The sequence below is a fragment of the Escherichia sp. WS568 genome, from assembly GCF_046486085.1.
In the GTDB taxonomy this organism is placed as follows: domain Bacteria; phylum Pseudomonadota; class Gammaproteobacteria; order Enterobacterales; family Enterobacteriaceae; genus Escherichia; species Escherichia coli.
The window spans coordinates 1-57,671 of sequence record NZ_JBJQMC010000027.1 but is presented as its reverse complement, the minus strand read 5'-3'; the positions used below and the strand labels follow the sequence as shown (position 1 = coordinate 57,671).

The 57,671-nt window shown below is 50.6% G+C and carries 54 protein-coding genes and 1 pseudogene (1 of these 55 running past the window's edge); 28 read left to right on the top strand and 27 right to left on the bottom strand.

The annotated features are described in order from the left end of the window. From hcp to ACJHWR_RS22140, 6 genes are all read left to right on the top strand, one after another. Positions 1-1,302 carry the 3' portion of a hydroxylamine reductase gene (gene hcp, locus ACJHWR_RS22165; RefSeq protein WP_000458835.1) on the top strand. 351 nt of this gene lie to the left of the window's left edge, so 1,302 of the gene's 1,653 nt are visible here — the last part of the coding sequence; its start codon lies off the left edge, out of view; its stop codon occupies positions 1,300-1,302. A gap of 11 nt (positions 1,303-1,313) precedes the next feature. Next, the gene (gene hcr / locus ACJHWR_RS22160; RefSeq protein WP_000178691.1) at positions 1,314-2,282 is read left to right on the top strand and encodes an NADH oxidoreductase; all 969 of its coding nucleotides are present in this window, start codon (positions 1,314-1,316) and stop codon (positions 2,280-2,282) included. Between the two features lie 132 nt (positions 2,283-2,414). Next, on the top strand, positions 2,415-4,133 hold the full coding sequence (poxB, locus tag ACJHWR_RS22155) for a ubiquinone-dependent pyruvate dehydrogenase (RefSeq protein ID WP_000815366.1): 1,719 nt from the start codon (positions 2,415-2,417) through the stop codon (positions 4,131-4,133). A gap of 36 nt (positions 4,134-4,169) precedes the next feature. Continuing rightward, positions 4,170-5,171 carry a low-specificity L-threonine aldolase gene (gene ltaE, locus ACJHWR_RS22150; RefSeq protein ID WP_000566375.1) on the top strand — a complete coding sequence of 334 codons (1,002 nt, stop codon included), beginning with the start codon at positions 4,170-4,172 and terminating at the stop codon, positions 5,169-5,171. Positions 5,172-5,181: 10 nt separating this feature from the next. Continuing rightward, on the top strand, positions 5,182-6,612 hold the full coding sequence (locus tag ACJHWR_RS22145; protein ID WP_001136540.1) for an SDR family oxidoreductase: 1,431 nt from the start codon (positions 5,182-5,184) through the stop codon (positions 6,610-6,612). A 98-nt stretch (positions 6,613-6,710) separates the two neighbouring features. Then, positions 6,711-7,724 carry an NAD-dependent epimerase/dehydratase family protein gene (locus ACJHWR_RS22140; RefSeq protein ID WP_001305933.1) on the top strand — a complete coding sequence of 338 codons (1,014 nt, stop codon included), beginning with the start codon at positions 6,711-6,713 and terminating at the stop codon, positions 7,722-7,724. On the opposite strand, the gene amiD is transcribed toward ACJHWR_RS22140, so the two are convergent. From amiD to ACJHWR_RS22125, 3 genes and pseudogenes are all read right to left on the bottom strand, one after another. Next, entirely contained in the window at positions 7,721-8,551 is an 831-nt protein-coding gene (amiD, locus tag ACJHWR_RS22135; RefSeq protein WP_001255181.1) for an N-acetylmuramoyl-L-alanine amidase AmiD, read from the bottom strand. The genes ACJHWR_RS22140 and amiD overlap by 4 nt on opposite strands. Then, positions 8,548-8,871 carry a heavy metal-binding domain-containing protein gene (locus ACJHWR_RS22130; protein WP_001160731.1) on the bottom strand — a complete coding sequence of 108 codons (324 nt, stop codon included), beginning with the start codon at positions 8,869-8,871 and terminating at the stop codon, positions 8,548-8,550. Before ACJHWR_RS22130 ends, amiD begins: the two co-directional genes overlap by 4 nt. 774 nt (positions 8,872-9,645) lie before the next feature. Further along, a pseudogene (locus ACJHWR_RS22125) lies at positions 9,646-10,884 on the bottom strand (pentapeptide repeat-containing protein); the annotation flags it as partial. Positions 10,885-11,498: 614 nt separating this feature from the next. Here ACJHWR_RS22125 and ACJHWR_RS22120 point away from each other — a divergent pair. The 6 genes from ACJHWR_RS22120 (at position 11,499) to artJ (ending at position 16,057) form a co-directional block, all read left to right on the top strand. Beyond that, entirely contained in the window at positions 11,499-12,014 is a 516-nt protein-coding gene (locus ACJHWR_RS22120; RefSeq protein ID WP_001270651.1) for a lipoprotein, read from the top strand. Positions 12,015-12,231: 217 nt separating this feature from the next. Continuing rightward, positions 12,232-12,960 carry an arginine ABC transporter ATP-binding protein ArtP gene (gene artP, locus ACJHWR_RS22115; RefSeq protein WP_000027205.1) on the top strand — a complete coding sequence of 243 codons (729 nt, stop codon included), beginning with the start codon at positions 12,232-12,234 and terminating at the stop codon, positions 12,958-12,960. A 17-nt stretch (positions 12,961-12,977) separates the two neighbouring features. Beyond that, a complete protein-coding gene (gene artI, locus ACJHWR_RS22110; RefSeq protein ID WP_000756575.1) occupies positions 12,978-13,709 on the top strand; it encodes an arginine ABC transporter substrate-binding protein ArtI in 732 nt (243 codons plus the stop codon). A gap of 6 nt (positions 13,710-13,715) precedes the next feature. Next, positions 13,716-14,432, top strand: a complete 717-nt coding sequence (gene artQ, locus ACJHWR_RS22105) for an arginine ABC transporter permease ArtQ (protein WP_001001691.1) — start codon at positions 13,716-13,718, stop codon at positions 14,430-14,432. Beyond that, a complete protein-coding gene (gene artM, locus ACJHWR_RS22100; RefSeq protein WP_135405729.1) occupies positions 14,432-15,100 on the top strand; it encodes an arginine ABC transporter permease ArtM in 669 nt (222 codons plus the stop codon). The genes artQ and artM overlap by 1 nt, the downstream gene beginning before the upstream one ends. Positions 15,101-15,325: 225 nt before the next feature. Continuing rightward, positions 15,326-16,057, top strand: coding sequence for an arginine ABC transporter substrate-binding protein ArtJ (gene artJ, locus ACJHWR_RS22095; RefSeq protein WP_012311741.1), 732 nt, complete (start codon positions 15,326-15,328; stop codon positions 16,055-16,057). 28 nt (positions 16,058-16,085) lie between these two features. Here artJ and rlmC read toward each other — a convergent pair whose 3' ends face one another. The 10 genes from rlmC to ACJHWR_RS22045 all read right to left on the bottom strand — a co-directional run bounded on the left by rlmC (position 16,086) and on the right by ACJHWR_RS22045 (position 24,818). After that, positions 16,086-17,213, bottom strand: coding sequence for a 23S rRNA (uracil(747)-C(5))-methyltransferase RlmC (rlmC, locus tag ACJHWR_RS22090; RefSeq protein ID WP_001149716.1), 1,128 nt, complete (start codon positions 17,211-17,213; stop codon positions 16,086-16,088). 40 nt (positions 17,214-17,253) lie between these two features. Beyond that, the gene (locus ACJHWR_RS22085) at positions 17,254-17,742 is read right to left on the bottom strand and encodes a YbjO family protein (RefSeq protein ID WP_000389257.1); all 489 of its coding nucleotides are present in this window, start codon (positions 17,740-17,742) and stop codon (positions 17,254-17,256) included. Between the two features lie 59 nt (positions 17,743-17,801). Beyond that, positions 17,802-18,647, bottom strand: coding sequence for a putrescine ABC transporter permease PotI (gene potI, locus ACJHWR_RS22080; RefSeq protein ID WP_001061665.1), 846 nt, complete (start codon positions 18,645-18,647; stop codon positions 17,802-17,804). Next, positions 18,644-19,597 (bottom strand): putrescine ABC transporter permease PotH, encoded by a 954-nt coding sequence (potH, locus tag ACJHWR_RS22075; protein WP_000105436.1) that lies wholly within the window; start codon positions 19,595-19,597, stop codon positions 18,644-18,646. The genes potI and potH overlap by 4 nt, the downstream gene beginning before the upstream one ends. A 9-nt stretch (positions 19,598-19,606) precedes the next feature. Further along, entirely contained in the window at positions 19,607-20,740 is a 1,134-nt protein-coding gene (gene potG, locus ACJHWR_RS22070) for a putrescine ABC transporter ATP-binding subunit PotG (protein ID WP_000996007.1), read from the bottom strand. A gap of 94 nt (positions 20,741-20,834) precedes the next feature. Beyond that, positions 20,835-21,947 carry a spermidine/putrescine ABC transporter substrate-binding protein PotF gene (potF, locus tag ACJHWR_RS22065; RefSeq protein WP_000126098.1) on the bottom strand — a complete coding sequence of 371 codons (1,113 nt, stop codon included), beginning with the start codon at positions 21,945-21,947 and terminating at the stop codon, positions 20,835-20,837. A gap of 350 nt (positions 21,948-22,297) precedes the next feature. Continuing rightward, on the bottom strand, positions 22,298-22,774 hold the full coding sequence (locus tag ACJHWR_RS22060; protein ID WP_000203025.1) for a YbjN domain-containing protein: 477 nt from the start codon (positions 22,772-22,774) through the stop codon (positions 22,298-22,300). Positions 22,775-22,861: 87 nt separating this feature from the next. Next, a complete protein-coding gene (gene rimK, locus ACJHWR_RS22055; RefSeq protein ID WP_000684328.1) occupies positions 22,862-23,764 on the bottom strand; it encodes a 30S ribosomal protein S6--L-glutamate ligase in 903 nt (300 codons plus the stop codon). 60 nt (positions 23,765-23,824) lie between these two features. Then, entirely contained in the window at positions 23,825-24,547 is a 723-nt protein-coding gene (gene nfsA / locus ACJHWR_RS22050) for a nitroreductase NfsA (RefSeq protein ID WP_000189141.1), read from the bottom strand. Continuing rightward, positions 24,531-24,818, bottom strand: a complete 288-nt coding sequence (locus ACJHWR_RS22045) for a YbjC family protein (RefSeq protein WP_001201583.1) — start codon at positions 24,816-24,818, stop codon at positions 24,531-24,533. Before ACJHWR_RS22045 ends, nfsA begins: the two co-directional genes overlap by 17 nt. 159 nt (positions 24,819-24,977) lie before the next feature. Between ACJHWR_RS22045 and grxA the strand changes: the two genes are divergently transcribed. Beyond that, positions 24,978-25,235, top strand: a complete 258-nt coding sequence (grxA, locus tag ACJHWR_RS22040; RefSeq protein WP_001195231.1) for a glutaredoxin 1 — start codon at positions 24,978-24,980, stop codon at positions 25,233-25,235. Between the two features lie 29 nt (positions 25,236-25,264). Here grxA and ACJHWR_RS22035 read toward each other — a convergent pair whose 3' ends face one another. Further along, on the bottom strand, positions 25,265-25,642 hold the full coding sequence (locus tag ACJHWR_RS22035; protein WP_000681108.1) for an inner membrane protein YbjM: 378 nt from the start codon (positions 25,640-25,642) through the stop codon (positions 25,265-25,267). Between the two features lie 269 nt (positions 25,643-25,911). Here ACJHWR_RS22035 and ACJHWR_RS22030 point away from each other — a divergent pair, with 269 nt between their 5' ends. After that, positions 25,912-27,597 (top strand): aspartate:alanine antiporter, encoded by a 1,686-nt coding sequence (locus ACJHWR_RS22030; protein ID WP_001024876.1) that lies wholly within the window; start codon positions 25,912-25,914, stop codon positions 27,595-27,597. A gap of 174 nt (positions 27,598-27,771) precedes the next feature. On the opposite strand, the gene rcdA is transcribed toward ACJHWR_RS22030, so the two are convergent. After that, positions 27,772-28,308 (bottom strand): DNA-binding transcriptional regulator RcdA, encoded by a 537-nt coding sequence (rcdA, locus tag ACJHWR_RS22025; RefSeq protein WP_001361715.1) that lies wholly within the window; start codon positions 28,306-28,308, stop codon positions 27,772-27,774. 83 nt (positions 28,309-28,391) lie between these two features. Here rcdA and ACJHWR_RS22020 point away from each other — a divergent pair, with 83 nt between their 5' ends. From ACJHWR_RS22020 to ybjH, 3 genes are all read left to right on the top strand, one after another. Continuing rightward, complete coding sequence (locus ACJHWR_RS22020; protein ID WP_000217865.1) at positions 28,392-29,600, top strand: MFS transporter; 1,209 nt, start codon at positions 28,392-28,394, stop codon at positions 29,598-29,600. Further along, positions 29,600-30,415 (top strand): 5-amino-6-(5-phospho-D-ribitylamino)uracil phosphatase, encoded by an 816-nt coding sequence (ybjI, locus tag ACJHWR_RS22015; RefSeq protein ID WP_001305939.1) that lies wholly within the window; start codon positions 29,600-29,602, stop codon positions 30,413-30,415. The genes ACJHWR_RS22020 and ybjI overlap by 1 nt, the downstream gene beginning before the upstream one ends. Positions 30,416-30,500: 85 nt before the next feature. Continuing rightward, entirely contained in the window at positions 30,501-30,785 is a 285-nt protein-coding gene (gene ybjH, locus ACJHWR_RS22010) for a protein YbjH (protein ID WP_000605480.1), read from the top strand. Between the two features lie 40 nt (positions 30,786-30,825). On the opposite strand, the gene mdfA is transcribed toward ybjH, so the two are convergent. Beyond that, positions 30,826-32,058, bottom strand: coding sequence for a multidrug efflux MFS transporter MdfA (gene mdfA / locus ACJHWR_RS22005; protein WP_001330495.1), 1,233 nt, complete (start codon positions 32,056-32,058; stop codon positions 30,826-30,828). Between the two features lie 284 nt (positions 32,059-32,342). On the opposite strand from mdfA, the gene ybjG reads away from it, so the two are divergent. Both ybjG and deoR read left to right on the top strand, forming a co-directional pair. Continuing rightward, positions 32,343-32,939 carry an undecaprenyl-diphosphate phosphatase gene (ybjG, locus tag ACJHWR_RS22000; protein ID WP_012311803.1) on the top strand — a complete coding sequence of 199 codons (597 nt, stop codon included), beginning with the start codon at positions 32,343-32,345 and terminating at the stop codon, positions 32,937-32,939. Between the two features lie 57 nt (positions 32,940-32,996). Then, the gene (deoR, locus tag ACJHWR_RS21995; protein WP_000450131.1) at positions 32,997-33,755 is read left to right on the top strand and encodes a DNA-binding transcriptional repressor DeoR; all 759 of its coding nucleotides are present in this window, start codon (positions 32,997-32,999) and stop codon (positions 33,753-33,755) included. Between the two features lie 46 nt (positions 33,756-33,801). Here deoR and dacC read toward each other — a convergent pair whose 3' ends face one another. Beyond that, complete coding sequence (gene dacC / locus ACJHWR_RS21990; protein WP_000195961.1) at positions 33,802-35,004, bottom strand: serine-type D-Ala-D-Ala carboxypeptidase; 1,203 nt, start codon at positions 35,002-35,004, stop codon at positions 33,802-33,804. A gap of 246 nt (positions 35,005-35,250) precedes the next feature. Here dacC and gstB point away from each other — a divergent pair, with 246 nt between their 5' ends. Then, positions 35,251-35,877, top strand: coding sequence for a glutathione S-transferase GstB (gene gstB, locus ACJHWR_RS21985; protein ID WP_001295292.1), 627 nt, complete (start codon positions 35,251-35,253; stop codon positions 35,875-35,877). Here gstB and yliI read toward each other — a convergent pair. Then, on the bottom strand, positions 35,874-36,989 hold the full coding sequence (gene yliI / locus ACJHWR_RS21980) for an aldose sugar dehydrogenase YliI (protein WP_000555050.1): 1,116 nt from the start codon (positions 36,987-36,989) through the stop codon (positions 35,874-35,876). The genes gstB and yliI overlap by 4 nt on opposite strands. A gap of 110 nt (positions 36,990-37,099) precedes the next feature. Then, entirely contained in the window at positions 37,100-37,483 is a 384-nt protein-coding gene (gene bssR / locus ACJHWR_RS21975; RefSeq protein WP_000497137.1) for a biofilm formation regulator BssR, read from the bottom strand. A gap of 212 nt (positions 37,484-37,695) precedes the next feature. Here bssR and rimO point away from each other — a divergent pair, with 212 nt between their 5' ends. The 3 genes from rimO (at position 37,696) to ACJHWR_RS21960 (ending at position 39,952) form a co-directional block, all read left to right on the top strand. Continuing rightward, complete coding sequence (gene rimO, locus ACJHWR_RS21970) at positions 37,696-39,021, top strand: 30S ribosomal protein S12 methylthiotransferase RimO (RefSeq protein ID WP_000049367.1); 1,326 nt, start codon at positions 37,696-37,698, stop codon at positions 39,019-39,021. A 225-nt stretch (positions 39,022-39,246) separates the two neighbouring features. Next, the gene (locus ACJHWR_RS21965; RefSeq protein WP_000539521.1) at positions 39,247-39,633 is read left to right on the top strand and encodes a type II toxin-antitoxin system RelE/ParE family toxin; all 387 of its coding nucleotides are present in this window, start codon (positions 39,247-39,249) and stop codon (positions 39,631-39,633) included. Then, positions 39,623-39,952, top strand: coding sequence for a helix-turn-helix domain-containing protein (locus ACJHWR_RS21960; RefSeq protein ID WP_410226717.1), 330 nt, complete (start codon positions 39,623-39,625; stop codon positions 39,950-39,952). The genes ACJHWR_RS21965 and ACJHWR_RS21960 overlap by 11 nt, the downstream gene beginning before the upstream one ends. A 69-nt stretch (positions 39,953-40,021) precedes the next feature. On the opposite strand, the gene ACJHWR_RS21955 is transcribed toward ACJHWR_RS21960, so the two are convergent. From ACJHWR_RS21955 to iaaA, 7 genes are all read right to left on the bottom strand, one after another. Continuing rightward, positions 40,022-41,350, bottom strand: coding sequence for a GGDEF domain-containing protein (locus ACJHWR_RS21955; RefSeq protein WP_000086869.1), 1,329 nt, complete (start codon positions 41,348-41,350; stop codon positions 40,022-40,024). 7 nt (positions 41,351-41,357) lie between these two features. After that, positions 41,358-43,706 (bottom strand): EAL domain-containing protein, encoded by a 2,349-nt coding sequence (locus tag ACJHWR_RS21950; protein ID WP_000950337.1) that lies wholly within the window; start codon positions 43,704-43,706, stop codon positions 41,358-41,360. A 176-nt stretch (positions 43,707-43,882) separates the two neighbouring features. Then, positions 43,883-44,794, bottom strand: a complete 912-nt coding sequence (gene gsiD, locus ACJHWR_RS21945; RefSeq protein WP_001236058.1) for a glutathione ABC transporter permease GsiD — start codon at positions 44,792-44,794, stop codon at positions 43,883-43,885. Between the two features lie 2 nt (positions 44,795-44,796). Beyond that, on the bottom strand, positions 44,797-45,717 hold the full coding sequence (gene gsiC / locus ACJHWR_RS21940; RefSeq protein ID WP_000936043.1) for a glutathione ABC transporter permease GsiC: 921 nt from the start codon (positions 45,715-45,717) through the stop codon (positions 44,797-44,799). Positions 45,718-45,734: 17 nt separating this feature from the next. Continuing rightward, positions 45,735-47,273, bottom strand: coding sequence for a glutathione ABC transporter substrate-binding protein GsiB (gene gsiB / locus ACJHWR_RS21935; RefSeq protein WP_000090150.1), 1,539 nt, complete (start codon positions 47,271-47,273; stop codon positions 45,735-45,737). Positions 47,274-47,292: 19 nt separating this feature from the next. After that, entirely contained in the window at positions 47,293-49,164 is a 1,872-nt protein-coding gene (gene gsiA, locus ACJHWR_RS21930; protein ID WP_012311654.1) for a glutathione ABC transporter ATP-binding protein GsiA, read from the bottom strand. Next, positions 49,151-50,116 (bottom strand): beta-aspartyl-peptidase, encoded by a 966-nt coding sequence (iaaA, locus tag ACJHWR_RS21925; protein ID WP_000513761.1) that lies wholly within the window; start codon positions 50,114-50,116, stop codon positions 49,151-49,153. The genes gsiA and iaaA overlap by 14 nt, the downstream gene beginning before the upstream one ends. Before the next feature lie 203 nt (positions 50,117-50,319). Between iaaA and moeA the strand changes: the two genes are divergently transcribed. Together moeA and moeB are read left to right on the top strand one after the other, a co-directional pair. Next, positions 50,320-51,555 carry a molybdopterin molybdotransferase MoeA gene (gene moeA / locus ACJHWR_RS21920; protein WP_000397370.1) on the top strand — a complete coding sequence of 412 codons (1,236 nt, stop codon included), beginning with the start codon at positions 50,320-50,322 and terminating at the stop codon, positions 51,553-51,555. Then, positions 51,555-52,304: a molybdopterin-synthase adenylyltransferase MoeB gene (gene moeB, locus ACJHWR_RS21915; RefSeq protein WP_000829257.1), complete on the top strand. Its 750-nt coding sequence runs from the start codon at positions 51,555-51,557 to the stop codon at positions 52,302-52,304. Before moeA ends, moeB begins: the two co-directional genes overlap by 1 nt. 75 nt (positions 52,305-52,379) lie before the next feature. Here moeB and fsa read toward each other — a convergent pair whose 3' ends face one another. Beyond that, the gene (gene fsa / locus ACJHWR_RS21910; protein ID WP_024175769.1) at positions 52,380-53,042 is read right to left on the bottom strand and encodes a fructose-6-phosphate aldolase; all 663 of its coding nucleotides are present in this window, start codon (positions 53,040-53,042) and stop codon (positions 52,380-52,382) included. Between the two features lie 130 nt (positions 53,043-53,172). On the opposite strand from fsa, the gene ACJHWR_RS21905 reads away from it, so the two are divergent. The 3 genes from ACJHWR_RS21905 to ybiV all read left to right on the top strand — a co-directional run bounded on the left by ACJHWR_RS21905 (position 53,173) and on the right by ybiV (position 57,471). After that, positions 53,173-54,072 (top strand): glycyl-radical enzyme activating protein, encoded by a 900-nt coding sequence (locus ACJHWR_RS21905; RefSeq protein ID WP_012311969.1) that lies wholly within the window; start codon positions 53,173-53,175, stop codon positions 54,070-54,072. 5 nt (positions 54,073-54,077) lie between these two features. Then, entirely contained in the window at positions 54,078-56,510 is a 2,433-nt protein-coding gene (locus tag ACJHWR_RS21900; protein ID WP_000209356.1) for a glycyl radical protein, read from the top strand. A gap of 145 nt (positions 56,511-56,655) precedes the next feature. After that, the gene (gene ybiV, locus ACJHWR_RS21895; RefSeq protein WP_000114248.1) at positions 56,656-57,471 is read left to right on the top strand and encodes a sugar-phosphatase YbiV; all 816 of its coding nucleotides are present in this window, start codon (positions 56,656-56,658) and stop codon (positions 57,469-57,471) included. Positions 57,472-57,671 lie beyond the last annotated feature (200 nt).

The window sequence follows — 57,671 nt, the reverse complement described above, 5'->3', positions numbered from 1 at the left end:
CTGCAACTGGTGAGCGACGATCTCGGCGAGCTGCAACGTCAGGCAGCAGAATTTACCCCTAACAAAGATAAAGCGGCGATTGGCGAAAACATTCTCGGCCTGCGTCTGCTGTGCCTGTATGGCCTGAAAGGTGCGGCGGCCTATATGGAACACGCGCATGTTCTCGGTCAATACGACAACGATATTTATGCCCAGTACCATAAAATCATGGCGTGGCTGGGGACCTGGCCTGCCGATATGAACGCGCTTCTTGAGTGTTCAATGGAAATCGGCCAGATGAACTTCAAAGTGATGAGCATTCTGGATGCAGGCGAAACCAGTAAATACGGTCACCCGACGCCAACCCAGGTCAACGTCAAAGCGACGGCAGGTAAATGCATTCTGATTTCCGGTCACGATCTCAAAGATCTCTACAACCTGCTGGAACAGACCGAAGGCACGGGCGTTAATGTCTACACCCACGGTGAAATGCTGCCTGCGCATGGCTACCCGGAGCTGCGTAAATTCAAGCATCTGGTCGGTAACTACGGCAGCGGCTGGCAGAATCAGCAAGTGGAGTTCGCTCGTTTCCCTGGCCCCATCGTGATGACCTCGAACTGCATCATCGACCCAACCGTAGGCGCTTATGACGATCGTATCTGGACCCGCAGCATCGTTGGCTGGCCGGGTGTGCGTCATCTGGATGGCGAAGATTTCTCTGCGGTCATTGCCCAGGCGCAACAAATGGCAGGCTTCCCGTACAGCGAAATTCCGCACCTGATCACCGTGGGCTTTGGCCGCCAGACGCTGCTTGGCGCAGCGGATACGCTGATTGATCTGGTGAGCCGTGAAAAACTGCGTCATATCTTCCTGCTTGGTGGCTGTGACGGCGCACGCGGCGAACGTCACTACTTCACCGATTTCGCCACCAGCGTGCCGGATGACTGCCTGATCCTGACCCTCGCCTGTGGTAAATATCGCTTTAATAAACTTGAGTTTGGCGATATCGAAGGTCTGCCGCGTCTGGTAGATGCAGGTCAATGTAACGATGCTTACTCAGCGATTATTCTGGCTGTCACTCTGGCAGAGAAACTGGGCTGCGGAGTCAACGATCTGCCGCTGTCGCTGGTGCTATCCTGGTTTGAACAGAAAGCGATTGTCATTCTGCTGACGCTGCTTTCTCTGGGTGTGAAAAATATCGTCACCGGCCCGACTGCACCTGGTTTCCTGACACCAGACCTGCTGGCAGTGCTGAACGAGAAATTCGGCCTGCGTTCTATCACCACTGTTGAAGAAGACATGAAGCAACTGTTGAGCGCGTAAGGAGTTTGTCGATGACGATGCCAACGAATCAATGCCCGTGGCGGATGCAGGTTCATCACATTACGCAAGAAACGCCGGATGTGTGGACGATTTCCCTGATTTGCCACGATTACTACCCATATCGCGCCGGGCAATATGCACTGGTCAGCGTGCGTAACTCAGCGGAAACGCTGCGTGCTTACACCATTTCCTCCACGCCAGGCGTGAGTGAATACATCACCCTGACTGTGCGGCGGATTGATGACGGTGTCGGCTCCCGGTGGCTGACGCGCGATGTAAAACGCGGTGATTATCTCTGGCTTTCGGACGCGATGGGGGAATTTACCTGCGACGATAAAGCAGAAGATAAATTCCTGTTGCTGGCGGCAGGCTGCGGCGTTACGCCGATTATGTCGATGCGTCGCTGGCTGGCGAAGAACCGTCCACAGGCCGATGTGCAGGTGATCTACAACGTGCGTACGCCGCAGGATGTGATTTTCGCCGATGAGTGGCGTAACTATCCGGTAACGCTGGTGGCGGAAAATAACGTTACCGAAGGCTTTATCGCTGGTCGTCTCACTCGCGAACTGCTGGCAGGTGTCCCTGATTTAGCCTCACGTACCGTGATGACCTGTGGCCCTGCTCCATATATGGATTGGGTAGAGCAGGAAGTGAAAGCGCTCGGCGTGACGCGTTTCTTTAAAGAGAAATTCTTCACCCCAGTAGCGGAAGCGGCGACCAGCGGTCTGAAATTCACCAAACTGCAACCGGCACGAGAATTTTACGCCCCGGTTGGCACCACGCTACTGGAGGCGCTGGAAAGCAATAACGTTCCGGTTGTCGCCGCCTGCCGCGCAGGTGTTTGCGGCTGCTGTAAGACGAAAGTGGTTTCCGGTGAATATACGGTGAGCAGCACAATGACGCTGACCGACGCCGAAATCGCTGAAGGTTACGTACTGGCCTGCTCCTGCCATCCGCAGGGGGATTTGGTTCTCGCATAATCGCCTGATGCCCGATGATATTCCTTTCATCGGGCTATTTAACCGTAAGTGCCTCCTTTTTCTCCCATCCCTTCCCCCTCCGTCAGATGAACTAAACTTGTTACCGTTATCACATTCAGGAGATGGAGAACCATGAAACAAACGGTTGCAGCATATATCGCCAAAACACTCGAATCGGCAGGCGTGAAACGCATCTGGGGAGTCACGGGCGACTCTCTGAACGGTCTTAGCGACAGTCTTAATCGCATGGGCACCATCGAGTGGATGTCCACCCGGCATGAAGAAGTGGCGGCGTTTGCCGCTGGCGCTGAAGCACAACTTAGCGGAGAACTGGCGGTCTGTGCCGGATCGTGCGGTCCCGGTAACCTGCACTTAATCAACGGCCTGTTCGATTGCCACCGCAATCACGTTCCGGTACTGGCGATTGCCGCTCATATTCCCTCCAGCGAAATTGGCAGCGGCTATTTCCAGGAAACCCACCCACAAGAGTTATTCCGCGAATGTAGTCACTATTGCGAGCTGGTTTCCAGCCCGGAGCAGATCCCACAAGTGCTGGCAATTGCTATGCGCAAAGCAGTGCTAAACCGTGGCGTTTCCGTTGTCGTGTTACCGGGCGACGTGGCGTTAAAACCTGCACCAGAAGGGGCAACTACCCACTGGTATCATGCGCCACAGCCAGTCGTGACGCCGGAAGAAGAAGAGTTACGCAAACTGGCGCAACTGCTGCGTTACTCCAGCAATATCGCCCTGATGTGCGGCAGTGGCTGCGCGGGGGCGCATAAAGAGTTAGTTGAGTTTGCCGGGAAAATTAAAGCGCCTATTGTTCATGCCCTGCGCGGTAAAGAGCATGTCGAATACGATAATCCGTATGATGTCGGAATGACGGGATTAATCGGCTTCTCGTCAGGTTTCCATACCATGATGAATGCCGATACGTTAGTGCTGCTCGGCACGCAATTTCCCTACCGCGCGTTCTACCCGACCGATGCCAAAATTATTCAGATTGATATCAACCCAGCCAGCATCGGCGCGCATAGCAAGGTAGATATGGCGCTGGTCGGCGATATCAAATCAACCCTGCGGGCATTGCTGCCACTGGTGGAAGAAAAAACCGATCGCAAGTTTCTGGATAAAGCGCTGGAAGATTACCGCGACGCCCGCAAAGGGCTGGATGATTTAGCTAAACCGAGCGAGAAAGCCATTCACCCGCAATATCTGGCGCAGCAAATTAGTCATTTTGCCGCCGATGACGCCATCTTTACCTGTGACGTTGGTACGCCAACGGTGTGGGCGGCACGTTATCTGAAAATGAACGGCAAGCGTCGTCTGTTAGGTTCGTTTAACCACGGTTCGATGGCTAACGCCATGCCGCAGGCGCTGGGTGCGCAGGCAACCGAGCCGGAACGTCAGGTGGTCGCCATGTGCGGCGATGGCGGTTTCAGTATGTTGATGGGCGATTTCCTCTCAGTAATGCAGATGAAATTGCCAGTGAAAATTATCGTCTTTAATAACAGCGTGCTGGGCTTTGTGGCGATGGAGATGAAAGCCGGAGGCTACCTGACAGACGGTACTGAGCTGCACGACACCAACTTTGCCCGCATTGCCGAAGCGTGCGGAATTACGGGTATTCGCGTGGAAAAAGCCTCTGAAGTCGATGAAGCCCTGCAACGCGCCTTTTCCATCGACGGTCCGGTGTTGGTGGATGTGGTAGTAGCCAAAGAAGAGTTAGCCATTCCACCGCAGATCAAACTTGAACAGGCCAAAGGATTTAGCTTGTATATGTTGCGCGCAATCATCAGCGGACGCGGTGATGAAGTGATCGAACTGGCGAAAACGAACTGGCTAAGGTAAAAAGGGTGGCATTTCCCGTCATAATAAGGACATGCCATGATTGATTTACGCAGTGATACCGTTACCCGACCGAGCCGCGCCATGCTCGAAGCAATGATGGCCGCCCCGGTTGGGGACGACGTTTACGGAGACGACCCTACCGTTAATGCTCTGCAGGACTATGCGGCAGAGCTTTCCGGTAAAGAAGCCGCCATTTTTCTGCCGACCGGCACCCAGGCTAACCTGGTCGCTCTGCTCAGTCACTGCGAACGCGGCGAAGAGTATATTGTCGGTCAGGCCGCACACAACTATCTGTTTGAAGCCGGTGGCGCAGCGGTGCTGGGCAGTATTCAACCGCAACCCATCGACGCGGCTGCCGACGGCACGCTACCGCTGGATAAAGTGGCGATGAAAATCAAACCCGACGATATCCATTTCGCCCGCACCAAATTACTCAGTCTGGAAAACACTCACAACGGCAAAGTGCTACCGCGTGAATACCTCAAAGAAGCATGGGAATTTACCCGCGAGCGCAATCTGGCGCTGCATGTGGACGGTGCGCGCATCTTTAATGCTGTGGTGGCTTACGGCTGCGAACTGAAAGAGATCACACAATATTGTGATTCGTTCACCATTTGCCTGTCGAAAGGTCTTGGGACGCCAGTCGGTTCATTACTCGTCGGTAATCGTGATTACATTAAACGTGCCATTCGCTGGCGGAAAATGACAGGTGGCGGGATGCGCCAGTCCGGCATTCTGGCTGCCGCCGGAATATATGCCCTGAAAAATAACGTTGCGCGCTTGCAGGAAGACCACGACAACGCTGCCTGGATGGCGGAGCAGCTGCGTGAAGCAGGCGCGGATGTGATGCGTCAGGACACCAATATGCTGTTTGTTCGCGTCGGGGAAGAAAATGCTGCCGCGTTAGGCGAATACATGAAAGCGAGAAACGTGCTGATTAACGCCTCGCCGATTGTCCGCCTGGTGACGCATCTTGACGTCTCGCGCGCTCAGCTGGCGGAAGTCGCCGCCCACTGGCGCGCATTCCTGGCGCGTTAAGGAGGGAGACGTGCCGCAACGCATTTTAGTTCTCGGTGCCAGTGGCTACATTGGTCAGCATCTGGTGCGAACACTCAGCCAGCAGGGGCATCAGATCCTGGCGGCGGCACGTCATGTCGACAGGCTTGCAAAGCTGCAACTGGCAAATGTCAGTTGCCATAAAGTCGATCTCAGCTGGCCGGATAACCTTCCGGCCCTGTTGCAGGATATCGATACGGTCTATTTTCTGGTGCACAGCATGGGCGAAGGCGGCGATTTTATCGCTCAGGAGCGCCAGGTGGCTCTCAACGTCCGCGATGCGCTACGTGAAGTCCCAGTTAAGCAATTAATCTTTCTCAGTTCGTTGCAGGCCCCGCCACATGAGCAGTCGGACCATCTGCGCGCCCGTCAGGCTACGGCGGATATTCTTCGTGAAGCGGGTGTCCCGGTGACCGAATTGCGTGCCGGAATAATCGTTGGTGCAGGTTCAGCGGCGTTCGAAGTCATGCGCGATATGGTCTACAACCTGCCGGTGTTAACGCCGCCACGCTGGGTTCGTTCACGCACCACGCCCATCGCGCTGGAAAACTTGCTGCACTATCTGGTGGCGCTGTTAGACCATCCAGCCAGCGAACATCGCATCTTCGAAGCCGCCGGACCAGAAGTGCTCAGTTATCAGCAACAGTTTGAACATTTTATGGCGGTGAGCGGTAAGCGCCGCTGGTTGATCCCCATCCCCTTCCCCACCCGCTGGATTTCGGTGTGGTTTCTCAATGTGATTACTTCCGTACCGCCCACTACCGCCAAAGCGTTGATTCAGGGGCTGAAACACGATCTGCTGGCAGATGACACCGCGTTACGTGCACTCATCCCACAACGGCTGATTGCTTTCGATGACGCGGTACGTCGCACCCTGAAAGAGGAAGAAAAGCTGGTCAACTCCAGCGACTGGGGATACGACGCTCAGGCCTTTGCCCGCTGGCGACCGGAGTACGGTTATTTCGCCAAACAGGCGGGGTTTACCGTTAAAACGTCCGCCAGCCTTGCGGCTTTATGGCAGGTGGTGAATCAAATCGGCGGTAGAGAGCGTTATTTCTTTGGTAATATTTTGTGGCAGACCCGGGCGCTGATGGACCGCGCGATCGGTCATAAGCTGGCGAAAGGCCGCCCGGAGCGTGAATATTTGCAAACTGGCGATGCGGTAGACAGCTGGAAAGTGATTATCGTCGAGCCGGAAAAACAACTTGCGTTGTTATTTGGCATGAAAGCGCCGGGGCTGGGACGACTGTGTTTTACCCTGGAAGATAAAGGCGACTATCGTACTATCGATGTTCGCGCATTCTGGCATCCGCACGGGATGCCGGGGCTGTTTTACTGGTTACTGATGATCCCCGCGCATCTGTTTATTTTTCGCGGAATGGCAAAACGAATCGCCAGACTGGCAGAACAAAGCACAGATTAATCGACAAAACCTGCGTTATTCTTTCATGTTTCCCATTGCATCATAGGGGAAATCACGGAAGAATGCGCACGTCATTTTCTCAACAACAGTGGATTGATATGAAGGTACTGGTTACCGGCGCCACCAGCGGCTTAGGTCGAAACGCGGTAGAGTTTTTATGCCAGAAAGGCATCAGCGTGCGTGCGACCGGTCGCAACGAGGCAATGGGTAAATTGCTGGAAAAAATGGGCGCAGAGTTTGTTCCGGCGGATCTGACCGAGCTGGTCTCATCACAAGCTAAAGTGATGCTCGCAGGCATTGATACGCTGTGGCACTGCTCCAGCTTTACCTCGCCCTGGGGGACACAACAGGCTTTCGATCTGGCTAACGTTCGCGCCACTCGCCGCCTGGGTGAATGGGCTGTCGCCTGGGGTGTGCGTAACTTTATTCATATCTCTTCCCCCTCCCTGTACTTCGATTATCACCACCATCGCGATATTAAAGAAGATTTTCGCCCTCACCGCTTCGCCAACGAGTTTGCCCGTAGCAAAGCAGCCAGCGAAGAAGTGATCAATATGCTTTCGCAGGCGAATCCACAAACGCGCTTTACTATTCTGCGCCCACAAAGTCTGTTCGGACCGCACGATAAAGTCTTTATCCCCCGTCTGGCGCATATGATGCACCACTACGGCAGCATTCTGTTACCGCACGGCGGCAGTGCGCTGGTCGATATGACCTACTATGAAAATGCCGTGCACGCCATGTGGCTGGCAAGCCAGGAAGCCTGCGATAAGCTACCTTCCGGGCGTGTGTACAACATCACCAACGGCGAGCATCGCACACTGCGCAGCATCGTGCAGAAGCTGATCGATGAGTTGAATATTGACTGTCGTATTCGTTCGGTTCCTTACCCGATGCTGGATATGATCGCCCGCAGCATGGAGCGTTTAGGCCGCAAGTCAGCAAAAGAGCCGCCGCTGACCCACTACGGCGTCTCCAAGTTGAATTTTGACTTTACGCTGGATATTACGCGTGCGCAGGAAGAGTTAGGTTATCAACCAGTCCTCACCCTGGATGAAGGTATCGAGAAAACTGCCGCCTGGCTACGCGACCACGGAAAACTGCCGCGCTAATCCTGCCCGTATTTCTCCAGCAACGCTTCGGCAATCGCCTGAGTTTCTGCATCCGCTTCGCCGTTGTATAACGTCGGGCGGAAATGCATCTGGAACGCCATAATCACGCGCCGCTGCTCGCGCGGTGTCATATCAGGTTTAACGTCATAACCGTAGCGCGCCAAAAGCTCCAGCAATGACGCGGTATCTACCGGTGTGTGCGGCGCGCGCCCGGCAAGGTAAAAGTTCACCCGCTGCGCATCCGGCCAGGCACCAATCCCCTGCTGCGCCAGTTGCTGCCAGGGAAATAATGGCCCCGGATCGTCTTTGCGCTGCGGGGCGATATCCGCATGTGCCACTACGTTTTCCGGCTTGATGTGATAACGGGCAATAATATCTTTCGCCAGTGGAATAAGCGCCTGAATCTGTGCCGGTTCAAACGGGGCAAAATATTTCACTCCGGCTGATTTCTGCCAGCCACGGTTTTCCAGCTCAATGCCAATAGAGGTGTCGTTAAGGCGCGTTGCCCCGCGCCAGGCGCTAATCCCCGCATGCCAGGCCAGTTCCTGTTCCGGCACCAGTTGCCAGATGCGCGGTTTACCGTTGTATCGCGGTGGCACCGCAGGGACCAGATAATGCGAGCTGACCTGCTTGTCGGTCAGTGTCGCCAGCGAGCTATCAAAATCATCTGCGGTGTAGTGGATAACCATCACTTTAATGCGCGGATACGCCGCCTGCGCCTGGCGTCGGGTATCAAGCTGATATCCCTCTTTCTCGACAATGCCCTTTTCGCCTGCACACCCTGCCAGTAACAGAGCGGCGGCGACCAGCCAGAAGACTCTTCTCATCGACGCGTTTTCACCGCCGTACCGCTGACGCTAACCATCAGCATACTGCCGTTTTGCCCGACCGTTTCATAGTCGATATCAATACCGACTACGGCATCGGCCCCCAGCGCCCGGGCCTGATCGCCGAGCTCCTCAAAGGCGATCTCCCGCGCTTTACGCAATTCTTTTTCATAAGCCCCGGAGCGTCCGCCAACGATATCGCGGATACCGGCAAAGAAATCACGGAAAATATTGGCACCTAAAATCGCTTCGCCGGTCACCACACCGCAATATTCGACGATGGTCTGGCCTTCCAGAGTTGGGGTTGTAGAAAATTGCATGATCGATCTCCTTGTTTGTTAAGCCTTCGATCTCTAAAGCATTATCGGACTGATATGCCATGTTGGGAAGAAGGTTTTGATCAGTTTAGGAAATCATCTCATTGTGTCAAAAACAGGTACATAAGCCTGTACAATTATCTGTTTCGTAACCGGATATTGGTTTCATTATGGAGCACCGCTTACCTGCCCTATTATGTTGTGCCGGCAACATTAATGAGTGGGAAGAGCCAACTTATATTGTAAATGATTCCTAAAGTCTTCCCCATCTTGCGCCTGAGGTATATACCTCTGGATTGCTTTTTGGTCAGCCGCCGCAAAACAAGAAAGTAATAAGATCTCAATGCTTTTGTCATTAATATAAGCGAAGATCATTCTTGCAAATTCGTATATAAACGCCCGATCCTGAGCGCTTAATAGTTTAATACAATATTTATTTTTAAGAAAATAAAGTATTTCAAGGAAAGCATCCGCAGCAACCTTCACGTTATTACCGGCGGTCATATTATATATATCTCTTGCACAGATAGAGTACAGAGATAGTAAACAGCCATACAAATAATCATTTATTAATTCTTTTGTCCATTTTACTGGCAACCATGGTTTTATCTTGACACCATGCATACTACAGTCATGAAAAAGACATTTACTGAAATTAACTCTTATCATATCAACATTGAAAAAATGGCAGTTAATAAATTTTAAAGAATGAGTATTTACGTTGTTAATTTTAACAGATCTAAACGAAATATTTTTGAATACACTGTTTATTACATTGCTATTTGTGATTTTAACATCACCTAAACTGCCGTTTTCAAAACAACATTTTTTCAATATGCTTTCATTCACAATAGTGTGTGATAAATAGAGATTATTTATGTTTTGCTTTATTAATGCCACGTCATTAAAATGACTATATTTAATAAAGCAACCATCATTGAGTAGTGTTTTAAGATTGACTAAATTAGTTGCATCTTCACGTACCATCATGGCAACTGGAACAGGCAACGACATAAGAACTTCTTCATTCACCATCAAGTGAATCATGCATTGCGTTCCCTTTGTCATATCCACACTTACGCTACAAATATCGTTGTAATGCGAAGAGTGCATTTCAGGAAACAAATTAAACACGGTATCTTGAAAGGCACTAAATCGTGTTAATAAATCCTGATAATGAACAGGTTTTGTTTCAAAATTATCATCAGCAAATCCAAGTACTATTGCATGCTCGATATTTAACGCAGTTTCAAATGATTCTTCTTCTGTAAAATCATTATTTAAAACCTCACCTGACGTATTTTCACTGTCATAAAAAGTACTCATCAATGCGATATTGTTTGTTACAGCGTCTTTTGCGATATTCTCACTAATTGCATATCGCCTGCTATAATCATAAAAATGAATAAACGCATCCTTTATAAAGGATATATATTGCTCTTTGTTAAAGTCAATACGACTGTATAATTTTTCAAAAATCACATTCGCAATCTTACTACCCATAGTATGCCTGTATAATAATGGATGCGATTCAATCGTAAAATGCTTGTCTAATTGATGTTGTAATTTATTCTCATAGTCCAGTGGGAAAAGAAATTTTTGTCTTTCAAGTTTCCCATTCGATACATTACGTATTCCAATGGTAATTCTTTCATTACCCACTTTTATTTCAACTTCGTTATCTTCTGATTTGCCAAGATATTTTTTAACATCAATCTCGAAAGCATTACTAAAAAATATATTAAATTGATAATTCGCTGATGTAATATTTTCCGCTAGCAACTCATCATTTTTTATGAGATCACTATCAGCATTTATTGCTAATATCAGATGCAAGTAGATGGTGTCCCATGTAGACAACTCACCCTTACGACTGGAATTTAATATCGCGAAAAATTCCCTCAGTGAATCGAGGAAATTATCACTTTGATTCAGTTGTGTGCCTGGAAATGATGATGCTTGATCAGATATATTGTTTATCATATTAAAAATCACCCAAGGGAAAAGATATTCCACTGAACTCCTCGTGCTTTATTATTATAAAAGCACAACGCATTTATACTCATATTAATTAACGAAACACTGATACAGTTTGATTTATTCTTCGCTCAAACTCATTAGCTTAAATTCTTTACCCACAACTGTAGCATATATAATATTATCAAAAGTCAAAGCTGGGACTATCAAATTTCGCTCATTTTCAAAAATACAATGTAATTTTAGCAATCATCTTAATTGCAGGATCTCTTATTGCATGTGAAAAATTCTGTAATGATTAGACAATAACCGCGTTCATTTATCACGCGTTATAAATGTGAAACTGGCTTCTTGCAGATGCTCTTAACCTCTACAGGAGGATTTATCCCGCCATTTCAGAACTATCATATTTACCTTAAATGATCATTTCAGCCATATAACACGCTCAACCTCACAAATGGTTTACACTGTCTATTGTTTGGGTAATTTAAGTAAGTCAGCTACGAGCAACCTTGAGTGGGTAGCCAGCAATGGACTCAAACCCAATCAGGTGTTCAGATTGTTTCAGAATTGTATTAAAAACAATGTATTAAATAATCTGATAACGTTTGGTCGTAGTGTGACGCAGACAGCAAGCTAATAAGGAAATGATTATGCGCTACCGTTCACTATCTCTACTTATTCCATGTGCACTGCTGCTGAGTGCCTGTACCACCGTCACGCCAGCTTATAAAGATAACGGCCCCCGCACCGGTTCCTGTGCCCAGGGTGGCCCTGACAGCGTGGCTCAACAATTCTATGACTACCGCATTCAACATCGTAACAATGACATTACCGCCCTGCGCCCCTATTTGAGTGACAAACTGGCAACCCTACTTAGCGATGCCAGCCGCGATAACAGTCATCGTGAATTGCTAAGCAGCGATCCGTTCTCCAGTCGAACCACCTTGCCAGACAGCGCCCACGTTGCCAGTGCATCGACTATCCCTAATCGTGATGCCCGTAACATTCCATTGCGCGTGGATCTCAAACAGGGTGACCAGGGCTGGCAGGATGAAGTGTTAATGATTCAGGAAGGCCAGTGTTGGGTCATCGACGATGTGCGCTACTTAGGCGGTAGCGTTCATGCCACAGCGGGTACGCTCCGTCAGTCCATCGAGAATCGCTAACGCCTTGATCAACCAATAAACTCCGTAAATTGTCCGGCATTTCGTGAGGAATGCCGACATTTATGCTCGCCGACCACCGCCCCCGTTATTTTGTGCTATGTTTATTGAATAATGCGCTTTGCTTTTAACTTTTAAAGCAGAAATATTGCATAATTATTCTGTCAAAGGTACTATCTTCGACCTCAATAGCTATCAGACTGCCAGTATACGAGTGTCAATGAGTATTCAATTAAACGGCATTAATTGCTTCTACGGCGCGCATCAGGCGCTGTTCGATATCACGCTGGATTGCCCACAGGGCGAAACGCTGGTGTTACTTGGCCCCAGCGGCGCGGGGAAAAGCTCGCTGCTGCGTGTACTCAATCTGCTTGAGATGCCGCGCTCCGGTACGCTCAACATTGCAGGCAACCATTTCGATTTCACCAAAACACCCTCTGACAAAGCGATTCGCGATTTGCGTCGTAACGTTGGCATGGTGTTTCAGCAATACAACCTATGGCCGCATCTGACCGTGCAGCAAAACCTGATTGAAGCGCCCTGCCGTGTACTGGGGTTGAGCAAAGATCAGGCGCTGGCCCGTGCAGAAAAACTGCTGGAACGTCTGCGTCTCAAACCTTATAGCGATCGTTACCCGCTGCATCTTTCTGGTGGTCAGCAGCAGCGTGTTGCTATTGCCCGTGCGTTGATGATGGAACCGCAGGTACTGCTGTTCGATGAACCGACCGCCGCACTGGACCCGGAAATTACGGCACAAATCGTCAGCATCATTCGTGAGTTGGCAGAAACGAATATTACCCAGGTGATCGTCACCCACGAAGTTGAAGTGGCGCGTAAAACCGCCAGCCGAGTGGTGTATATGGAAAACGGTCATATCGTAGAACAAGGCGACGCGAGCTGCTTTACCGAGCCGCAAACCGAAGCATTTAAAAACTATCTCTCTCACTAATATTCGGGATAACAACAATGAAAAAAGTTCTGATTGCCGCGTTAATTGCAGGTTTTAGTCTTTCCGCCACAGCTGCCGAAACTATTCGTTTTGCTACCGAAGCCTCCTATCCTCCGTTTGAATCGATTGATGCAAACAACCAGATCGTTGGTTTTGACGTCGACCTGGCACAAGCGCTGTGTAAAGAGATTGATGCAACCTGCACTTTCTCCAACCAGGCATTTGACAGCCTGATCCCAAGCCTGAAATTCCGTCGCGTGGAAGCGGTGATGGCCGGGATGGATATCACCCCAGAACGTGAAAAGCAGGTGCTGTTTACCACCCCTTACTATGACAACTCTGCCCTGTTTGTGGGTCAGCAGGGTAAATACACCAGTGTTGATCAGCTGAAAGGCAAAAAAGTCGGCGTTCAGAACGGGACGACACACCAGAAGTTCATTATGGATAAGCACCCGGAAATCACCACCGTTCCGTATGACAGCTACCAGAACGCAAAACTGGATCTGCAAAACGGTCGTATCGACAGCGTATTCGGTGACACCGCAGTGGTCACCGAGTGGCTGAAAGACAACCCGAAACTGGCGGCAGTGGGCGATAAAGTGACCGATAAAGATTACTTCGGTACTGGTCTCGGCATCGCGGTACGTCAGGGCAACACTGAACTGCAGCAGAAACTCAACACTGCGCTGGAAAAAGTGAAGAAAGATGGCACTTACGAAACCATCTACAACAAATGGTTCCAGAAGTAATTCCTGATGAATGAATTTTTTCCTTTAGCAAGCGCCGCCGGGATGACCGTCGGCCTTGCCGTTTGTGCATTGATTGTCGGGCTGGCGCTGGCGATGTTCTTTGCGGTATGGGAGTCGGCAAAATGGCGTCCTGTCGCGTGGGCAGGTTCAGCGCTGGTAACCATTCTGCGTGGCCTGCCAGAAATTCTGGTGGTGCTGTTTATCTATTTTGGCTCCTCGCAGCTGCTGCTGACGCTTTCGGATGGCTTCACTATCAATCTTGGGTTCGTGCAAATCCCGGTGCAGATGGACATTGAGAACTTCGACGTTAGCCCGTTCCTTTGTGGTGTCATCGCTCTGTCGCTGCTGTATGCCGCCTATGCCTCGCAAACGCTGCGCGGCGCGTTGAAAGCGGTGCCGGTGGGCCAGTGGGAATCCGGACAGGCGCTGGGGCTGTCGAAATCGGCTATCTTTTTCCGTCTGGTGATGCCGCAGATGTGGCGTCATGCGCTGCCTGGTCTCGGTAACCAGTGGCTGGTGCTGCTGAAAGATACCGCGCTGGTCAGTTTGATAAGCGTGAATGATTTAATGCTACAAACCAAAAGCATTGCTACTCGTACCCAGGAACCATTTACCTGGTACATTGTGGCGGCGGCGATTTACCTGGTGATCACCCTGCTCAGTCAGTACATTCTCAAACGCATTGACCTGCGCGCGACACGTTTTGAGCGGAGGCCCAGCTAATGTTTGAGTATTTACCCGAACTGATGAAAGGGCTGCACACCAGCCTGACGCTAACCGTTGCCTCGCTGATTGTGGCACTGATTCTGGCATTGATTTTTACCATCATCCTGACGCTGAAAACGCCGGTGCTAGTGTGGCTGGTACGGGGCTATATCACGCTGTTTACCGGTACGCCGCTGCTGGTGCAGATCTTCCTGATTTATTACGGACCGGGCCAGTTCCCGACGTTGCAGGAGTATCCGGCACTGTGGCATTTGTTGTCAGAACCGTGGTTATGTGCGCTGATTGCGTTGTCGCTGAACAGTGCGGCGTACACCACGCAGCTGTTTTACGGTGCGATTCGCGCGATCCCGGAAGGTCAATGGCAGTCCTGTAGCGCCCTGGGAATGAGCCAAAAAGATACGCTGGCGATCCTGCTGCCGTACGCGTTTAAACGCTCGCTCTCTTCTTATTCCAACGAAGTGGTGCTGGTGTTCAAAAGTACTTCTCTGGCTTACACCATTACGCTGATGGAAGTGATGGGATACAGCCAGTTGTTGTACGGACGCACCTACGATGTCATGGTGTTCGGTGCGGCAGGGATTATTTACCTGATTGTTAACGGTCTGCTGACGCTGATGATGCGTCTGATCGAGCGTAAAGCACTGGCGTTTGAGCGAAGGAATTAATTTGGCTGCGTGCTGATGCCGGATGCGGCGTGGACGCCTTATCCGGCCTACATAGTGCATAAATTCTTATAATGAAGACGGACAACTCACTAAGCTGTCCGTCTTTTTTTATTTCATTTAAATTATTTAATCATATTTATTGCATATAAATTCACTTGATGGCATTGTTATCCCATGCCGCAGACACGGCCAAAAATCATAAGATTGACAGACGGGAGTTCCATCATGAAAAAGTTAGTTCTTGCCGCTTTACTTTCATCCTGTGCATTCGGCGCTTCTGCCGCAGAGAAAATCAATTTTGGCGTTTCAGCCACCTATCCACCCTTTGAATCTATAGGTGCTAATAATGAGATTGTCGGCTTTGATATCGATCTGGCAAAAGCCTTGTGCAAACAAATGCAGGCAGAATGTACTTTTACGAATCACGCGTTCGACAGCCTGATCCCGTCACTGAAATTCAGAAAATATGACGCCGTAATCTCCGGTATGGATATCACCCCGGAGCGTAGCAAACAGGTATCGTTTACCACGCCCTACTATGAAAACTCAGCCGTCGTGATTGCCAAAAAAAATACCTACAAAACGTTTGCCGATCTGAAAGGCAAACGTATTGGGATGGAAAACGGCACCACGCACCAGAAATATATTCAGGATCAGCACCCGGAAGTGAAAACTGTCTCCTATGACAGTTATCAGAATGCCTTTATCGATCTGAAAAATGGCCGTATTGATGGCGTATTTGGTGACACCGCAGTGGTAAACGAATGGCTGAAAACCAATCCGCAACTGGGCGTTGCGACTGAAAAAGTGACCGATCCGCAATACTTCGGCACCGGCCTGGGTATCGCTGTACGTCCGGATAACAAAGCTCTGCTGGAAAAACTGAATAATGCGCTGGCAGCAATTAAAGCTGACGGTACATATCAGAAAATCAATGACCAGTGGTTCCCACAGTAAGATTCAGAAAGCCGCACCTGCGGCTTTTTTATTGCTTCACCAGCAGCGTCAGCACTTCATAGTGCGCGGTGTGCGGGAACATATCAAAAAGCTGTACCCGTTCAATACGGTAACCTGGCAGTTCGCGGATATCTTTCGCCATGGTTTGGGCGTTACAGCTGGAGTATATGATAAAACGCGGTGCCATCGTTGAGAGATAATCACACAGCGGTATACCAATGCCGCGGCGCGGCGGGTTAACCAGCACCAGCTCCGGCACTTCCCCCTGGGCGGTGGCAAACTGCGTAGAGTCCAGCGCCTGAAATTGCAAACGCGTTAAGCCCAGTTCAGCGGCTGACTGCTTCGCACAGGCAATGGCCTCTGGTGCAATTTCGATCCCGGTTAACTGAATGTCAGGCGTCGCGCAGTGTAAACCAAAGCCCCCCACGCCGCAGAAGAGATCCCACATATGGTTTACCGGTAGTTGCCGCACCCAGTCGCGCGCGGTAGCGTAAAGCTGGCTGGCGACCGCCGGATTGGTCTGGAAGAAACTTTGCGGACGGATCCACAGCGGCACATCGTTAAAACGCTCCGCCAGCGCCTGTTGTTCGGTCAGGTAGATCTCCGTCTCCCCTTCCATAATCGCCATATGTACCGGCTGAATATTGACGGTAATAACTTTCAGCTGCGGTAATTGTTCCTGTAACCACGGCAGCGCCTTACGCAGTTGCGCCAGTTTGGTATCAGAACGCAGTACAAAACGCAGCATCATGCCGCCATCGCTCTGGCTTTCAGTCAGCAGAATGTATTTCAGTTCACCACGTTTACGCGCCACGTTGTAAGGTGTTAACCCCGCACGGGCGATGAAGGGTTTTAGCGCCGCAAAAACGGGCGCAAATGAGGCTGGATAAAGCGGGCAGTCACAAAGGTCTTCCGGTGTACCATCTCGATGCAGCATACCGAGCAGTGGTTTTTCAACACTACCACTCACCACCATTTTGGCTTTATTACGAAACCCTTGTTCCGGGCCTGACACCGGCGCACACCATTCCTCAACCGGAAAATCGGCGAGCAGATTTTTAAGATCGGCGGTTTTAGCGGAGAGTTGCTCTGGAATCGGCTGCGTTATCCACTGACAGGAACGACAGCGACCCGCGTCGTAAAGTGCGCACTGCATACATTGACCTTCACATCATCAGGGGCGACGATTATACACATTATTGCAACTGGAAGAACCGCCGACTGGTCGAGGGAACGAACAGCAGCATCAGGATGAGCATATCCGGCAGCTTCTGCAGTATCAGGCTATGGAAGATTTCACGTTTTGATTCACCGGGAATGCTGAACAGCTCCGGATAACCATACCCCAGCGAAGCTGCCCACAAGTAACTTGCGGCCGTGATTTGAGTCAACAGATACAGCCAGCGCGCCCAGCGACGCCCTTTCACCAGTGAAAACGCACACCAGATCTCAATAAAAACCAGCACCAGACTGCTTAAAAAGACCAGCGTTAAACTCCAGGTTTGTACGCTGCGATGAATGAACTCGCCAATACCGCGCACGCCCAGCGTATTGAAAATCATCAGCACGTCGAGGCCACGGATCATAATAATGGCGAGCGCCGCTACCTGCACCAGCGCAGGCACATTCAGGCGAGCATGAGATGAAGATGTTTTCTTAAAAAATCCCAACGTTTCGTCTTCCATGAAAACAATGCCGCGACATGCGCGGCATTATGTAGCCAGGTTGGCAAATTTTAGTGTCTTCAGCCACGTCTTGCACGCTGGATATCGCGTATCCGCTGTTTTTCTGCGCGCGCCATCAGATACCAGGCGATAAATCCGACAATTCCGACCGCGCCGAGGATTAATGTTGCCAGGGCGTTGATTTCCGGATTCACCCCCATCCGCACGCTGGAAAAGACCAGCATCGGTAACGTGGTGGCTCCCGGCCCGGAAACAAAGCTGGCGATCACCAGATCATCAAGCGACAAAGTAAAAGCCAGTAACCAGCCAGAAATGATCGCGGGCATGATCATCGGTAGCGTAATGACGAAAAACACTTTCAGCGGCGTCGCACCGAGATCCATCGCTGCTTCTTCTATCGAGCTATCCAGTTCCCGCAGACGCGACGAAATAACGACTGCCACATAAGCCGTACAGAAAGTGACATGCGCCAGCCAGATGGTGAGCATACCGCGGTCCGCAGGCCAGCCAATGGCATGAGCAAGCGCGACGAATAACAACAACAGCGACAAGCCTGTGATGACATCTGGCATCACCAGCGGCGCGGTGATCATAAAGGCAAAGCCATTTGATCCGCGAAACCTGCCAAAGCGCACCAGCACCACCGCCGCAATAGTCCCGAGGATCGCCGCCGCCGTCGCCGCACAGGCCGCAATTGTCAGGCTTAAACCAACCGCACTCATCATCGCGTCATCGCGCAATAATTCGCCATACCAGCGCGTTGACCAGCCGGCCCACACCGTCACCAGCTTCGAGCTGTTGAATGAATAGATCACCAGCATCAGCATTGGCGCGTAGAGAAAGGTGAAGCCCAGCAGCAAAATCACAATCCGCCAGGGCGAACGAACTACCGGTAAATTATTCATCCGTGTTCTCCCACGCTTTTTTGCTGATGCTTGTGGAACCACATTATCGGCACAATTAGCAGCAGCAACATGATGATCGCTACCGCTGAGGCCACCGGCCAGTCGCGGTTGTTAAAGAACTCCTGCCACAGCACGCGCCCGATCATGATGCTGTCCGGGCCACCGAGCAGTTCAGGGATCACAAACTCGCCCACAGCCGGGATAAACACCAGCATCGATCCGGCAATAATCCCACCTTTAGTCAGCGGCACGATCACAGTAAAGAACGTTTTCAGTGGTCGTGCACCGAGATCCAGTGCTGCTTCCACCAGCGAATAATCAATTCGAATCAACGCGGTATAAATCGGCAGTACCATAAACGGCACGTAGGCGTAAACAATGCCGATATAAACGGCCAGATTGGTATGTAGAATGGTCAGCGGTTGATCGATAACCCCCAGCCACAGCAGAAAATTATTCAGTACGCCGTTATTTTTTAATATTCCCATCCAGGCATAAACGCGAATCAGAAACGAGGTCCACGACGGCAGGATCACCAGTAGTAATAAGATATTACGGGTCGAAGGCTTACTGTGCGCCACCGCCCACGCCAGCGGATAGCCGATCAGTAAACAGCAAATAGTCGAAATCGCCGCCACCTGTAGCGACTGGAGATAAGCATCGAAATAGAGCGGATCGTCAGTCAGTTGCAGAAAATTACCGAGATTAAGAGTGATGGAAAGTTGCCCGTCAGCCCACTCCATCAGTTCGGTATAAGGTGGAATAGCGCGCGCCATCTCCGCCAGGCTTATTTTAAAGACAATCAGAAATGGCAGCAGAAACAGCAGGATTAGCCAGATATACGGCAGCGCAATCACCAGTTTGCGCCCATGCTTCATTTGCAGCTGCGACAACCACAGCTTAAATCCGCCCGGCGGTTTCGACTGGGCAGCAGGTTCAAGTGTACTCATCTTTGCTCCTTAAACCGTCAGCACCACACAGCTGTCCACTTCCCAGCACAAACGTACTTCGTCGCCCCAGGTCGGTAACCCTTTACGATGACGATGGGCGTTTTGTAGCTGGGCGCTAATCATCTGCCCACTTTTCAGACGAACGTGATACACCGAAAGATCGCCGAGATAGGCAATGTGTATCACCTCCCCCACCGCGAAGTTACAACCATTGGCGGGCGGTTCCTCGCAAAGCATGATTTTTTCCGGGCGAAGCGCCACATGCACCGGCACGTTATCGACCACTGAAGCATCCGCATCGACTTTCAGTGGGTGCACCAGTCCCGGCGAATAAAGCACCAGACCATCTTCCTGACGCTCTTTGAGTACACCTTCAAAGACATTAACCGAACCGATAAATTCAGCGCTATAGCGGGTGGTCGGATGCTCATAGATCTCTTCCGGTTCGCCAATCTGGACAAATTTCCCACGATTCATAATGGCGATACGCCCCGCCATGGTCATCGCCTCTTCCTGATCGTGAGTAACCATCACGCAGGTCACACCGACGCGCTCCAGAATATCCACCACTTCAAGCTGCATCCGGTCACGCAGCTTTTTATCCAGCGCGCCCATCGGCTCATCGAGCAGTAATAGTTTCGGGCGCTTGGCAAGGCTTCGGGCCAGGGCCACACGCTGTCGCTGACCACCGGAAAGCTGATGCGGTTTGCGTTTGGCGAACTCCTGCATATGCACCAGCCCGAGCATCTCATTGACCCGGCTGGCAATTTCCGCTTTCGGTAGTTTGTCCTGTTTCAGGCCAAAAGCGATGTTCTGTTCCACGGTCATATGCGGAAACAGCGCGTAAGACTGAAACATCATATTGATGGGGCGCAGGTAAGGCGGCACCTGTGACAAATCGACGCCATCGAGCATAATCTGCCCGGCAGAAGGTTGTTCGAAACCTGCCAGCATACGCAGCAGCGTGGACTTGCCACAGCCGGATGCGCCCAGCAGCGCGAAGATTTCGCCTTTATAGATGGTCAGGCTGACATCATCGACCGCATGCTGACCATCGTAAGATTTAGTCAGATTACGGATTTCTAATAGCGGCGTCAGCGCCTTACGGGTTTTCGCCTGCGGGCGAGGGATAGCGTCATTCACGGCTGCTCTCCGGCATTGAATGTGTGCAAGCGCACCATAATGGTGCGAATTGCCGGCGGGTGTGGTGCGCCCGTCCGGCATCTACGACTGCGGATTATTTTCCGCTCTTCACTTTGGTCCACGCGCGGGTGCGCACACGGTCTATTTTTGGATCCTGCACTTTCAGAGTGAACAACTTCGCACGAACGTCCGCCGGAGGATAAATCCCTGGATTATCACGCACTTCCGCGCTTACCAGCGGCGTAGCTTCTTTGTTCGCGTTGGCATAGAACACATGGTCGGAAATATGCGCCACCACATCCGGGCGCAGCAGGTAATTCAGGAACTGATAGGCTTCGTCTTTATTTTTGGCATCCGCAGGCATGGCGAAGACATCAAAGAACGCCATCGCCCCTTCTTTCGGAATCGAGAACGAGACATTAACGCCATTCTTCGCTTCCTTCGCGCGGTTTGACGCCTGCCAGACATCGCCCGCCCAGCCAATAGCGACGCAGATATCGCCGTTTGCCAGGTCGTTAATGTATTGAGATGAATGGAAATAACGAATGTTCGGGCGCAGCTTTAACAGCAGATCGGTTGCCGGTCCGGTGTAATCATCTGCTTTAGTGCTGTTGGGATCTTTACCGAGATAATTCAGCACGGTAGCAAACACTTCTTCCGGTGCATCAAGGAAAGAGACGCCGCAGCTTTTCAGTTTTTCCAGATTTTCAGGTTTGAGGATCAAGTCCCAGCTATCGACGGGCGCGTTTTCGCCCAGCACCGCTTTGACTTTATCGACGTTATAGCCAATCCCGGTTGTCGCCCACATATAGGGCATAGCAAATTTATTATCCGGGTCGTGTTTGGCAACCAACTTCAGCAGTTCCGGGTCGAGATTCTTCCACTCCGGCAATTTGCTTTTATCCAGCGGCTGGAAAACTCCCGCAGTCAACTGGCGTTCAAGAAAGCTTGCTGACGGCACCACCAGGTCAAAGCCGGTGCTACCCGCCATTAATTTGCCTTCCAGTACTTCGTTAGAGTCGAAAACATCGTAGACGACTTTAATACCGGTTTCTTTTTCAAAATTGGCCACCGTGTCCGGGGCGATATAATCAGACCAGTTATAAATGTGGAGTGTTTTTTGTTCAGCCGCGAGCGTGCTGACAGAGACGGCCATCAGAGCACCCGCAACCAGACCCGATAGCCATTTTTTATTTAAGGCGGTCATATCTCTTTCCTTCTGAAAGTTCGTTAACAAACGAACAAAAGTTGTCACACTGAAAGATATGCAATAAACGTGCATATTTTTTATCGGCGCGGTGTAAGAAAAGAGAACTCTCTCCCGGCCAGCACTGCTCGCTATATAAAAGCATCGCAAGAATAACTTTAGCCAGGGTTTGAGACTATAGCTCGGATTAAAAAACGGTATTTAACAAATTTTTATGCGTATTTGCTCTATGTGATAAAGCCAAATCGACACAAGAGAAGTGAAACAATCTTTAAGAAAAGATTAAAAACAGCAGATAATTTTGCAGCGCGCAGTCACTGCACCAGCGACTGCGTGCTCGAAAGGAGTTATCAGTGGAGGAAATAGTTTTCAGTAACGTTGTTTTGCCCTTCATCGTCAGTCGGTAACAGCAGTTGATGGGCATTAGCTTCAAGAATGACCATCGAAATCTGCTCTTCGCTCTGACGCACGAACCATGCAAACTGCTCATAGGTTACGCCCTGCATAACGGATAAAGACTGGCAAACCACCAGCTTTGGCAGATTATCATCCTGCATATCAAGAAATGCTTTCACGGTCAGCGAACTGGCATTGATGGCAGATAAATCCGCCGCCAGCGGCAATACGGCTGAAGGTCGGACTTCCGCCATGGCAGAAAACAGGATCGTGTTATCGATCAGATCGATTTTGGCATCAAAGACACCGTCGAAATTCTGCATATGGGGCAGATGCAGAGCCTGACAGTTATCACATTCAAAAAAACTCATCCCCAGGTCATCGAGCCATTGACGCAGCGTATCCAGACCAGGAACGACCAGCGATGTCATAATTTTGTACAACCTCTTTCGATAAAAAGACCGGCACAGCTTACGCAAAAAGCGCAGGCAAAACCATGATCAGCAATGTGATTGCGACTAGCCACCCGTTTTCAGGCAATATTCTGTCGTAGCGTGGCGTTCGATCCAGCGGATCATTTTACCCGCGATGTCGATACCGGTGGTTTTTTCTATTCCTTCCAGCCCTGGCGACGCATTCACTTCCATCACCAACGGCCCGCGATTAGCACGCAGAATATCCACACCAGCAACGTCCAGCGCCATCGTTCGCGCGGCTTTTATCGCGATTTCACGCTCCTGTGGTGTGATTCTGGCGACGCTTGCCACGCCGCCACGATGCAAATTGGAACGAAAATCGCCCTCTTTCGCCCGCCGTTCAATCGCAGCGACCACTTCATCGCCAACAACCAGACAGCGGATATCGCACCCTTGCGCCTCTTTGATATATTCCTGCACCAGAATATGCGCGTTCAGACCGCGGAAAGCGTCAATCACGCTTTCCGCCGCCTGACGCGTCTCCGCCAGCACGACGCCAATTCCCTGCGTGCCTTCAACCAACTTGACCACCAGCGGCGCACCACCGACCATGTCGATTAAATCGCTGGTATCATCCGGCGAATGCGCAATGCCCGTGACAGGCAGGTCGATGCCCTGACGCGCCAGCAGTTGCATCGAACGCAATTTGTCACGCGCCCGGGCAATGGCGACCGACTCATTGAGCGGATAGCTCCCCAGCATCTCGAACTGGCGCAGTGCCGCCGTCCCATAAAAGGTAATGGCGGTACCAATACGCGGGATCACAGCATCAAAATGGGGTAACTTGCGGCCTTTGTAGTGAATAGAAGACGCCGCAGGATTTATGTTCATGTAGCAAGAAAGCGGATCAAGAATTTCAACCAGGTGACCGCGCTGTATAGCGGCTTCACGCAGCCGCTTACACGAATAGAGCGTTCCATCCCGGGACAATATGGCAATTTTCACCCTGCACCTCTCTGTCAGACCTGGTCAAAAGCCCGCGTATCATACATCGGCGTGGCGGTTTTAGCGCGTTGCCCAACCCTGTTTGTGCAAATAATCCAGAATAAATGGGCGGCTTTCTTTAATGATTGTTCGGCGGATATGATCGCTCCAGGTATCCCGGCGATTATTGCTGCCACGGGTGAGGTAATATTCCGCCAGTTGTTCGTCATACTGCGCCAGTGCGTCTTTATCCAGCGGTTGATAGCTGTTTTCATGCACCAAAATGGAGGCCGGTAAACGCGGCTTAAGATCCGGATTATCCGCAGGCCAGCCAAGGCACAGCCCAAACAACGGCAGAACATGCCGCGGTAATTTCAGCAGCTCCGTCACCGCTTCAATATTATTGCGCAGGCCGCCGATATATACCCCGCCCAATCCCAGCGATTCCGCTGCGGTTAATGCATTCTGCGCCATCATTGCCGTATCAACGACACCGAGCAACAGTTGTTCCGCCAGGCCAAGTTGTGCATCCGGACAGATCTGTAAATGGCGGTTAAAGTCGGCACAGAACACCCAGAACTCCGCCGCTTGCGCTACGTGTTTTTGCCCGCCGGTCAGTGTCACCAGTTCATCACGTAACGCTTTGTCGGTAATGCGAATAATGCTACTGCACTGCAAAAAACTGGAACTGGACGTCGCACGGGCGCTGTTAATAATCGCCTCACGCTGCGCTTCGGAAATGGGTTCATCAGTGAAATGGCGAATGGAGCGATGGCCACAAATAAGTTCAATGGTTGGCGTCATTATCTTTTTCTCTTTCTGAACGTGAATATTGCGGTGGACGGTTCATCAGCTGTGGGGCAAGACGTTTTACCACCTGAAGAATAACCACCACCGCAGCGGGAAGCATGAGCAAAACACCGAGAAAAATCATCAGAATCTGCACTTCTGGCCGAGAAAATGGCTCAGGCAGCGACAGGGGGTCGCTTACCGACAGCAGCGCCACCGCCAGCGACATCATTCCGATAAATTCCAGTATCAACACGCTTTTAGGCAATTTACCGATCGCGCGCATACGCTTCCCTCTGCAAAGTGAGCCTTCAGTCTAAAACTTTTCACTGTATTGTGTTTAACAGTTATAGCTTTTAGCAATTAATGCAACAGGTTAAACCTACTTTCAGCGAATACATTTTAGCGTGATCATTACAGGCATAAATCTATGAGGAGAGAAATAATGCAAACCGTTATTTTTGGTCGTCCGGGTTGCCCTTACTGTGTGCGTGCAAAAGATCTGGCTGAGAAATTGAGCAATGAACGCGATGATTTTCAGTATCAGTATGTTGATATTCGTGCGGAAGGGATCACTAAAGAAGATCTACAACAAAAGGCAGGTAAACCCGTAGAAACCGTGCCGCAGATTTTTGTCGATCAGCAACATATCGGCGGCTATACCGATTTTGCTGCATGGGTGAAAGAGAATCTGGACGCCTGATCGTCTGACAAGCCCTCGCGTTGAGGGCTTTATTGATTTTTTCTGTGCTGTGGTTTAAACAAACTACTGATAAATAAGAAACACAGTGCCCCCAGCGCACACCAGAACACCGCACTTAATAACCATGCCAGCTCTTGCCAGAATGAGCGCGTCGGTGAAAAAAACAGCCGCATAATAAGCATTGAACAGGGTGCCGCCAGCATTGCGCCAAACAGAGGTTTCAGGACTTCTCTACGCTGTGAAAAGAAGCTGGCAACTGCTCCAGGAAGAATGAAAAACAGCAAGCCGATTTCAGGATGCCCGGCAGCCCGAAAAGCGCCTTTCATGTGCGTCGCCAGAAAAAGGCACACCACAATGAAGAGGACAAAACAGCAGATTGCCCCCGCCCAACGTTGTTTATGTTTCACTCGTTCCTCCTGACACTGCGTCTATCGAACACATTTTTCGCCAGTGTGGCGTTCAGTAAGATAAAGCCGCTTCGCATTCCATGCTAATATAGGCCAACGCAATTCATATAGCCGTTGATACCTAATGTGATTACACTAGTAAAATATATTGTTACTTTACTATCGTTTAGGTGCGCTGAATGAATCTGCGCCCTGAATTCTGGTAAAAAACATTATCGTAAATTACCATTTCTTTCAACAGCTTACTAGTAAACAAGAAGTTAGCCTCCGTGAATATAAACGTCGCCGAATTGTTAAATGGGAATTACATTCTGTTATTATTTGTGGTCCTCGCGCTTGGGCTATGTCTCGGGAAATTACGACTTGGTTCGATCCAACTGGGTAATTCCATTGGCGTTTTAGTCGTATCGCTGTTATTAGGCCAACAACATTTCAGCATTAACACCGACGCGCTTAATCTTGGCTTTATGCTGTTTATTTTCTGCGTCGGGGTCGAAGCCGGACCGAACTTTTTTTCCATTTTTTTTCGCGATGGGAAAAATTACCTAATGTTAGCACTGGTGATGGTTGGCAGTGCGCTGGTCATCGCCTTAGGGTTAGGTAAGCTGTTTGGCTGGGATATTGGCCTGACGGCCGGTATGTTAGCAGGCTCTATGACGTCAACACCGGTTTTGGTCGGTGCTGGCGATACACTGCGTCATTCCGGCATGGAAAGCAGGCAGCTCTCACTGGCACTGGATAATCTGAGCCTCGGGTATGCCTTAACCTATTTAATCGGTCTGGTGAGTTTGATTGTTGGTGCGCGTTACTTGCCGAAATTGCAGCATCAGGACTTACAGACCAGCGCCCAGCAAATCGCCCGCGAACGTGGCCTGGACACAGATGCCAACCGTAAGGTTTATTTGCCGGTGATCCGCGCCTACCGCGTCGGCCCGGAGCTGGTGGCCTGGACCGACGGCAAAAATCTGCGTGAACTGGGTATTTATCGACAAACCGGCTGCTACATTGAACGTATTCGACGTAACGGGATTCTGGCAAATCCAGACGGTGATGCCGTGCTACAAATGGGCGATGAAATAGCGTTGGTAGGCTATCCCGACGCCCACGCCCGACTCGATCCCAGTTTCCGTAATGGCAAAGAAGTTTTCGATCGTGACCTTCTCGACATGCGTATCGTCACTGAAGAAGTGGTCGTTAAAAACCATAACGCTGTAGGCAAACGTCTCGCACAACTGAAGTTGACCGATCACGGTTGCTTCCTTAACCGCGTCATTCGTAGCCAGATTGAGATGCCGATTGATGACAACGTCGTGCTTAACAAAGGTGACGTTTTACAAGTCAGCGGCGATGCCCGTCGCGTAAAAACCATCGCCGATCGCATCGGCTTTATCTCGATTCACAGCCAGGTCACTGACTTGCTGGCATTCTGCGCCTTCTTTGTGATTGGGCTGATGATCGGGATGATCACCTTCCAGTTCAGCACATTCAGTTTCGGCATGGGGAACGCTGCCGGGTTGTTATTCGCCGGAATTATGCTGGGCTTTATGCGTGCTAACCACCCGACCTTCGGTTACATTCCGCAAGGTGCATTAAGCATGGTGAAAGAGTTCGGCTTGATGGTGTTTATGGCAGGCGTTGGTCTGAGCGCCGGTAGCGGTATTAATAACGGCCTGGGCGCGATTGGCGGTCAAATGTTGATTGCCGGATTGATTGTCAGTCTGGTGCCAGTGGTTATCTGCTTCTTGTTCGGTGCTTATGTATTGCGAATGAACCGCGCACTGTTGTTCGGCGCAATGATGGGCGCACGCACCTGCGCGCCGGCAATGGAGATCATCAGTGATACAGCTCGCAGTAACATCCCGGCGCTGGGCTATGCGGGCACCTATGCAATCGCCAACGTCCTGCTGACGCTAGCAGGGACAATCATCGTCATGGTATGGCCAGGATTAGGATAAAACTGAAGTTGCCCTGAAAATGAAATTTTTTTGCACAACCGCAGAACTTTTCCGCAGGGCATCAGTCTTAATTAGTGCCACTGCTTTTCTTTGATGTCCCCATTTTGTGGAGCCCATCAACCCCGCCATTTCGGTTCAAGGTTGGTGGGTTTTTTGTTGCCTGAAATTTATCTACTACCCTGCAACCCTCTCAACCATCCTCAAAATCTCCTCGCGCGATAGCGGCTTACGGTCGGTGACAAAATGCAGCGTCATCCCCTCAATAAACGCATCAAGCGCGCGGGCGGTTCCGGGTTCAAACCATTGTTCGAGCGTTTGCTGACTGCGCTGCATCCAGTTTTGCATTACCGTTTTTAATAGCGGTTTTCGGCTAGCCAGCGCGTAGAGCTGGTACATCAGCTCCATGTTATCCGGCGTTGCAACCTGTGAGCTGTAGATCATATCGGTGATAGCCTGGCATGCGCCCGGAGCATCACTAACATCGCTAAAAAATGCCTGATATTGCCGGGACATGATCTCAGTAAAACGGCTGAACGCCTCCAGCAACAACTCATCAATTCCTGAAAAATAGTAAGTCATCGATCCCAACGGTACCCCGGCAAGGGTAGCAATTTTGCGGTGCGTAACAGCATGTATTCCGTAAAGTTTCACCGCCTCCAGCGTGGCCTGGATAATTTTTTCTCGCCGTTGTGGATCGTTAGCGCGACGCATGTCATTTCCTCTGTCTGCAATTGTGTACAAATGTACACAACCTTGCTAATGTTGTCTTCCCTCTTCTTATTTTGACGTGATCTATGACCGTAAATTCTTCACGTAATGCATTGAAACGCCGAACCTGGGCGCTGTTTATGTTCTTCTTTTTGCCAGGCCTGTTAATGGCGTCCTGGGCAACCCGTACACCTGCTATCCGCGACATTCTTTCTGTCTCGATCGCTGAAATGGGTGGAGTCCTCTTTGGTCTGTCGATCGGTTCAATGAGCGGTATTCTCTGCTCGGCGTGGTTAGTGAAACGCTTTGGAACGCGTAATGTCATCCTGGTCACGATGTCCTGCGCATTGATCGGGATGATGATACTAAGTCTGGCACTCTGGCTGACATCGCCCCTGCTCTTCGCGGTTGGTCTCGGCGTCTTTGGGGCAAGTTTTGGTTCTGCGGAAGTGGCGATAAACGTTGAAGGTGCCGCCGTTGAGCGAGAAATGAATAAAACGGTTTTGCCGATGATGCACGGTTTTTATAGCCTGGGCACGCTGGCAGGCGCTGGTGTCGGGATGGCACTGACGGCCTTTGGCGTTCCGGCAACGGTGCATATTTTATTGGCGGCGCTGGTAGGCATCGCACCTATTTATATCGCCATTCAGGCAATCCCTGACGGTACGGGCAAAAATGCTGCCGATGGCACCCAGCATGGCGAAAAAGGCGTACCTTTTTATCGCGATATCCAGTTGCTGTTGATTGGTGTTGTGGTGCTGGCGATGGCCTTTGCCGAAGGTTCTGCCAACGACTGGTTACCCTTATTAATGGTTGACGGTCACGGTTTTAGTCCTACTTCCGGCTCGCTGATTTATGCCGGTTTTACCCTGGGGATGACTGTTGGACGCTTTACCGGCGGTTGGTTCATCGACCGTTACAGTCGCGTTGCCGTGGTTCGGGCCAGTGCACTAATGGGGGCGTTGGGTATTGGGATGATTATTTTTGTCGATAGTGCCTGGGTCGCTGGGGTGTCTGTTGTACTTTGGGGACTGGGTGCCTCGTTGGGCTTCCCGCTGACCATTTCTGCCGCCAGCGATACCGGCCCCGATGCACCGACCCGCGTCAGCGTGGTAGCAACGACCGGTTATCTGGCTTTCCTCGTTGGGCCGCCGCTGCTGGGCTATCTCGGCGAACATTATGGATTACGTAGTGCAATGCTGGTTGTACTGGCGCTGGTTATTCTCGCGGCTATTGTCGCGAAAGCCGTCGCCAAACCCGATACCAAAACGCAGACGGCGATGGAGAATAGTTGATGAGCATTAAATTAATTGCGGTAGACATGGATGGTACTTTCTTAAGCGATCAAAAAACCTATAACCGTGAGCGGTTTATGGCTCAGTATCAGCAAATGAAAGCACAAGGCATTCGCTTTGTGGTCGCCAGCGGGAATCAATATTATCAGTTGATCTCTTTCTTTCCGGAAATTGCTAATGAAATAGCCTTTGTGGCTGAAAACGGCGGCTGGGTAGTGAGCGAAGGCAAAGATGTTTTTAATGGCGAGCTGTCGAAGGATGCGTTTGCTACTGTCGTGGAACATTTGCTGACGCGCCCGGAAGTGGAAATTATTGCCTGCGGAAAAAATAGCGCCTATACCCTCAAAAAATATGACGATGCCATGAAAACGGTGGCGGAAATGTATTATCACCGTCTGGAATACGTCGATAACTTTGACAACTTAGAAGATATCTTCTTTAAGTTTGGTCTGAATCTTTCCGATGAACTGATTCCACAAGTACAAAAAGCATTACATGAGGCCATCGGCGATATTATGGTGCCGGTCCACACCGGCAACGGCAGCATCGATCTGATTATCCCCGGCGTACATAAAGCCAATGGCCTTCGCCAACTGCAGAAATTATGGGGAATAGACGACAGCGAAGTGGTGGTCTTTGGCGATGGCGGTAACGATATTGAGATGCTGCGTCAGGCAGGCTTTAGTTTTGCAATGGAAAATGCCGGCAGCGCGGTCGTCGCAGCAGCAAAATACCGGGCAGGCTCCAATAACCGTGAAGGCGTACTGGATGTGATCGATAAAGTTCTTAAACACGAAGCGCCATTTAACCAATAAAAACGGCAGCACGCCCGGCAACACAATGCCTGAATGAAGGCTGCATAATTCGCGGAAATTAACCCGCTGCATTATTTCAGGCGAAATGATTATGAAAAATTGTCTACTGTTGGGCGCGCTTTTAATGGGCTTTACTGGTGTGGCGATGGCGCAAAGTGTCACCGTCGATGTGCCGAGTGGATACAAAGTGGTTGTGGTTCCTGATTCAGTCAGCGTTCCACAAGCGGTCAGCGTCGCGACTGTGCCGCAAACCGTCTATGTGGCTCCTGCGCCAGCTCCGGCTTACCGCCCGCATCCTTATGTTCGCCATCTTGCCAGCGTAGGTGAAGGGATGGTTATCGAACACCAGATTGACGACCATCACCATTAATTTGAGAATGCCTGATCGCACAAAGCAATCAGGCATTTTTTTACCCTTCGTGCGAATTTCCCATCTGTTTATCTTTTAAAAAGATAACCATCAGCAACAGCCACAAAATGCCGTTGACAAGGTTGAAGAGATTAAACAGTCCGTTGCCCCCGTTCAGCCAGGCATGTTTGCTGATTTCAATACCGACGGTAAAGATCAGCATTTGCAGCATCCCCATCGCCGCAGAAACCGTACCTTTACTCATATCGCTGGCAAACAGGGTTAATCGCACCAGTCCCGCATTCGCCAGACCAATACCGAAAGCATAAAGACTTAACCCGGCGGTCATCCATAAATACGCATGCGATGAGATAACCGTTGCCGCAGCAGCGACCAACAGACCAATCATAATCGGCCAGCCGCCCATAATAATCAGCGAACGTACGGTGCGGCGCGAGGTCAGACGCGCTAACAGCAAGTTACCCGCAATTAACGCCCCGAAAATAGGCACTTGCAGCAAACCATATTCATAGCTGCTCAACTGCTCGCCGGTAATGATGATAATCGGCGACTGGGCGATCCACGCCAGCAATGGCAGGCTAACGAATCCCAGCGCCAGCGCCCCCGCCACAAAGCGACCGTTCTTCAGCACCAGCTTATAGTCACGACCGAGTTCTTTCAGCGACAGTTTCTCGCCTATACGCGTGGCGGTTTCAGGCATGGCTCGTTGTAGACCGAAAAAGGAGATCGCTGCCAATGCGGCAAACAAGACAAACATCCCCTCCCAGGGCAGCACATGGATCCACGCCGCGCCCACCAGCGGACCAAGTAGCGGAGCAATCAGCGCCACGTTCGCCATCAGCGCGGTGATCTTGATACAAACCGCCTCTTCGAAGGATTCCTGAATTGCGGCGTATCCCACAGCGCCAATGAAACAGAGGCTTATGCCCTGCAAGAAGCGCAACAGGGTGAATTGTTCAATGTTTTGCGCCAGTAATATTGCCAGACAGGTGACGATAAACCACACCACTCCCGCCAGCATCACCGGACGGCGGCCAATACGATCCGACAGCGGCCCCAGGAGCCATTGTAAAAACATCCCGCCCGCCAGATACGCGGTCATCGAAGTAGGAACCCAATCAATGCCCGCCTGATATTGTTCCACCACCGCCAACATACCGGGTTGAATCATATCGTTGCCGATATAGGTTGAAAATTCGTAAAGCACCAGACAGAGAGGGAAAAGTAACGCCTGACGTCCAAGCCTGGCACCGGAAGCTAATTTATTTTGCATGCAATTTCTTCGCCAATAATAATCGCGCAAAGTTTAATAAAAGCGCAGCTAACGAGAAAGCGAATTTTGTAGCTGAAACCACGGTTAAGCACATTCTTACATTATTGCGAGTATAGCTACGCTTTCTTTAAGTTTTATTTAACCTATGCCCGTTACAATCACCCACCGTAAACAGGCCGCTTGAGGGAAATAAGACGATGCCGCTTTACCCAGTTTAACCTGCACTTTATTCTCAACGACTTGCCTGTATTGGCTCCCTTTTAATCACTTTGCGTCGGGAAGTTATGCTGGAAAATTTGAATCTCTCTCTATTCTCTCTTATTAACGCGACGCCAGACTCTGCGCCGTGGATGATCTCGTTGGCGATTTTTATTGCAAAAGATTTGATTACCGTGATGCCGCTGCTGGCCGCAGTACTTTGGTTGTGGGGGCTTACAGCACAACGGCAACTGGTGATAAAAATCGCTATCGCGCTGGCGGTCAGCCTGTTTGTGTCCTGGACGATGGGGCATCTTTTTCCGCACGACCGACCCTTTGTCGAAAATATCGGCTATAACTTCCTGCATCATGCGGCGGATGACTCATTCCCGAGCGATCACGGTACGGTGATTTTCACCTTTGCACTGGCATTTTTATGCTGGCATCGCCTGTGGTCCGGCTCACTTTTAATGGTGCTGGCCGTCGTCATTGCCTGGTCGCGCGTTTATCTTGGTGTCCACTGGCCGCTGGATATGCTCGGTGGATTGCTGGCAGGTATGATTGGCTGCCTTAGCGCCCAGATTATCTGGCAAGCGATGGGGCATAAACTCTATCAACGTCTGCAATCGTGGTATCGCTTCTGTTTTGCATTACCGATCCGCAAAGGCTGGGTGCGTGACTGATCTCTGCTAAAAAGTGTAGTATTGAGCGGCTCGCTTCAATAACTATTCAGAGGGATTATGGAAACACGTCGCGAAGAGCGTATCGGGCAGCTGCTGCAAGAATTAAAACGCAGCGATAAGTTACATCTTAAAGACGCCGCCGCCCTGCTTGGGGTTTCGGAGATGACGATTCGTCGCGATCTGAACAACCACAGTGCGCCCGTCGTTTTGCTCGGCGGCTATATTGTTCTGGAACCGCGCAGTGCCAGCCATTACCTGTTAAGCGATCAAAAATCCCGCCTGGTGGAAGAAAAACGCCGGGCGGCAAAACTGGCTGCGACGATGGTAGAACCCGATCAGACCCTCTTTTTTGACTGTGGCACCACCACACCGTGGATTATTGAAGCGATTGATAATGAAATCCCTTTTACCGCCGTTTGTTATTCGCTAAATACCTTTCTGGCGCTGAAAGAGAAACCTCATTGCCGCGCGTTTCTGTGTGGTGGTGAATTTCACGCCAGCAACGCCATTTTCAAACCCATCGATTTTCAGCAAACGCTGAATAATTTTTGCCCGGATATCGCTTTTTATTCTGCGGCGGGCGTGCATGTCAGTAAAGGCGCTACCTGTTTTAATCTTGAAGAGTTGCCGGTAAAACACTGGGCCATGTCGATGGCGCAAAAGCATGTGCTGGTTGTCGACCACAGTAAATTTGGCAAGGTGCGTCCGGCGCGCATGGGTGACCTGAAACGCTTTGATATTGTTGTGAGCGATTGTTGCCCGGAAGATGAGTATGTGAAGTACGCGCAGACGCAGCGTATTAAGTTGATATATTAATGACGTATAACCGGATGACGTTTCGCGCCATCCGGTTATCAGAAGATTAAGAGAACCAGCTGCCGAACCACTGATGGAATTTCATCATCACGAAATCCCACATCCGACCAAAGAATCCGCCCTCTTCCACATTTTCCATCACGATCAGCGGACGCTGCTCAATGGATTTACCGTTAAGCTGGAAATCAATGGTCCCGACAACCTGACCTTTTTTCAGCGGTGCGGTAAGCTGCGGTTCCGTTAACGTATAACTCGCTTTCAGGTTTTTCAGCTGCCCACGCGGTATGGTCACTGAGCCCGCTTCACCTGCCCCGAGATTCACTTCGCTCTTATCACCAAACCAGACGCGCTGAGTCACAAAGGTGGCATCAGGTTTAATTGGCGTCACGGTTTCAAAGAAGCGGAAACCCCAGGTCAATAATTTCTCAGACTCATTAAAACGGATACGGTCAGTTTTCGCCCCCAGCACTACGGAGATTAAACGCATATCACCCTGGGTAGCCGAAGCAACCAGATTATATCCCGCGCCTGCAGTGGTTCCTGTCTTCATGCCATCAACATTCAGATTGCTGCTCCACAGCAGACGGTTACGGTTAGGCTGACGAATTTTGTTGAAGGTGAACTCTTTCTCTTTATGAATGGCGTACTCTTCCGGCACATCGTGGATTAATGCTTTACCCAGCAATGCCATATCGCGCGCGGTACTGAACTGCCCCGGCGCATCCAGACCGTGCACCGTCTGGAAGGTAGTGTTGGTCAGACCCAGTTTTTTGGCATAACCATTCATCAAACCAATAAATGACTCCTGGCTCCCGGCAACGTAATCGGCCAGCGCAATACAGGCGTCATTACCGGACTGGATAATCACACCTTTGTTCAAGTCTGCCACCGAAACCTGATCGCCCGGTTTGAGGAACATTACCGATGAACCACGCAGTGCCGGATTTCCCGTCGCCCAGGCATCTTTACCGACCGTCACCATATCGGTGAGTTTAATCTTATCGGCCTTAAGCGCCTGCCCAACCACATAGCTGGTCATGATTTTAGTCAGGCTCGCGGGATCCAGTTTCTCATCCGCGTTGCCTTCTGCCAGCACTTTACCGCTGGCGTAATCCATTAAAATCCATGCACGCGCATCCACGCTCGGCGCTTCAACGGTTTGTTCCGCCGCGAATGCCGTTGGGGCAAAAAGGAATAAAAATGCAGAACCCGCTGCAAGACCACGAAGGAGAGAGGAGTATTGCGTCATAAATGCCACCCGAGTATCCATTCAAAAAAAATACGTTATATCGCCGTATGATAAGTTCGGTGATTAATAACGCACACACAAACTTAAAGAAACCGTAAGTTGGTAAAGTTTTTAAAGTTTATGCAATATCCTGCCGCTTCGCTGCTTCTGGTGTCATTTTTTTGCCAGCTGTTGCTTAAAAGTTAACTTTACTTCACCATCGGAGTCCTGTTCAGCCTGTGGCTGCCTGTCGGAAAAGGGGTGAGTATGATTACGCTGTGGGGTCGGAATAATTCAACCAACGTAAAAAAAGTATTGCTGACGCTCGAAGAACTGGAACTACCTTATGAGCAAATTCTCGCGGGCCGTGAGTTTGGGATAAATCACGATGCTGATTTTCTGGCGATGAACCCTAACGGGCTGGTGCCGTTGTTGCGTGACGACGAAAGTGATCTCATTCTTTGGGAATCAAACGCCATTGTCCGCTATCTGGCGGCACAGTACGGGCAAAAACGCCTGTGGATCGACTCACCGGCACGTCGTGCGGAAGCAGAAAAATGGATGGACTGGGCAAACCAGACGCTCAGTAATGCCCATCGCGGGATCCTGATGGGATTAGTCAGAACACCACCGGAAGAGCGCGATCAGGCCGCCATTGATGCCAGTTGTAAAGAGTGCGACGCCCTGTTTGCCCTGCTCGATGCGGAACTGGCAAAAGTAAAATGGTTCTCCGGCGACGAGTTTGGTGTGGGCGATATCGCTATCGCACCGTTCATCTACAATTTGTTTAACGTTGGCCTGACCTGGACACCGCGTCCAAATCTGCAACGCTGGTATCAGCAACTCACTGAACGCCCCGCAGTGCGCAAAGTGGTGATGATTCCCGTTAGCTAATTGCGTGGGCTAACTTTAAGTAATTCCCCACTGGACTCGTCGGTGAGAACGTATAAATAACCGTCGGGTCCAGTGCGAACATCACGAATTCGCTGCCCTCTGTCCGTTAAAATACGGCCATCTTCTGTCACTTTGTCGCCGTTGACGCTCATCACAATGACATCTTTATCTTTCAGCGCGCCAATAAATAATTTTTGCTGCCACTGGGGGAATTTATCGCTGTTATAGAAGGCCATGCCGCTCACGGCGGGCGAATCTTTCCAGTAAAAAACAGGTTGCTCGGTCCCGGCGACGATCTCCCCTTTCGCTTCCGGTATTTTAAAGCCCGAATAGTTGATTCCCCAGGTTGCCAGCGGCCAGCCGTAGTTTTTGCCTTTTTGCGGGATATTAATTTCATCGCCACCGCGCGGGCCATGTTCATTCAGCCATAGTGCATTACTCCACGGATTCATCGCCATTCCTTGCGGATTACGAATGCCATAAGACCAGATCTCGGCGCGTGCACCGGATTCCTTTATAAAAGGATTATCATCCGGGATTTCGCCCTGGTCGGTCAGACGCACCAGTTTGCCCTGTAATTTATCCAGATCCTGCGCCGTCGGGCGCTGATTGTTTTCGCCCAGAGCAATAAAAAGATAACCTTTACCGTCGAATACCAGCCGCCCGCCAAAATGGTTGCCGGTAGACAGTTTTGGCATCTGGCGAAAGACGGTGCGGAAGTCGGTCACCTTTGAGAGATCATCACTTAAGCGGCCATAACCCACAGCAGTTCCGGCTTTGCCATCATCGCCAACTTCGGAATAACTTAACCAGATGCGGCGAGACTGAGCAAAATCAGGCGCTAAAACCACATCCAGCAGGCCACCCTGCCCGTGCGCCCAAACTTCCGGCACTCCGGAAAGCGGCGCAGATAATCCTTTTCCTGCTTGCCAGTGACGCAACTCGCCGCCGCGCAGAGTGATTAACATACCGTGATTGTCGGGTAAAAAGGCCAGCGCCCAGGGATGGTCGAGTTTGTCTTGCAGTACTTCGACATTTACCGTTGCAGGAGCCGCCCAGAGAGCGGAAGAAAGACAAATAAGGGGCACAAGGAAAAAGGATTGTCGATGCATAACGCCTCCGGATTGACTCTGGCTTAAAGCGTAGTCAGTGGAGGAGATAACAAATTCATTTTTACAAAAACTTAAACATGAAGGGGGAGACGCTTTCTCCCCCTTAGTTTTCAGGCCTTCTCAAGCATAGCGTGCTTCTGCAGGCTCTGGATACTCAGCGTTAAGCTCATCAGACAATTTTCAAGCTTATCGGCGTTGACGGTAATAACAGTCGGGCAATCATGGTGCCCACTCATCAAACATACTGCGGCTGTCGCTAATGCTTCTTCAGCATGATGAAGAGCACTCCACTCTTCCTGATCCAGATGAAGATTCAACCGCAGCGATTTATCGTGCAGTTCGCGATTCAGTTTAAAAAAGTTATCTCGTAGATGATTGCTTTCGCTGACGGACATGTATCCTTTTGCCTTCCTCAGTTGCACGTATGCGGCGAGGTCAACGCGTGCGTCGATCAACCGGTTCAGCAGGTCGATTCGCTGTCTGTCAACGAACATACTTCGATCCTCCTCTTTCCAGCCTTGTTGCAGTTAAATAGTATGGCTATTTTTTGAGCAAAATGCTGTCCAGGATCAATTCTTCACGCCGAATTAACAAAATTTACATTTCCTTCGCCTCCGTCAGCGAATGAGATTGCGATACAAATTTTATCCAGAACTCTGTAGAATCCCTGCCCTGACCTTTCCTGTAACTGAATATTTTTTAAGCTATGAGCAAAGTAACTCCCCAGCCGAAAATCGGCTTTGTTTCCCTTGGCTGTCCGAAAAACCTTGTCGATTCAGAGCGTATTCTCACCGAACTACGCACTGAAGGTTATGACGTGGTACCGAGCTATGACGATGCGGACATGGTGATCGTCAACACCTGCGGCTTTATTGACAGCGCGGTACAAGAATCACTGGAAGCCATTGGTGAAGCGTTGAATGAAAACGGCAAGGTAATTGTGACCGGTTGTCTGGGGGCAAAAGAAGATCAGATCCGCGAAGTCCACCCGAAAGTGCTGGAAATCACCGGGCCTCATAGCTATGAGCAGGTTCTGGAGCACGTTCATCACTACGTGCCAAAACCGAAACACAACCCATTCCTGAGCCTGGTGCCAGAACAAGGTGTGAAACTGACACCGCGTCATTATGCCTATCTGAAAATTTCTGAAGGCTGTAATCACCGCTGCACCTTCTGCATTATTCCGTCTATGCGCGGCGACCTGGTGAGCCGTCCGATTGGCGAAGTGTTAAGTGAAGCGAAACGTCTGGTTGATGCGGGCGTTAAAGAGATTCTGGTGATCTCGCAGGATACTTCCGCGTATGGCGTCGATGTTAAACATCGTACTGGCTTCCACAACGGCGAGCCCGTAAAAACCAGCATGGTCAGCCTGTGCGAACAGTTATCGAAACTGGGGATCTGGACACGTCTGCACTACGTTTACCCTTATCCGCATGTGGACGACGTCATCCCACTGATGGCAGAAGGCAAAATCCTGCCGTATCTGGACATTCCGTTGCAGCACGCCAGCCCGCGCATTCTCAAACTGATGAAGCGTCCGGGTTCTGTAGATCGCCAACTGGCGCGCATCAAACAGTGGCGCGAAATCTGCCCGGAACTGACCCTACGCTCAACCTTTATTGTCGGCTTCCCTGGCGAGACGGAAGAAGATTTCCAGATGCTACTCGACTTCCTGAAAGAAGCACGTCTGGATCGCGTTGGCTGCTTTAAATACAGCCCGGTTGAAGGTGCAGACGCCAATGCCCTGCCTGACCAGGTTCCGGAAGAAGTGAAAGAAGAACGCTGGAACCGTTTCATGCAGTTGCAGCAGCAGATTTCCGCCGAGCGCCTGCAAGAGAAAGTGGGCCGTGAAATTCTGGTGATTATCGACGAAGTGGACGAAGAAGGTGCGATTGGTCGCAGCATGGCAGATGCACCGGAAATCGACGGCGCGGTTTATCTCAATGGTGAAACCAACGTTAAGCCGGGTGATATCCTGCGTGTGAAAGTCGAGCACGCCGATGAGTACGATTTGTGGGGTAGCCGGGTTTAATTAATCTTAAGGCAGATCTAACAAGGATATTGTTCTTCGATCTGCCTCTGCTACCCTTCCCGATGTCCTACCCTTACGCACAAAATCCCCTGACGCATAAATCGAGAAAAATGTATCGTACTCGAGGCAACTCTCACTTTTTCACACCAAATTAAAGTTTTGATCGCAATTACTTGAAATAAGCGTAATGGTTACTATAGTAAACATTACCACAAGGATGGATGTATGGGTGTGTATAAGGCAAGACGATTCAGCCAAAGCACGAAAAAACTTGGTATTCACGATAAAGTTCTCATGGCTGCCGCTGAAGAAGTGATGCAGGGCATATGGGAGGCTGATTTAGGTAGCGGTGTCATCAAAAAACGTTTACCCCTCCAACAAGGAAAGAGTGGTGGAGCCAGAACAATTATCTTTTTTAAATCAGCAAATCATGTGTTTTTTTATGATGGTTGGTCCAAGAGTGGTCTAAGCAGTAAAGGAACCAAAGAAATCGAAGATGATGAACTGGCGGCCTACAAAAAAATGGCAAATGCATTTCTGGCCTTTAGCAATAAGCAAATAGAGGATTTGATCGAAACTGGCTTTTTGATTGAGGTGAAAAATGAGCGATAAATTACAAATGATGCTGGAAGATGCAAAGGAACTGAATGCACTGGGCCTGATGTCTGATAGTGAAGTTGATGCCATTGCCGTCATGGTCAAAGCTCGTGAAGTCAGCGCCCGTATAGCCAAAGTCAAATCAATGACGGGTGAAGAGATCAAAGCCATCCGCACCCGATACGGCATGTCACAATCCGTGCTGGCACATACAATGGGAATGTCAAAAGAAAGTGTCTCGAAATGGGAACGTAATGAAATAAAACCGAGCGGCCCGGCATTACGTATTTTGAATACATTGGCAATAAAAGGGCCGGAATTTTTTGCAAAGTAAAATGTTTGCAAATGATTTACCACATTCATTAGTACCCCTTGATTAAGGGGTACTAACACTATTCTAATTCTACTGCCAGCTAATCTGCGCCCTGCCGTTTTTCTTACTCTTATACAGCCGCTCATCCGCCAGCATTTTCAAGCGTTCGACGGTAGGACATTCATTTGAATGCGCTACACCGATACTGGTACTTAAATTAATGCTTCCCACCTGGAAATGAACGATTTCTTTTAGAATCGATAGCAACTCTTCCAGCGTTCCACCCGTATAAATCACCGCAAATTCGTCACCACCGAAGCGGTAGACTTTACCTTTATCTACCGGGATCTGTGATTTAAGGATTTTCACCACTTTCATCAACACTTCATCGCCCAGCAAATGACCGAAGGTGTCGTTGATGTTTTTGAATTTATCGACATCAAAAAGACACAGATAGCCGCCTTTTTCCGGCAGGGCTTTTAAATCTTCGTCAAAGGATTTTCTGCCCATTGCTTTGGTCAGGTCATCCAGGAACGCCGAGTTATACAGACTGTAGAGTTTTTTGACATCGGCAGCCGAAAAGAAAAGCCCGCCATCCAGTACGCGTTCAAAATGGTTATTAATGATGGCTTCTTTCTCCACAACACCACGATTAATCACTCTGCGTACCAGATAGAGGCAACTGGCACCCGATATCACTGCCACCAATGCGGCAAAGAAAATAATCAATGTACAGACCCGCAAATAAACATCTTTTTTATACGCAAATACGTACAATCCGGTCGGCAAATAGGCGAAGTGCTCCATCGCTTCCGAAACGGTGAAGATGGCGTTTTTAGCATTATATTCATCACCGGTCACCGGTTTACCGTTCTTAAACAGAGAGAACATCAGGTTCTCGCTGTCCATCGCCAGCGATTTTGACAGTAAAGAAAAACGTTCCAGACCAAGCAAAAATATCAGACTGCGATTGTGAGTTACCGGATAGAGGTAATAGACGAAGGTTTTACCGTCAAAAGAGATAAACCCTGTATTTTTGACATGTCGATACTTCACAACCTGCATAATATCTGCACAATAATTTTTCTCGAACTCCTTTACCTGAATACATTCGTCACTGGAAATCAGATAAGGACCGACATCGTACAAATAAGAGGGTGAAAGCGAGTCGGCGTAAGCTGTGCGTAAGCCAACCAACAGCTGTTCCTCCGTAGGATTTAGCGTGTTGATCAGATCAATTGCCACACTACGCCGATATTCAGCAATATTTGCCACCGCAAAAGCAGTATCAATAACGGACTGTTTCAGGCCATACACCCGTTCCTTTACCATTTGAGTGTAGATCCCGCAGGCAACTGCTGAAATCATGATAAAAATCAGCAGACTGACTGTAAGTACGAATTTATTGATTCTGGACATACGTAAACTACTCTTTTACTAATTTTCCACTTTTATCCCAGGCGGAGAACGGCATGGGTTTCTGGTACAGATACCCCTGAGCCTGAACACATCCTAATTTGATTAATTCGCGCGCAACGTCTTCGCTCTCTACGCCTTCCGCAATCACCGGGATCCGGTTATAGCGTGCCAGATCGAAAATAATGCGCACAATTTTTCCCGCAGTACCGAAAATATCGCCGGTAAATTGTGAGTCCACTTTTATGCTATCTGGATTAATTTCATAAAAACGTTTCAGGTTTGACAAACCGGTGCCAAAGTCATCAATCGATATCCGTACCCCTTGTTTACGCAGTTGTTCAATATTGAGATAAAAATGTTCATTAATTCGCTCAATCACGGTTTCAGTGATCTCAACACAGAGGCTGTTCACCTTCAGGCCATTTTCTTCCATGATGGTGGTAAAACGCTCATGAAAGTGTGGTTCGTTTAACTGCCAGGGCGAAACATTAATATGCAGTAAGAAACCGTCCTTCAGGACCGCACGCTGACTAAAATGTCTGAATTCACCCATCGCGGTTTTAATAATCTGATAACCCAGCTCATTGATAAACCCGATATCTTCAGCAATGGTAATGAACTTTAGCGGTGAAATGATCCCCCGCTCCGCAGACACCCAACGGCACAACGCCTCCGCGCCCAGAATGGCGCGGGTGTTAATATCAACGATCGGTTGATAGACGAGGAATAGTTCGCCAATTTCCATTGCATGGCGAATATTACGCGCAATCCAGATATTCTCTTCTATTTCGTTGAGTTTCGCATCATCACAGAAAATAAACTCTGAGAACATATGGTTGCGGATACTGGAAATCGCCAGTTTCAGCTTTTCTGCGTAACTCCAGGCGTTTTCCCCCTGCAAAGGTTCACAAATAGCAGACTTATGGATGCGCAGATTGCGGTAGCCAAAACTGCTGTCAAAATCGTTTACCGTCGCTATCTTACGGGTAAACGTCTGTACATTTTCCCGGCACAGGAGTAAATAGAGATCGGCATTAAATGTCACGATATCGCAGCATTGCGCATATTTCTCGGCAATTCGCTGACACAATTTTCTGACGATTTTATTGCGTTCATCAACACCAAACACCGCTTCCACGGCTTCCAGACCACACAGTTTGATGATCCCCACAGCCAGATACTGATTATTGTTGGACTCAATAATCGCCATATTTTTAATAAAACCGCTTTCCTGATCGTAAGAGATCAGTGAGAGCAATTTATTTGACCGTTCAATTTCGGCATCTTTCATTTCCGCGATCGAATTTTTGATGCTGATAATCTCTTTCGCATCGCCTTCGCGAATTTTCAGAGCCTCGATCTGATCCGTTGAGTCGGGCAAAAACGCCAGCGTATTAACCAGCTCGGTCATTTCAGAAAATTGCCGACGGAACACACGAGTGGTCATTAAATAAACCACCAACAATACGATAATAATGAACGCAAACGGCAGATAAAAAAGTTTATCTGATGCGTTCAATAAATTACCGCCAGGATAATAAAAATAGATTTCGAATAATGCGTTGTTTGGCACCACTGATGTTTTTTCGATATATTCAGTATCGACAGAATCAATAATATTATAATTACCTTCGCTATTATAAATAATCAGTTTTTCACGCGCGAGTTGATTCTTGGCAATGATCTCATGGCCTTGTTTCAAAAATAGAACTTCATCATTAGCGCTGATGTGATCAAGATACTCGTTCAGATATCGCCAGTTTAAATCGACATGTATTTTATCCACCGCTAACAAATCGTGATCTTTGCCGTTGATGCGTAGCGTAAAAGAGATACATTTTTTACCCGGACGATCAAAGCAATTGTATGCCGGATACCAGCTGTTGTTAGAGTCATCTGAAGCCACCGACCACGGTCGTTTCGATGGGTTAAAATCGGCAAAAATAACCCGCCCTGACTCGTCGACAAGCGGTCCATTTACTTGTTCCTGATGATAAACAACGATTTTATCATTCGTCCTCCGCGAAAAGAGATAATATTTATTATCATCAAGTACCAGTCCCACCGAGTCTAAAAATGGCATCATTTCCATTTTCAGAATTACGGCGCGTTGAATCTCCTCTGTATTTTTTAATAAATATAGTGAGTCCTTTAATGTCAGGGCCGAACGTTCAATATCTTTAAAGAAATAGCCAACGTTTTTCTGAATAAGTTCAAAGCGGCTATCGGCACGTTTTACCGCGCGTTCCGATACCAGTTGATAGTTAATGATGAAAAAAAGACCAATAAATGACAGTGCTGCCAATAAAAATAAAATTATCAGCCTTATCTTTATCTTTTCGTATAAACTCAGCATGTTAATACATTTAACAAAATAACTGTCTGAACGCTGTGCCGCTGCAAAATAGTCCCTTGCTGCGGCTTTTTAACCAAATTACCCGATTCTACAAAATCAGCAGAAAGTTACAACACTTGCTTAGGGCAATAATTTCCTGTGAGGTGATTACCCTTTCAAGCAATATTCAAACGTAACTATCCTTTAATTTTCGGATCCAGCGCATCGCGTAAACCATCGCCCAACAAATTGAACGCCAGTACGGTCAGAAAAATAGCCAGGGCCGGAAAAACAGCGACATGCGGCGCGATAACCATATCCGCTCGTGCCTCATTGAGCATTGCTCCCCACTCTGGTGTCGGCGGCTGCGCACCGAGGCCGAGAAATGACAGGCTGGCGGCAGAGATAATCGAGGTACCAATGCGCATGGTGAAAAACACCACGATAGAAGAGACGGTCCCAGGCAGGATATGACGCAATAAAATGGTCATATCGCTGGCACCAATACTGCGTGCTGACTCGATAAAGGTTTGCTGTTTCAACACCAGCGTGTTGCCGCGCACCAGCCGGGCAAACGCGGGGATGGAAAAAATGGCGACTGCGATAATCACGTTAGCAATGCCGCTTCCCAACACCGCAACAACAGCGATCGCCAGTAAAATACCCGGGAAGGCAAACAGCACATCGCAAATACGCATGATCAGCCGATCCCACCAGCCTTCATAATATCCAGCCAGCAAGCCCAGCAACGTCCCGATCGCCGCACCGATAAACACGGCAAACACGCCCGCCGCCAGCGAGATTTGCGCACCAACCAGGACACGGCTGAAAATGTCGCGCCCCAGTGAATCGACGCCAAACCAGTGCTGCAAAGAAGGTCCGTTATTCAGATTGTCATAATCAAAATAATTTTCGGCGTCATAGGGAGCGATCCAGCGTGCAAAAATGGCCACCACAATCAATAAAATAACGAATAATGCGGCGGTCATCGCCATATGCTGACGGCGAAATCGTCGCCAGAATTCATACCACGGTGTACGCACCTGGTCAGGTTTGACCAGTGGCATGGCGTTTAACACCGCCTGACGTCGCCAGTTAAATAGTCGCATCCTTACTTGTACCTGATAGCCGGGTTAATGGCGGCGTAAAGCACATCCACCACTAAGTTGATAAGAATAAATTCCAGCGAGAAAAGCAGAATTTCCGCCTGAATCACCGGGTAATCGCGCATTTCTACGGAGTCAACGAGTAAGCGTCCAAGTCCGGGCCAGTTGAAAACTTTCTCCACCACGATAGAACCACCGAGCAAAAAGCCAAACTGTAAGCCCATCATGGTCACTACCGGGATCATCGCGTTACGTAGCCCGTGTTTGAGGACAACCCAGGTTTCGCTCACCCCTTTCGCCCTCGCGGTACGCATATAATCTTCGCTTAAAACATCGACAAACGACGCGCGGGTAAAGCGCGCCATCACGGCTGCCACTGCCGCGCCGAGCGTCAGGGAGGGTAAAATGTAGTGCTGCCAACTGTCTGCTCCCACGGTAGGCAGCCAGCCCAGTTCAACGGAGAATACCTGAATTAAAAGCATCCCCAGAGCAAATGCCGGAAACGAGATCCCCGACACCGCAATGGTCATACTCAATCGATCCGGCCAACGGTTACGCCAGACGGCGGCGATAATTCCCGCCGCCATACCAAATATCACCGCCCAGACCATACTGGTTATGGTCAGCCACAGCGTTGGCATAAAGCGGCTGGCAATCTCATCAGCAACCGGACGACGCGACACCATCGACAGGCCAAAATCTCCCTGCACAGCATTGCTGATATAGTGCCAGAACTGGTGATACAGCGGCTGATCCAACCCCAGCTGCTGACGCACCAGTTCTATAACCTGCGCATCAGCTTCGGGCCCGGCAATTAATCGCGCCGGATCGCCGGGCAGCATATGGACAAATAAAAACACCAGCACCGAGACGATAAACAGCGTCGGAATCAACCCCAGCAAGCGTTTGATAACGTAATTAAGCATTCCACTCCCTGCGTTGCTTATTGCAAATCTGCGTCTTCAAAGCTGAAGCCGGTGTCTGGCATGATCCAAAAACCGGTCAGGTTTTTACTGTGTGCCGACACCAGTTTTTCTACCACCAGCGGGATCCACGGCGACTCTTGCCAGATGATATCCTGCGCCGCCTTATATAAACGGGTCTTTTCCGCCGGATCATTAGTTTTTAGTGCCTGAGCCAGGAAGTCATCCACCTGTTTATTGCTGTAAAACGCGGTATTAAACAGCGTTGGTGGCCAGTTTTGCGAGGCAAACAGCGGCGATAGTGCCCAGTCAGCTTCGCCGGTTGAAGCCGACCAGCCAGTGTAGAACATCCGCACGCCGCTCTCTTTTTGCCCTTTACCTTCGACTTCTGCCGCCCGCTGTCCGGCATCCATCGCAGTCACCTGGGCTTTAATCCCGACCTGCGCTAACTGCTGCTGGGTAAATTGCAGCACTTTCTGCGCGGTGCTGTGGTTATGTGACGACCACAGCGTGGTACTGAAACCGTTGGGATATCCCGCCTCTTTCAGTAATTCGCGCGCTTTCACTGGATCGTAAGGCCACGGTTTATAACTTTGCGCATAGGCGATACTCGGCGGTACCACACCAGTAGCTGGCGTTGCATAGCCCGCGAAGGCCACTTTCACCAGCGCCGGGCGGTTAATGGCGTAATTCAGCGCCTCACGGACCTTCGGGTTATCGAACGGCTTTTGCGTCACGTTCATACTGATATAACGCTGCATAATTGACGGACTGGCCATCAACTCGATATTTTTGTTTTTCTCCAGCAATGCGGCCTGCTCGTAAGGAATGGGGAAAGCAAACTGCGCTTCACCGGTTTGTAGCATTGCCGCGCGGGTGTTGTTATCCGCAACCGGACGCCAGGTTATGCTGTCCAGTTTGGGCAATCCTGGCTGCCAGTAACCCGCGAATTTTTTCACCTTCACAAAATCGGTCTGATTCCAGGTATCCAGTTCATACGGCCCGGTTCCCACCGGATGAAAACCAATATCCTTGCCATATTTTTCCAGCGCTGCCGGCGAAATCATCGCGGTCGCCGGATGGGCAAGAATATTAATAAACGCTGAGAACGGCTGTTTGAGGGTAATCTTTACCGTTGTTGGATCGATCGCTTCCGTTTTGGCAATATTCTTATACAGGTTGTAGCGTTTAAGATGATTCGCCGGATCGCTGGCCCGGTCCAGATTCGCTTTTACCGCCGCTGCGTTGAAGTCGGTTCCATCCTGGAATTTAATTCCTTCCCGCAGTTTCACGGTGTAAGTAAGGCCGTCATCGGAAACGGTATAACTCTCCGCCAGCACGTTTTTCAGTTTCATCTCTTTATCCAGACCGAACAGCCCCTGGTAAAACGATTTCGCTACGGCCTGAGATAACGTGTCATTCGCGTCATATGGATCGAGCGTGGTGAAGTTCGATCCTACCGCCACCACCACATCTTTGGCAGCGAATGCACAAGATGCCATCAACGCTGTCGCAATGCCCAGCGCCACTAACCCACTACGGTGTACAGCTCTTGCCATTTTATTCTCCGCCTGAATGTTATCTACGCATGAATGCGTATTCTGATTGTGGTTGTGCGACGTAATGCCCCGGCCCGACGCATTGCAACGAGACGGCTGCAACCTCTTCGCCACGCAGATGAATATTGCTGGGAAGATCGTCCGACAGCAGTACACGCTGCGGTCGTTGTCGGGACGGTTCAGCGACCGGAACTGCCGCCAGTAATTTACGCGTATAAGGATGCTGCGGGTTTTCGAAGACCGCGCGCCGTGGACCAATTTCAACAATTTGCCCGAGATACATCACCGCCACACGATGACTAATCCGCTCTACCACGGCCATATCGTGGGAGATAAACAGATACGCAATGCCGAAATCACGCTGGAGATCGAGCAACAAGTTGATAATCTGCCCGCGAATAGAAACATCCAGCGCCGAGACGGCTTCGTCGGCAATGATCACTTTTGGATTCAATGCCAACGCGCGAGCAATGCAGATGCGCTGGCGCTGACCGCCGGAAAACTCATGCGGGTAACGCCAGGCATGTTCAGGTAACAGGCCCACGCGCTCCAGCAACCACGCAACACGTGCAGCCGCTTCTTTACCTGGCAATAAACCGTGTACGCGCAGCGGTTCGATAATCGAATCACCGATGGTCTGACGTGGGTCCAGCGAAGCGTAAGGGTCCTGAAAAATAAACTGAATATCGCGGCGCAATGCCTGAAGTTTACCGGATGACAAGGTATCGATTCGCTGACCGTTAAAGATAATTTCGCCGCCCTGCGATTCGACCAGGCGCAGCAACGCCCGCCCGGTAGTGGATTTACCGCTGCCAGACTCGCCCACCAGCGATAGCGTTTCACCAGGCCAGAGATCAAAACTGACTTTCTCAACGGCATGCACTTCCCGCGTTACGCGATTCAACAAACCGCTGCGCAAAGGGAAACGGGTGACCAGATTACGCACCCGTAAAACAGGTTCGCCATCCACCACCGTTTTCTGCTCGATGGGTGGCTCCTGTTTCGCTGGATGTTCAAGCGATATCAACGGGAAACGTCGGGGATAATCTAACCCTTTCATCGCACCAAGTTGCGGAACAGCAGCTAACAGCGCACGGGTATAAGGATGTTGCGGTGCATGAAAAATCTGTTCGACGCTACCCGTTTCCACCGCCTCGCCCTGATACATCACCAGAACCCGATCGGCAATCTCTGCCACCACGCCCATATCGTGAGTGATAAAGATAACGCCCATCGACATCTCTTTTTGCAATACTTTGATTAATTGCAGGATCTGCGCCTGAATAGTGACATCCAGCGCGGTGGTTGGCTCATCGGCAATCAGCACCGCCGGGCAGCATGACAGCGCCATCGCAATCATCACTCGCTGGCGCATCCCGCCAGAGAGTTGATGCGGATAACGTGAAAGAATGGTTTGTGCCTCCGGAATGCGTACCTGATCCAGCATCCGCTTCGCCTCGACCATCGCTTCTTCACGACTGGCGTTCTGATGCAGACGAATTGATTCGGCAATCTGTTCACCCACAGTAAATACCGGGTTCAGCGATGTCATCGGTTCCTGAAATATCATCGCCATATCCGCACCGCGCACATGGCGCATTTGTGCAGCGCTCTGCTCGCTAAGTTCAATCACTTCGCGACTGCGCCGCCGCAACAGCATTTTATCGCACTGTACTAAACCGCCCGCCTGTTCCAACAGACGCATCAATGCCAGCGCAGTCACTGACTTACCGGAGCCGGATTCGCCAACAATTGCCAGCGTCTCACCGCGTTGCAGGCTAAAAGAGAGATTGCGGACCGCAGCTATTTTCTGCTGGTCCTGCATAAAGGCAATATTCAGATTTTCAACCGCCAGCACATCACCGGCATCAAGTTCATCACTGTGTGGCAACGGTGTCCCCTTTTTCACGGTAGATACCGGTGGTTGGCGTATCGCCTGCGTAGCCCCAGGCGCGATACATTCCTTCGGTGTTAAACGGTAGCGCGACGTTACCTTCATGGTCGATAGCGATTAAGCCACCGCTACCGCCAAGCGCAGGGAGTTTTTCCATTACTACCCGCTCGCAGGCTTCCGCGAGACTTAATCCGCCGTAATCCATTAACGCGGCGATGTCATATGCCGCCAGCGCGCGGATGAAGACTTCGCCCGTGCCGGTACAAGAAACCGCCACACTGGCGTTATTGGCGTAGCATCCGGCACCCACTAAGGGACTATCGCCAACTCGTCCGGGTAATTTATTGGTCATTCCGCCCGTGGACGTGGCTGCCGCCAGATTGCCGTCTAAATCCAACGCCACGGCCCCCACGGTGCCCATTTTCTGTTTTTCATCCAGTGGCGCACCGCTATGGTCGAGGACTGTTGCCCCTTCCTCGCGCGCTGCCAGTAGTTGTTCATAACGCAAAGGCGTGGAGAAAATCTCCGGTGAGACGCGCTCCATGCCATGAGCAAACGCAAAATTTTCTGCCCCTTCGCCAATCATCATCACATGCGGGCTTTGCTCCATCACCAGCCGGGCGGCAAGAACCGGATTACGCAGATGACTAACGCCCGCCACCGCACCGGCTTTCAGGGTGTTACCATCCATCACACAGGCGTCCAGTTCATGGGTTTCATCACGCGTAAAGACAGCGCCAATTCCGGCGTTAAACAGTGGACACTCTTCCAGCAGACGCACCGCTTCCGTCACCACATCCAGCGCACTTTCGCCCGCTTCCAGCATTTTCTGCCCGGTTTCAACAATGGCAGACAGCGCCTCGATGTAGCGTAATTCCTGTTGCAGACTCATCTGCGCGCGGCTAATTGCACCTGCGCCGCCATGAATTGCAATGACTGCTTTGCCCATAGTATTCGTCCATTAAGGGTGGCTCGCCACTTTTGCTATAAATATCAGAATTTTTATGAATTACTCATTCAATTTTTGAATATAGAAAGATGGATATGGCATGTAAAGGCAGGAGCCAGCGCTACGCCCGAGGTGGCATACAGTCTGTGGCGTTTTTCTGACATAATAGGCAAATTCGATTTTGCCTCCGCAGGAGTGTTTTCATGGAATTTACCACCGGATTGATGTCGCTCGACACCGCGCTTAATGAGATGCTTTCTCGCGTTACCCCACTGACCGCCCAGGAAACGCTGCCACTGGTTCAGTGTTTTGGTCGTATTCTGGCGAGCGATGTCGTTTCGCCACTGGATGTCCCGGGGTTTGATAACTCCGCTATGGACGGCTACGCGGTGCGTTTAGCCGATATTGCCTCCGGGCAACCGCTGCCCGTTGCCGGTAAATCCTTTGCCGGTCAGCCGTACCATGGTGAATGGCCTGCGGGTACCTGCATTCGTATTATGACCGGTGCGCCGGTGCCAGAAGGCTGCGAAGGGGTGGTGATGCAGGAGCAGACTGAACAAACGGACAATGGCGTGCGTTTTACTGCTGAAGTGCGTAGCGGGCAAAATATTCGCCGTCGCGGTGAAGATATCTCTGCAGGTGCGGTTGTTTTCCCGGCGGGGACTCGCCTGACTACCGCTGAACTGCCAGTGATTGCTTCGCTAGGGATTGCCGAAGTTCCGGTGATTCGTAAAGTGCGTGTAGCGCTTTTTTCTACCGGTGATGAACTCCAGTTGCCCGGTCAGCCGCTGGGCGACGGCCAAATCTACGATACCAACCGTCTCGCCGTACACCTGATGTTAGAACAGTTGGGATGCGAGGTAATCAACTTAGGGATTATCCGCGACGATCCCCATGCCCTGCGCGCCGCATTTATTGAAGCCGACAGCCAGGCGGATGTGGTGATCAGTTCCGGCGGTGTTTCAGTGGGTGAAGCGGATTACACCAAAACCATTCTTGAAGAGCTGGGGGAGATCGCCTTCTGGAAGCTGGCGATTAAACCAGGTAAACCGTTCGCGTTCGGTAAACTCAGCAATAGCTGGTTCTGCGGCCTGCCGGGCAACCCGGTTTCAGCAACGCTGACCTTCTATCAACTGGTACAGCCTTTGCTGGCAAAACTAAGCGGCAATACCGCCAGCGGCCTGCCCGCGCGCCAGCGTGTGCGCACGGCATCGCCTCTGAAGAAATCGCCAGGACGCCTTGATTTCCAGCGCGGCGTGCTGCAACGCAACGCCGATGGCGAACTGGAAGTGACGACCACCGGACATCAGGGTTCACATATATTTAGCTCCTTTAGCCTCGGCAACTGCTTTATCGTGCTGGAACGCGATCGCGGCAATGTGGAAGTGGGCGAATGGGTGGAAGTAGAACCGTTTAACGCGTTGTTCGGAGGCCTGTAATGGCGGAACTCAGCGATCAGGAGATGCTGCGCTACAACCGGCAAATCATTCTGCGCGGCTTTGATTTTGACGGCCAGGAGGCGCTGAAAGATTCTCGCGTGCTGGTAGTGGGCCTGGGCGGCCTCGGCTGTGCAGCCTCGCAGTATCTGGCAAGCGCCGGTGTCGGCAACCTGACGCTGCTCGACTTCGACACGGTTTCGCTCTCCAATCTGCAACGCCAGACGCTGCACAGTGATGCCACGGTCGGGCAACCGAAGGTGGAATCCGCCCGTGACGCCCTGACGCGGATCAACCCATATATCGCGATTACGCCAGTCAATGCGCTGCTTGATGACGCTGAACTTGCTGCGATGATTGCAAAACACGATCTGGTGCTCGACTGTACGGATAACGTTGCAGTACGTAATCAACTGAACGCAGGCTGTTTTGCCGCGAAGGTGCCGCTGGTTTCCGGCGCGGCAATTCGTATGGAAGGGCAAATCACGGTCTTCACTTATCAGGACGGCGAACCGTGCTATCGCTGCCTTAGCCGTTTGTTTGGCGAGAACGCGTTAACCTGCGTAGAAGCAGGCGTGATGGCACCGTTAATCGGCGTAATTGGTTCGTTGCAGGCAATGGAAGCAATCAAACTGCTGGCAGGTTATGGCAAACCAGCCAGCGGGAAAATCGTGATGTACGATGCGATCACCTGTCAGTTTCGCGAAATGAAACTGATGCGCAATCCGGGGTGTGAGGTGTGCGGGCAGTAACTGCCACCTCCAGGCCAGATAAGACGCGGCACTCCGCCACGTCATCAGCAATTTATGAGGATGCAGAACGTCCGGTTAAATCGACGTTCTGCCAAACGCACCCAGCCAGTCCTGTTCAAACTTCGCCACAGCGGCATCAACCGCCGGATAGCTAATCATCTGTTGTGCCACATCCAGTGGCAGAGTAATTGATTCACATCCTGCCAGTAAGCAGTCCAGCGCCTGACGCGGGGTTTTGAAACTCGCTGCCAGCACTTTCGCCTGCGGCGCATGCATTTTCAATAACTGGTGTAAGTCGGTCACAGTCTGAATACCGCTACCGCCCTGAGCATCAATACGATTAACGTAAGGCGCAACATATTCTGCACCTGCCAGCGCCGACATCAACCCTTGTGCCGCGCCATATACCGCGGTTCCCAGCGTCGGAATCCCTTCCGCTTTTAACATCTTAATCGCTGCCAGCCCCTCGGCGGTCACCGGAACTTTCACCACGATATCCGCAATAATAGAACGCAGCTTAAGCGCGTCATTCACCATCCCTTCGGCAGTGGTAGCCATTACCTGGGCAAACAGACGCCCCTGACCGCCCATCGCTTCATGAAGTTGCGGAAGCACAACCTCCAGCGGTTTTTTACCCGCGGCGATAATGCTTGGGTTAGTGGTCACACCCGCTAGCGGAAAAATACGTGACAGCGCCTTCACCGCAACAACGTCTGAAGTATCCAGATACAGTTCCATAACCATCCTCAAAATGTACTTTTTGTCTGAATGTAGACTATCACGGGAAAACTCTCTGAACAGTTGACACACATCAATCTAACTTTCATTCGAAAGTATTTTAATGTTTGAACGAAACAGAGAGGCAACTATGATTTTCAATATTCAGCGCTACTCGACCCATGATGGCCCCGGTATCCGCACGGTCGTATTTCTTAAAGGCTGTTCGCTGGGCTGCCGCTGGTGTCAGAACCCGGAAAGCCGAGCCCGCACGCAGGATCTGTTGTATGACGCACGACTGTGTCTGGAAGGCTGCGAGCTGTGCGCTAAGGCCGCGCCGGACGTGATTGAGCGCTCGCTGAATGGTTTGCTTATTCATCGGGAAAAGTTAACCCCGGAGCATCTGACAGCGTTAACCGACTGCTGTCCGACACAGGCGTTAACCGTGTGTGGTGAAGTGAAAAGCGTTGAGGAGATCATGGCGACCGTTTTGCGCGATAAACCGTTTTACGATCGCAGCGGCGGCGGCTTAACACTTTCTGGCGGTGAACCCTTTATGCAGCCGGAAATGGCGACGGAGCTACTGCAAGCCAGCCACGAGGCCGGCATTCATACTGCGGTAGAAACCTGTCTGCATGTGCCGTGGAAATATATCTCCCCTTCTCTGCCCTATATCGATCTGTTTCTTGCCGATTTAAAACACGTCGCCGACGCGCCGTTTAAACAGTGGACCGACGGTAACGCCGCCAGGGTGCTGGATAATCTGAAAAAACTCGCTGCGGCGGGGAAAAAAATCATCATCCGCGTACCGCTGATTCAGGGCTTTAATGCCGACGAAACCGCTGTAAAAGCCATTACCGATTTTGCCGCCGACGAGCTGCACGTTGGCGAAATCCATTTCCTGCCCTACCACACGCTGGGCATCAACAAATATCACTTACTTAATCTGCCCTATGACGCCCCGGAAAAACCGCTTGATGCGCCAGAACTGCTCGACTTTGCCCAGCAGTATGCCTGCCAGAAAGGGTTAACCGCGACCTTACGAGGATAACAACCATGACCACACTGAAACTGGACACGCTCAGCGACCGCATTAAAGCGCACAAAAATGCGCTGGTGCATATTGTGAAACCACCAGTCTGTACCGAGCGCGCGCAGCACTATACCGAGATGTATCAACAACATCTCGATAAGCCGATCCCGGTACGTCGCGCGCTGGCACTGGCGCATCACCTGGCGAATCGCACCATCTGGATCAAGCACGATGAATTGATCATTGGCAACCAGGCAAGCGAAGTTCGCGCCGCGCCGATCTTCCCGGAATATACCGTCTCCTGGATCGAAAAAGAGATTGATGATCTGGCAGATCGTCCCGGTGCTGGTTTTGCGGTGAGCGAAGAGAACAAACGCGTTCTGCATGAAGTGTGCCCGTGGTGGCGCGGTCAGACCGTACAGGATCGCTGCTACGGCATGTTTACCGATGAGCAAAAAGGTCTGCTGGCGACCGGCATCATTAAAGCGGAGGGCAATATGACCTCCGGCGATGCGCACCTGGCGGTCAATTTCCCGCTACTGCTGGAAAAAGGTCTTGATGGTCTGCGTGAGAAAGTGGCGGAACGTCGCTCGCGCATCAATCTGACGGTACTGGAAGATCTGCACGGCGAGCAATTCCTGAAAGCGATTGATATCGTGCTGGTGGCAGTCAGTGAACACATTGAACGTTTCGCTGCCCTGGCGCGTGAAATGGCCGCGACCGAAACCCGCGAAAGCCGTCGCGATGAACTGCTGACGATAGCAGAAAACTGCGATCTTATCGCCCACCAGCCGCCGCAGACTTTCTGGCAGGCGCTGCAACTGTGTTACTTCATCCAGTTGATTTTGCAGATCGAATCTAACGGTCACTCAGTATCGTTTGGTCGTATGGACCAGTATCTCTACCCGTACTATCGCCGCGACGTTGAACTGAACCAGACACTGGATCGTGAACACGCCATCGAGATGCTGCATAGCTGCTGGTTAAAATTGCTGGAAGTGAACAAGATCCGCTCCGGCTCACACTCAAAAGCCTCTGCGGGAAGTCCGCTGTATCAGAACGTCACCATTGGCGGGCAAAATCTGGTTGATGGTCAACCAATGGACGCGGTGAATCCACTCTCTTACGCGCTCCTCGAATCCTGCGGTCGCCTGCGTTCCACTCAGCCTAACCTCAGCGTGCGTTACCATGCAGGAATGAGCAACGATTTCCTCGACGCCTGCGTACAGGTGATCCGTTGCGGCTTCGGGATGCCGGCGTTCAACAACGACGAAATCGTGATCCCGGAATTTATTAAACTCGGTATTGAACCGCAGGACGCTTACGACTATGCAGCGATTGGTTGTATCGAAACCGCCGTCGGTGGCAAATGGGGCTATCGCTGTACCGGCATGAGCTTTATCAACTTCGCCCGTGTGATGCTGGCGGCGCTGGAAGGCGGTCGTGATGCCACCAGCGGCAAAGTGTTCCTGCCACAAGAAAAAGCGTTGTCGGCAGGTAGCTTCAACAACTTCGATGAAGTGATGGACGCGTGGGATACGCAAATCCGTTACTACACGCGTAAATCAATCGAAATCGAATATGTCGTCGACACCATGCTGGAAGAGAACGTACACGATATTCTCTGCTCGGCGCTGGTGGATGACTGCATTGAGCGAGCGAAAAGTATCAAACAAGGCGGCGCGAAGTATGACTGGGTGTCTGGCTTGCAGGTCGGTATCGCCAACCTCGGCAACAGCCTGGCGGCAGTGAAGAAACTGGTATTTGAACAGGGCGCGATTGGTCAGCAACAGCTGGCTGCCGCACTGGCGGATGACTTCGACGGCCTGACTCACGAGCAGCTGCGTCAGCGGCTGATTAACGGTGCGCCTAAGTACGGCAACGACGATGATACTGTCGATACGCTGCTGGCTCGCGCTTATCAGACCTATATCGACGAACTGAAACAGTACCATAATCCGCGCTACGGTCGTGGTCCGGTTGGCGGCAACTATTACGCGGGTACGTCATCTATCTCCGCTAACGTACCTTTTGGCGCGCAGACGATGGCAACGCCGGACGGGCGTAAAGCCCACACCCCGCTGGCAGAAGGCGCAAGCCCGGCCTCCGGTACTGACCATCTTGGCCCTACCGCGGTCATTGGCTCGGTGGGTAAACTGCCTACGGCAGCGATTCTCGGCGGCGTGTTGCTCAACCAGAAACTGAATCCGGCAACGCTGGAGAACGAATCTGACAAGCAGAAGCTGATGATCCTGCTGCGCACCTTCTTCGAGGTGCATAAAGGCTGGCATATTCAGTACAACATCGTTTCCCGCGAAACGCTGCTGGAGGCGAAAAAACATCCCGATCAGTATCGCGATCTGGTAGTGCGCGTCGCGGGCTATTCCGCCTTCTTCACCGCGCTCTCTCCAGACGCTCAGGACGATATCATCGCCCGTACTGAACATATGCTGTAATCTCCTCAGCCCGGCGGCGGCGTCGCCGGGCTAAATCATTCACATCATCAATTTCAGCCTCGCTTTCATTCGAAATATAATTTGTGCTCTGCGTCACATTGTTATTACACTGTTACGGTTTCATTTTCGAGCCAGGAGCACACCTATGAGCGTAAAAGTTATCGTCACAGACATGGACGGTACTTTTCTTAACGACGCCAAAACGTACAACCAACCACGTTTTATGGCGCAATATCAGGAACTGAAAAAGCGCGGCATTGAGTTCGTTGTCGCCAGCGGTAATCAGTATTACCAGCTTATTTCGTTCTTTCCTGAGCTAAAGGATGAGATCTCTTTTGTCGCAGAAAACGGCGCACTGGTTTACGAACATGGCAAGCAGTTGTTCCACGGCGAACTGACCCGACATGAATCGCGGATTGTTATTGGCGAGTTGCTAAAAGATAAGCAACTCAATTTTGTCGCCTGCGGTCTGCAAAGTGCATATGTCAGCGAAAATGCCCCCGAAGCATTCGTCGCACTGATGGCAAAACACTACCATCGCCTGAAACCTGTAAAAGATTATCAGGAGATTGACGACGTACTGTTCAAGTTTTCGCTCAACCTGCCGGATGAACAAATCCCGTTAGTGATCGACAAACTGCACATAGCGCTGGATGGCATTATGAAACCCGTCACCAGTGGTTTTGGCTTTATCGACCTGATTATTCCCGGTCTACATAAAGCAAACGGTATTTCGCGGTTACTGAAACGCTGGGATCTGTCACCGCAAAATGTGGTAGCGATTGGCGACAGCGGTAACGATGCGGAGATGCTGAAAATGGCGCGTTATTCCTTTGCGATGGGCAATGCTGCGGAAAACATTAAACAAATCGCCCGTTATGCTACCGATGATAATAATCATGAAGGCGCGCTGAACGTGATTCAGGCTGTGCTGGATAACACATCCCCTTTTAACAGCTGACCTCTCTACCGGAGCCATGCGCTCCGGTTTTCCCTTCTTTTTACATCCTGTACATCACATCAAATCATTAAACTTGCATTAACTTATTTGGCACTGTTGCAAATAGTCGGTGGTGATAAACTTATCATCCCCTTTTGCTGATGGAGCTGCACATGAACCCATTCAAAGGCCGGCATTTTCAGCGTGACATCATTCTGTGG

Bases quoted from the DNA above. Each gene is read 5' to 3' on its own strand.
- rimO (WP_000049367.1), top strand. From the start codon at position 37,696: ATGAGCAAAGTAACTCCCCAGCCGAAAATCGGCTTTGTTTCCCTTGGC.
- gsiB (WP_000090150.1), bottom strand. From the start codon at position 47,273: ATGGCAAGAGCTGTACACCGTAGTGGGTTAGTGGCGCTGGGCATTGCG.
- ACJHWR_RS22140 (WP_001305933.1), top strand. From the start codon at position 6,711: ATGAAGGTACTGGTTACCGGCGCCACCAGCGGCTTAGGTCGAAACGCG.
- grxA (WP_001195231.1), top strand. From the start codon at position 24,978: ATGCAAACCGTTATTTTTGGTCGTCCGGGTTGCCCTTACTGTGTGCGT.
- iaaA (WP_000513761.1), bottom strand. From the start codon at position 50,116: ATGGGCAAAGCAGTCATTGCAATTCATGGCGGCGCAGGTGCAATTAGC.
- ybiV (WP_000114248.1), top strand. From the start codon at position 56,656: ATGAGCGTAAAAGTTATCGTCACAGACATGGACGGTACTTTTCTTAAC.
- ACJHWR_RS22020 (WP_000217865.1), top strand. From the start codon at position 28,392: ATGACCGTAAATTCTTCACGTAATGCATTGAAACGCCGAACCTGGGCG.
- mdfA (WP_001330495.1), bottom strand. From the start codon at position 32,058: ATGCAAAATAAATTAGCTTCCGGTGCCAGGCTTGGACGTCAGGCGTTA.
- poxB (WP_000815366.1), top strand. From the start codon at position 2,415: ATGAAACAAACGGTTGCAGCATATATCGCCAAAACACTCGAATCGGCA.
- gsiC (WP_000936043.1), bottom strand. From the start codon at position 45,717: ATGCTTAATTACGTTATCAAACGCTTGCTGGGGTTGATTCCGACGCTG.
- ACJHWR_RS22085 (WP_000389257.1), bottom strand. From the start codon at position 17,742: ATGGAAGACGAAACGTTGGGATTTTTTAAGAAAACATCTTCATCTCAT.
- ybjH (WP_000605480.1), top strand. From the start codon at position 30,501: ATGATTATGAAAAATTGTCTACTGTTGGGCGCGCTTTTAATGGGCTTT.
- ACJHWR_RS22045 (WP_001201583.1), bottom strand. From the start codon at position 24,818: ATGCGCGCGATCGGTAAATTGCCTAAAAGCGTGTTGATACTGGAATTT.
- artP (WP_000027205.1), top strand. From the start codon at position 12,232: ATGAGTATTCAATTAAACGGCATTAATTGCTTCTACGGCGCGCATCAG.
- ybjG (WP_012311803.1), top strand. From the start codon at position 32,343: ATGCTGGAAAATTTGAATCTCTCTCTATTCTCTCTTATTAACGCGACG.
- ACJHWR_RS22120 (WP_001270651.1), top strand. From the start codon at position 11,499: ATGCGCTACCGTTCACTATCTCTACTTATTCCATGTGCACTGCTGCTG.
- ACJHWR_RS21965 (WP_000539521.1), top strand. From the start codon at position 39,247: ATGGGTGTGTATAAGGCAAGACGATTCAGCCAAAGCACGAAAAAACTT.
- potH (WP_000105436.1), bottom strand. From the start codon at position 19,597: ATGAGTACACTTGAACCTGCTGCCCAGTCGAAACCGCCGGGCGGATTT.
- moeB (WP_000829257.1), top strand. From the start codon at position 51,555: ATGGCGGAACTCAGCGATCAGGAGATGCTGCGCTACAACCGGCAAATC.
- deoR (WP_000450131.1), top strand. From the start codon at position 32,997: ATGGAAACACGTCGCGAAGAGCGTATCGGGCAGCTGCTGCAAGAATTA.
- ACJHWR_RS21960 (WP_410226717.1), top strand. From the start codon at position 39,623: ATGAGCGATAAATTACAAATGATGCTGGAAGATGCAAAGGAACTGAAT.
- ybjI (WP_001305939.1), top strand. From the start codon at position 29,600: ATGAGCATTAAATTAATTGCGGTAGACATGGATGGTACTTTCTTAAGC.
- potI (WP_001061665.1), bottom strand. From the start codon at position 18,647: ATGAATAATTTACCGGTAGTTCGTTCGCCCTGGCGGATTGTGATTTTG.
- amiD (WP_001255181.1), bottom strand. From the start codon at position 8,551: ATGAGAAGAGTCTTCTGGCTGGTCGCCGCCGCTCTGTTACTGGCAGGG.
- ACJHWR_RS22060 (WP_000203025.1), bottom strand. From the start codon at position 22,774: ATGACATCGCTGGTCGTTCCTGGTCTGGATACGCTGCGTCAATGGCTC.
- hcr (WP_000178691.1), top strand. From the start codon at position 1,314: ATGACGATGCCAACGAATCAATGCCCGTGGCGGATGCAGGTTCATCAC.
- fsa (WP_024175769.1), bottom strand. From the start codon at position 53,042: ATGGAACTGTATCTGGATACTTCAGACGTTGTTGCGGTGAAGGCGCTG.
- ACJHWR_RS21905 (WP_012311969.1), top strand. From the start codon at position 53,173: ATGATTTTCAATATTCAGCGCTACTCGACCCATGATGGCCCCGGTATC.
- rlmC (WP_001149716.1), bottom strand. From the start codon at position 17,213: ATGCAGTGCGCACTTTACGACGCGGGTCGCTGTCGTTCCTGTCAGTGG.
- bssR (WP_000497137.1), bottom strand. From the start codon at position 37,483: ATGTTCGTTGACAGACAGCGAATCGACCTGCTGAACCGGTTGATCGAC.
- artM (WP_135405729.1), top strand. From the start codon at position 14,432: ATGTTTGAGTATTTACCCGAACTGATGAAAGGGCTGCACACCAGCCTG.
- ltaE (WP_000566375.1), top strand. From the start codon at position 4,170: ATGATTGATTTACGCAGTGATACCGTTACCCGACCGAGCCGCGCCATG.
- nfsA (WP_000189141.1), bottom strand. From the start codon at position 24,547: ATGACGCCAACCATTGAACTTATTTGTGGCCATCGCTCCATTCGCCAT.
- artI (WP_000756575.1), top strand. From the start codon at position 12,978: ATGAAAAAAGTTCTGATTGCCGCGTTAATTGCAGGTTTTAGTCTTTCC.
- yliI (WP_000555050.1), bottom strand. From the start codon at position 36,989: ATGCATCGACAATCCTTTTTCCTTGTGCCCCTTATTTGTCTTTCTTCC.
- artQ (WP_001001691.1), top strand. From the start codon at position 13,716: ATGAATGAATTTTTTCCTTTAGCAAGCGCCGCCGGGATGACCGTCGGC.
- rcdA (WP_001361715.1), bottom strand. From the start codon at position 28,308: ATGCGTCGCGCTAACGATCCACAACGGCGAGAAAAAATTATCCAGGCC.
- artJ (WP_012311741.1), top strand. From the start codon at position 15,326: ATGAAAAAGTTAGTTCTTGCCGCTTTACTTTCATCCTGTGCATTCGGC.
- potF (WP_000126098.1), bottom strand. From the start codon at position 21,947: ATGACCGCCTTAAATAAAAAATGGCTATCGGGTCTGGTTGCGGGTGCT.
- ACJHWR_RS22130 (WP_001160731.1), bottom strand. From the start codon at position 8,871: ATGCAATTTTCTACAACCCCAACTCTGGAAGGCCAGACCATCGTCGAA.
- gsiD (WP_001236058.1), bottom strand. From the start codon at position 44,794: ATGCGACTATTTAACTGGCGACGTCAGGCGGTGTTAAACGCCATGCCA.
- dacC (WP_000195961.1), bottom strand. From the start codon at position 35,004: ATGACGCAATACTCCTCTCTCCTTCGTGGTCTTGCAGCGGGTTCTGCA.
- ACJHWR_RS21950 (WP_000950337.1), bottom strand. From the start codon at position 43,706: ATGCTGAGTTTATACGAAAAGATAAAGATAAGGCTGATAATTTTATTT.
- gstB (WP_001295292.1), top strand. From the start codon at position 35,251: ATGATTACGCTGTGGGGTCGGAATAATTCAACCAACGTAAAAAAAGTA.
- ACJHWR_RS21900 (WP_000209356.1), top strand. From the start codon at position 54,078: ATGACCACACTGAAACTGGACACGCTCAGCGACCGCATTAAAGCGCAC.
- moeA (WP_000397370.1), top strand. From the start codon at position 50,320: ATGGAATTTACCACCGGATTGATGTCGCTCGACACCGCGCTTAATGAG.
- ACJHWR_RS21955 (WP_000086869.1), bottom strand. From the start codon at position 41,350: ATGTCCAGAATCAATAAATTCGTACTTACAGTCAGTCTGCTGATTTTT.